Source organism: Rhizobium sp. RHZ01, from assembly GCF_014851595.1.
In the GTDB taxonomy this organism is placed as follows: domain Bacteria; phylum Pseudomonadota; class Alphaproteobacteria; order Rhizobiales; family Rhizobiaceae; genus Rhizobium; species Rhizobium altiplani.
Genome location: NZ_JACUZZ010000006.1, coordinates 113,414 through 167,284 on the forward strand (window position 1 = coordinate 113,414; position 53,871 = coordinate 167,284).

Annotated in this window: 67 protein-coding genes, 1 tRNA gene and 4 pseudogenes (2 of these 72 only partly in view); 27 read left to right on the forward strand and 45 right to left on the reverse strand. The window is 59.5% G+C overall.

Features of this window, described 5'->3' with window-relative positions:
• The 36 genes from IB248_RS09155 to IB248_RS09330 all read right to left on the reverse strand — a co-directional run.
• Positions 1-93, reverse strand: partial view of a hypothetical protein gene (locus tag IB248_RS09155; RefSeq protein ID WP_169683962.1) — the 5' end (the start) only. It extends 153 nt beyond the left edge of the window; 93 of the gene's 246 nt are visible here — the first part of the coding sequence; it begins with the start codon at positions 91-93; its stop codon lies beyond the left edge, outside the window.
• Positions 86-1,144, reverse strand: coding sequence for a hypothetical protein (locus IB248_RS31650; RefSeq protein WP_246733837.1), 1,059 nt, complete (start codon positions 1,142-1,144; stop codon positions 86-88). Before IB248_RS31650 ends, IB248_RS09155 begins: the two co-directional genes overlap by 8 nt.
• Positions 1,145-1,277: 133 nt before the next feature.
• A complete protein-coding gene (locus IB248_RS09165) occupies positions 1,278-1,841 on the reverse strand; it encodes a hypothetical protein (protein WP_169683963.1) in 564 nt (187 codons plus the stop codon).
• 11 nt (positions 1,842-1,852) lie between these two features.
• Positions 1,853-2,776, reverse strand: coding sequence for a glycine-rich domain-containing protein (locus IB248_RS09170; protein ID WP_169683964.1), 924 nt, complete (start codon positions 2,774-2,776; stop codon positions 1,853-1,855).
• A 2-nt stretch (positions 2,777-2,778) separates the two neighbouring features.
• Entirely contained in the window at positions 2,779-3,687 is a 909-nt protein-coding gene (locus IB248_RS09175) for a hypothetical protein (RefSeq protein WP_169683966.1), read from the reverse strand.
• Between the two features lie 18 nt (positions 3,688-3,705).
• Positions 3,706-4,491 (reverse strand): putative phage tail protein, encoded by a 786-nt coding sequence (locus IB248_RS09180; RefSeq protein WP_169683967.1) that lies wholly within the window; start codon positions 4,489-4,491, stop codon positions 3,706-3,708.
• Complete coding sequence (locus tag IB248_RS09185; RefSeq protein ID WP_169683968.1) at positions 4,481-5,569, reverse strand: baseplate J/gp47 family protein; 1,089 nt, start codon at positions 5,567-5,569, stop codon at positions 4,481-4,483. Before IB248_RS09185 ends, IB248_RS09180 begins: the two co-directional genes overlap by 11 nt.
• Positions 5,541-6,071: a phage GP46 family protein gene (locus IB248_RS09190; RefSeq protein WP_169683969.1), complete on the reverse strand. Its 531-nt coding sequence runs from the start codon at positions 6,069-6,071 to the stop codon at positions 5,541-5,543. The genes IB248_RS09185 and IB248_RS09190 overlap by 29 nt, the downstream gene beginning before the upstream one ends.
• 14 nt (positions 6,072-6,085) lie before the next feature.
• A complete protein-coding gene (locus IB248_RS09195; protein WP_169683970.1) occupies positions 6,086-6,541 on the reverse strand; it encodes a phage baseplate assembly protein in 456 nt (151 codons plus the stop codon).
• Positions 6,538-7,584: a hypothetical protein gene (locus IB248_RS09200; protein ID WP_169683971.1), complete on the reverse strand. Its 1,047-nt coding sequence runs from the start codon at positions 7,582-7,584 to the stop codon at positions 6,538-6,540. Before IB248_RS09200 ends, IB248_RS09195 begins: the two co-directional genes overlap by 4 nt.
• Positions 7,584-8,207 carry a hypothetical protein gene (locus IB248_RS09205; RefSeq protein WP_169683972.1) on the reverse strand — a complete coding sequence of 208 codons (624 nt, stop codon included), beginning with the start codon at positions 8,205-8,207 and terminating at the stop codon, positions 7,584-7,586. Before IB248_RS09205 ends, IB248_RS09200 begins: the two co-directional genes overlap by 1 nt.
• A gap of 15 nt (positions 8,208-8,222) precedes the next feature.
• The gene (locus IB248_RS09210) at positions 8,223-8,681 is read right to left on the reverse strand and encodes a DNA circularization N-terminal domain-containing protein (protein WP_169683973.1); all 459 of its coding nucleotides are present in this window, start codon (positions 8,679-8,681) and stop codon (positions 8,223-8,225) included.
• A 9-nt stretch (positions 8,682-8,690) separates the two neighbouring features.
• Entirely contained in the window at positions 8,691-10,604 is a 1,914-nt protein-coding gene (locus IB248_RS09215) for a phage tail tape measure protein (protein ID WP_169683974.1), read from the reverse strand.
• 133 nt (positions 10,605-10,737) lie between these two features.
• Positions 10,738-11,028 (reverse strand): hypothetical protein, encoded by a 291-nt coding sequence (locus IB248_RS09220; RefSeq protein WP_169683975.1) that lies wholly within the window; start codon positions 11,026-11,028, stop codon positions 10,738-10,740.
• Complete coding sequence (locus IB248_RS09225; RefSeq protein WP_192240740.1) at positions 11,028-11,399, reverse strand: phage tail tube protein; 372 nt, start codon at positions 11,397-11,399, stop codon at positions 11,028-11,030. Before IB248_RS09225 ends, IB248_RS09220 begins: the two co-directional genes overlap by 1 nt.
• A gap of 53 nt (positions 11,400-11,452) precedes the next feature.
• A complete protein-coding gene (locus IB248_RS09230) occupies positions 11,453-12,958 on the reverse strand; it encodes a phage tail sheath subtilisin-like domain-containing protein (protein WP_169683978.1) in 1,506 nt (501 codons plus the stop codon).
• Positions 12,959-13,159, reverse strand: coding sequence for a hypothetical protein (locus IB248_RS09235; protein ID WP_169683979.1), 201 nt, complete (start codon positions 13,157-13,159; stop codon positions 12,959-12,961).
• 16 nt (positions 13,160-13,175) lie between these two features.
• Entirely contained in the window at positions 13,176-13,880 is a 705-nt protein-coding gene (locus IB248_RS09240) for a hypothetical protein (protein ID WP_169683980.1), read from the reverse strand.
• A 1-nt stretch (position 13,881) separates the two neighbouring features.
• Positions 13,882-14,286, reverse strand: coding sequence for a hypothetical protein (locus tag IB248_RS09245; protein WP_169683981.1), 405 nt, complete (start codon positions 14,284-14,286; stop codon positions 13,882-13,884).
• A gap of 4 nt (positions 14,287-14,290) precedes the next feature.
• The gene (locus tag IB248_RS09250; protein WP_169683982.1) at positions 14,291-14,626 is read right to left on the reverse strand and encodes a DUF2190 family protein; all 336 of its coding nucleotides are present in this window, start codon (positions 14,624-14,626) and stop codon (positions 14,291-14,293) included.
• A gap of 62 nt (positions 14,627-14,688) precedes the next feature.
• Positions 14,689-16,326, reverse strand: a complete 1,638-nt coding sequence (locus tag IB248_RS09255; RefSeq protein ID WP_169683983.1) for a hypothetical protein — start codon at positions 16,324-16,326, stop codon at positions 14,689-14,691.
• Between the two features lie 78 nt (positions 16,327-16,404).
• The gene (locus IB248_RS09260; RefSeq protein ID WP_169683984.1) at positions 16,405-17,034 is read right to left on the reverse strand and encodes an HK97 family phage prohead protease; all 630 of its coding nucleotides are present in this window, start codon (positions 17,032-17,034) and stop codon (positions 16,405-16,407) included.
• Positions 17,027-18,520 carry a phage portal protein gene (locus IB248_RS09265; protein ID WP_169683985.1) on the reverse strand — a complete coding sequence of 498 codons (1,494 nt, stop codon included), beginning with the start codon at positions 18,518-18,520 and terminating at the stop codon, positions 17,027-17,029. Before IB248_RS09265 ends, IB248_RS09260 begins: the two co-directional genes overlap by 8 nt.
• On the reverse strand, positions 18,520-18,720 hold the full coding sequence (locus IB248_RS09270; RefSeq protein ID WP_062374750.1) for a hypothetical protein: 201 nt from the start codon (positions 18,718-18,720) through the stop codon (positions 18,520-18,522). The genes IB248_RS09265 and IB248_RS09270 overlap by 1 nt, the downstream gene beginning before the upstream one ends.
• A gap of 3 nt (positions 18,721-18,723) precedes the next feature.
• Entirely contained in the window at positions 18,724-20,733 is a 2,010-nt protein-coding gene (locus tag IB248_RS09275) for a terminase gpA endonuclease subunit (protein ID WP_169683986.1), read from the reverse strand.
• Positions 20,730-21,383, reverse strand: coding sequence for a winged helix-turn-helix domain-containing protein (locus IB248_RS09280; protein WP_169683987.1), 654 nt, complete (start codon positions 21,381-21,383; stop codon positions 20,730-20,732). Before IB248_RS09280 ends, IB248_RS09275 begins: the two co-directional genes overlap by 4 nt.
• A 176-nt stretch (positions 21,384-21,559) precedes the next feature.
• Positions 21,560-22,096 carry a hypothetical protein gene (locus IB248_RS09285; protein ID WP_169683988.1) on the reverse strand — a complete coding sequence of 179 codons (537 nt, stop codon included), beginning with the start codon at positions 22,094-22,096 and terminating at the stop codon, positions 21,560-21,562.
• Positions 22,093-22,269, reverse strand: coding sequence for a hypothetical protein (locus tag IB248_RS09290; RefSeq protein WP_169683989.1), 177 nt, complete (start codon positions 22,267-22,269; stop codon positions 22,093-22,095). Before IB248_RS09290 ends, IB248_RS09285 begins: the two co-directional genes overlap by 4 nt.
• A 246-nt stretch (positions 22,270-22,515) precedes the next feature.
• Positions 22,516-23,202 (reverse strand): transcription termination/antitermination NusG family protein, encoded by a 687-nt coding sequence (locus tag IB248_RS09295; protein WP_169683990.1) that lies wholly within the window; start codon positions 23,200-23,202, stop codon positions 22,516-22,518.
• Complete coding sequence (locus IB248_RS09300; RefSeq protein WP_169683991.1) at positions 23,192-24,439, reverse strand: helix-turn-helix domain-containing protein; 1,248 nt, start codon at positions 24,437-24,439, stop codon at positions 23,192-23,194. The genes IB248_RS09295 and IB248_RS09300 overlap by 11 nt, the downstream gene beginning before the upstream one ends.
• Positions 24,436-24,735 (reverse strand): hypothetical protein, encoded by a 300-nt coding sequence (locus tag IB248_RS09305; protein ID WP_169683992.1) that lies wholly within the window; start codon positions 24,733-24,735, stop codon positions 24,436-24,438. The genes IB248_RS09300 and IB248_RS09305 overlap by 4 nt, the downstream gene beginning before the upstream one ends.
• Positions 24,732-25,010, reverse strand: coding sequence for a hypothetical protein (locus IB248_RS09310; RefSeq protein ID WP_169683993.1), 279 nt, complete (start codon positions 25,008-25,010; stop codon positions 24,732-24,734). Before IB248_RS09310 ends, IB248_RS09305 begins: the two co-directional genes overlap by 4 nt.
• Positions 25,007-26,203, reverse strand: coding sequence for an MT-A70 family methyltransferase (locus tag IB248_RS09315; RefSeq protein ID WP_246733838.1), 1,197 nt, complete (start codon positions 26,201-26,203; stop codon positions 25,007-25,009). Before IB248_RS09315 ends, IB248_RS09310 begins: the two co-directional genes overlap by 4 nt.
• The gene (locus tag IB248_RS09320) at positions 26,200-26,469 is read right to left on the reverse strand and encodes a DUF2312 domain-containing protein (RefSeq protein WP_348644153.1); all 270 of its coding nucleotides are present in this window, start codon (positions 26,467-26,469) and stop codon (positions 26,200-26,202) included. The genes IB248_RS09315 and IB248_RS09320 overlap by 4 nt, the downstream gene beginning before the upstream one ends.
• Positions 26,470-26,812: 343 nt before the next feature.
• Positions 26,813-27,304, reverse strand: coding sequence for a phage regulatory CII family protein (locus tag IB248_RS09325; RefSeq protein ID WP_169683994.1), 492 nt, complete (start codon positions 27,302-27,304; stop codon positions 26,813-26,815).
• 210 nt (positions 27,305-27,514) lie between these two features.
• On the reverse strand, positions 27,515-27,763 hold the full coding sequence (locus IB248_RS09330; protein WP_169683995.1) for a hypothetical protein: 249 nt from the start codon (positions 27,761-27,763) through the stop codon (positions 27,515-27,517).
• An 88-nt stretch (positions 27,764-27,851) separates the two neighbouring features.
• Between IB248_RS09330 and IB248_RS09335 the strand changes: the two genes are divergently transcribed.
• The 12 genes from IB248_RS09335 (at position 27,852) to IB248_RS09390 (ending at position 34,626) form a co-directional block, all read left to right on the forward strand.
• Positions 27,852-28,532, forward strand: a complete 681-nt coding sequence (locus IB248_RS09335) for a LexA family transcriptional regulator (RefSeq protein ID WP_169683996.1) — start codon at positions 27,852-27,854, stop codon at positions 28,530-28,532.
• Positions 28,533-28,762: 230 nt separating this feature from the next.
• Entirely contained in the window at positions 28,763-28,957 is a 195-nt protein-coding gene (locus IB248_RS09340; RefSeq protein ID WP_169683997.1) for a hypothetical protein, read from the forward strand.
• A 73-nt stretch (positions 28,958-29,030) separates the two neighbouring features.
• Positions 29,031-29,204, forward strand: coding sequence for a hypothetical protein (locus tag IB248_RS09345; RefSeq protein ID WP_169683998.1), 174 nt, complete (start codon positions 29,031-29,033; stop codon positions 29,202-29,204).
• Between the two features lie 163 nt (positions 29,205-29,367).
• Entirely contained in the window at positions 29,368-29,718 is a 351-nt protein-coding gene (locus IB248_RS09350) for a hypothetical protein (RefSeq protein WP_246733841.1), read from the forward strand.
• The gene (locus IB248_RS09355; protein ID WP_169683999.1) at positions 29,708-29,899 is read left to right on the forward strand and encodes a hypothetical protein; all 192 of its coding nucleotides are present in this window, start codon (positions 29,708-29,710) and stop codon (positions 29,897-29,899) included. The genes IB248_RS09350 and IB248_RS09355 overlap by 11 nt, the downstream gene beginning before the upstream one ends.
• Positions 29,896-31,812, forward strand: a complete 1,917-nt coding sequence (locus IB248_RS09360; RefSeq protein WP_246733843.1) for a DNA cytosine methyltransferase — start codon at positions 29,896-29,898, stop codon at positions 31,810-31,812. Before IB248_RS09355 ends, IB248_RS09360 begins: the two co-directional genes overlap by 4 nt.
• A complete protein-coding gene (locus IB248_RS09365; RefSeq protein WP_169684000.1) occupies positions 31,812-32,339 on the forward strand; it encodes a hypothetical protein in 528 nt (175 codons plus the stop codon). Before IB248_RS09360 ends, IB248_RS09365 begins: the two co-directional genes overlap by 1 nt.
• A complete protein-coding gene (locus IB248_RS09370; protein WP_169684001.1) occupies positions 32,336-32,605 on the forward strand; it encodes a hypothetical protein in 270 nt (89 codons plus the stop codon). Before IB248_RS09365 ends, IB248_RS09370 begins: the two co-directional genes overlap by 4 nt.
• The gene (locus tag IB248_RS09375) at positions 32,602-32,940 is read left to right on the forward strand and encodes an HNH endonuclease signature motif containing protein (protein WP_169684009.1); all 339 of its coding nucleotides are present in this window, start codon (positions 32,602-32,604) and stop codon (positions 32,938-32,940) included. The genes IB248_RS09370 and IB248_RS09375 overlap by 4 nt, the downstream gene beginning before the upstream one ends.
• Positions 32,940-33,155 carry a hypothetical protein gene (locus IB248_RS09380; protein ID WP_169684002.1) on the forward strand — a complete coding sequence of 72 codons (216 nt, stop codon included), beginning with the start codon at positions 32,940-32,942 and terminating at the stop codon, positions 33,153-33,155. The genes IB248_RS09375 and IB248_RS09380 overlap by 1 nt, the downstream gene beginning before the upstream one ends.
• A 925-nt stretch (positions 33,156-34,080) precedes the next feature.
• On the forward strand, positions 34,081-34,251 hold the full coding sequence (locus IB248_RS09385; RefSeq protein ID WP_169681837.1) for a hypothetical protein: 171 nt from the start codon (positions 34,081-34,083) through the stop codon (positions 34,249-34,251).
• Positions 34,252-34,488: 237 nt separating this feature from the next.
• The gene (locus IB248_RS09390) at positions 34,489-34,626 is read left to right on the forward strand and encodes a hypothetical protein (RefSeq protein ID WP_192240742.1); all 138 of its coding nucleotides are present in this window, start codon (positions 34,489-34,491) and stop codon (positions 34,624-34,626) included.
• Between the two features lie 89 nt (positions 34,627-34,715).
• Here IB248_RS09390 and IB248_RS09395 read toward each other — a convergent pair.
• A pseudogene (locus IB248_RS09395) lies at positions 34,716-35,026 on the reverse strand (hypothetical protein).
• A 282-nt stretch (positions 35,027-35,308) separates the two neighbouring features.
• Here IB248_RS09395 and IB248_RS32375 point away from each other — a divergent pair.
• Together IB248_RS32375 and IB248_RS31655 are read left to right on the forward strand one after the other, a co-directional pair.
• A pseudogene (locus IB248_RS32375) lies at positions 35,309-35,618 on the forward strand (hypothetical protein).
• A gap of 104 nt (positions 35,619-35,722) precedes the next feature.
• Positions 35,723-35,856 (forward strand): annotated as a pseudogene (locus tag IB248_RS31655) (SAM-dependent methyltransferase); the annotation flags it as partial.
• Positions 35,857-36,024: 168 nt separating this feature from the next.
• Here the strand turns inward: IB248_RS31655 and IB248_RS09400 are convergent.
• Together IB248_RS09400 and IB248_RS09405 are read right to left on the reverse strand one after the other, a co-directional pair.
• Positions 36,025-36,858 carry an SDR family NAD(P)-dependent oxidoreductase gene (locus IB248_RS09400; protein WP_018856950.1) on the reverse strand — a complete coding sequence of 278 codons (834 nt, stop codon included), beginning with the start codon at positions 36,856-36,858 and terminating at the stop codon, positions 36,025-36,027.
• A 100-nt stretch (positions 36,859-36,958) separates the two neighbouring features.
• Complete coding sequence (locus IB248_RS09405) at positions 36,959-37,600, reverse strand: ChrR family anti-sigma-E factor (protein WP_083929853.1); 642 nt, start codon at positions 37,598-37,600, stop codon at positions 36,959-36,961.
• A 230-nt stretch (positions 37,601-37,830) separates the two neighbouring features.
• Between IB248_RS09405 and IB248_RS09410 the strand changes: the two genes are divergently transcribed.
• The 5 genes from IB248_RS09410 to IB248_RS09430 all read left to right on the forward strand — a co-directional run bounded on the left by IB248_RS09410 (position 37,831) and on the right by IB248_RS09430 (position 41,638).
• The gene (locus tag IB248_RS09410) at positions 37,831-38,871 is read left to right on the forward strand and encodes a cysteine synthase A (RefSeq protein WP_169681835.1); all 1,041 of its coding nucleotides are present in this window, start codon (positions 37,831-37,833) and stop codon (positions 38,869-38,871) included.
• Positions 38,872-38,877: 6 nt separating this feature from the next.
• The gene (locus IB248_RS09415) at positions 38,878-39,615 is read left to right on the forward strand and encodes an alanyl-tRNA editing protein (protein ID WP_018856953.1); all 738 of its coding nucleotides are present in this window, start codon (positions 38,878-38,880) and stop codon (positions 39,613-39,615) included.
• Positions 39,616-39,633: 18 nt separating this feature from the next.
• Positions 39,634-40,503 (forward strand): 3-mercaptopyruvate sulfurtransferase, encoded by an 870-nt coding sequence (gene sseA, locus IB248_RS09420; protein ID WP_018856954.1) that lies wholly within the window; start codon positions 39,634-39,636, stop codon positions 40,501-40,503.
• 4 nt (positions 40,504-40,507) lie between these two features.
• Complete coding sequence (locus IB248_RS09425; protein ID WP_025659110.1) at positions 40,508-41,071, forward strand: GNAT family N-acetyltransferase; 564 nt, start codon at positions 40,508-40,510, stop codon at positions 41,069-41,071.
• A 99-nt stretch (positions 41,072-41,170) separates the two neighbouring features.
• Entirely contained in the window at positions 41,171-41,638 is a 468-nt protein-coding gene (locus IB248_RS09430) for a DUF1203 domain-containing protein (protein ID WP_018856956.1), read from the forward strand.
• A gap of 52 nt (positions 41,639-41,690) precedes the next feature.
• Here IB248_RS09430 and ald read toward each other — a convergent pair whose 3' ends face one another.
• On the reverse strand, positions 41,691-42,809 hold the full coding sequence (ald, locus tag IB248_RS09435) for an alanine dehydrogenase (RefSeq protein ID WP_192240743.1): 1,119 nt from the start codon (positions 42,807-42,809) through the stop codon (positions 41,691-41,693).
• 156 nt (positions 42,810-42,965) lie between these two features.
• Here ald and IB248_RS09440 point away from each other — a divergent pair, with 156 nt between their 5' ends.
• The 4 genes and pseudogenes from IB248_RS09440 (at position 42,966) to IB248_RS09455 (ending at position 46,895) form a co-directional block, all read left to right on the forward strand.
• Positions 42,966-43,427: an Lrp/AsnC family transcriptional regulator gene (locus tag IB248_RS09440; protein ID WP_018856958.1), complete on the forward strand. Its 462-nt coding sequence runs from the start codon at positions 42,966-42,968 to the stop codon at positions 43,425-43,427.
• Between the two features lie 90 nt (positions 43,428-43,517).
• Complete coding sequence (locus IB248_RS09445; protein WP_018856959.1) at positions 43,518-44,414, forward strand: DMT family transporter; 897 nt, start codon at positions 43,518-43,520, stop codon at positions 44,412-44,414.
• A 69-nt stretch (positions 44,415-44,483) separates the two neighbouring features.
• Positions 44,484-44,813, forward strand: a pseudogene (locus tag IB248_RS09450) (PilZ domain-containing protein); the annotation flags it as partial.
• A 93-nt stretch (positions 44,814-44,906) separates the two neighbouring features.
• Positions 44,907-46,895, forward strand: a complete 1,989-nt coding sequence (locus IB248_RS09455; RefSeq protein WP_192240744.1) for a bifunctional 2',3'-cyclic-nucleotide 2'-phosphodiesterase/3'-nucleotidase — start codon at positions 44,907-44,909, stop codon at positions 46,893-46,895.
• Between the two features lie 34 nt (positions 46,896-46,929).
• Here the strand turns inward: IB248_RS09455 and IB248_RS09460 are convergent, their stop codons facing one another.
• A complete protein-coding gene (locus tag IB248_RS09460; RefSeq protein WP_018856962.1) occupies positions 46,930-47,898 on the reverse strand; it encodes a LysR family transcriptional regulator in 969 nt (322 codons plus the stop codon).
• A gap of 141 nt (positions 47,899-48,039) precedes the next feature.
• Here IB248_RS09460 and IB248_RS09465 point away from each other — a divergent pair, with 141 nt between their 5' ends.
• Entirely contained in the window at positions 48,040-48,654 is a 615-nt protein-coding gene (locus IB248_RS09465; protein ID WP_192240745.1) for an FMN-dependent NADH-azoreductase, read from the forward strand.
• 47 nt (positions 48,655-48,701) lie between these two features.
• On the opposite strand, the gene IB248_RS09470 is transcribed toward IB248_RS09465, so the two are convergent.
• Positions 48,702-49,280 (reverse strand): TetR/AcrR family transcriptional regulator, encoded by a 579-nt coding sequence (locus tag IB248_RS09470; RefSeq protein WP_029792481.1) that lies wholly within the window; start codon positions 49,278-49,280, stop codon positions 48,702-48,704.
• Between the two features lie 104 nt (positions 49,281-49,384).
• Here IB248_RS09470 and IB248_RS09475 point away from each other — a divergent pair, with 104 nt between their 5' ends.
• Positions 49,385-50,167: an SDR family oxidoreductase gene (locus tag IB248_RS09475; protein ID WP_029792482.1), complete on the forward strand. Its 783-nt coding sequence runs from the start codon at positions 49,385-49,387 to the stop codon at positions 50,165-50,167.
• Here IB248_RS09475 and IB248_RS09480 read toward each other — a convergent pair.
• From IB248_RS09480 to ilvA, 3 genes are all read right to left on the reverse strand, one after another.
• Positions 50,164-51,435 carry a GGDEF domain-containing protein gene (locus tag IB248_RS09480; protein WP_026371758.1) on the reverse strand — a complete coding sequence of 424 codons (1,272 nt, stop codon included), beginning with the start codon at positions 51,433-51,435 and terminating at the stop codon, positions 50,164-50,166. The two genes, IB248_RS09475 and IB248_RS09480, sit on opposite strands and share 4 nt — an antisense overlap.
• Before the next feature lie 197 nt (positions 51,436-51,632).
• A complete protein-coding gene (locus IB248_RS09485; RefSeq protein ID WP_018856967.1) occupies positions 51,633-51,959 on the reverse strand; it encodes an HlyU family transcriptional regulator in 327 nt (108 codons plus the stop codon).
• A gap of 35 nt (positions 51,960-51,994) precedes the next feature.
• Positions 51,995-53,245 (reverse strand): threonine ammonia-lyase, encoded by a 1,251-nt coding sequence (gene ilvA / locus IB248_RS09490; RefSeq protein WP_026371759.1) that lies wholly within the window; start codon positions 53,243-53,245, stop codon positions 51,995-51,997.
• A gap of 178 nt (positions 53,246-53,423) precedes the next feature.
• On the opposite strand from ilvA, the gene IB248_RS09495 reads away from it, so the two are divergent.
• On the forward strand, positions 53,424-53,783 hold the full coding sequence (locus tag IB248_RS09495) for an antibiotic resistance protein VanZ (RefSeq protein ID WP_029792483.1): 360 nt from the start codon (positions 53,424-53,426) through the stop codon (positions 53,781-53,783).
• A gap of 53 nt (positions 53,784-53,836) precedes the next feature.
• Positions 53,837-53,871, forward strand: a tRNA-Leu gene (locus tag IB248_RS09500) (it continues 50 nt past the right edge of the window).

Here is a 53,871-nt window from a genome sequence, read left to right on the forward strand (position 1 = left end):
GATGATGACATAGGTCGACATGCCGAGCAGCCACAGCATGAGAATTGAGGACGCCTCACGCTTGAGGGTGCTGCGCCTGATGTAGCTAATCATGGAGCGCTGCCTCGAACTTCTTTGCATATGCGGCGATCTCCTGCGCCCGATCCAGGCCATTGATGATGCGGCGAGCGTTCACGTAGTCCGTGCCAGCGTCATTCAAATAGTCGGCCAGCTTCTTGGTAGTGAACGATCCGTCGCGCATCCCGCGAACCATGATGATGGCTGCTGTCGGGAGGGTTGCGGCACGATCAGGATCACTAACCACGCCGAACTTGGCGTAGTTCGCGCGGCCGGTTATCTGGCAAAGCCCTCGACCCCGGAACGTCCAACCATCGGTGCTTGCGTTATTGCCGAGATGCATGCGACCCCAGTCACTGCCGTAGATGCGATTGGCGATCTCGAGCTGATTCGCCGGATGCTGTGACGTTCGTCCAAAGCGGTCGGCGTCCGCGGCCGATATGCGGCCCGAGAACTTGCTCTTCAGCACCGCGGCAGAATAGTTGAGGCTTTCGACGCCAGGCACAAACGAACCGCCGGTCTCGATCATTGGGGTGGCGAGGATATAGGCAACGTGGCGCTGATCGGGCACCTGCAACTCGGCGCAGGCATCCAGCAGCGCTTCCATCCCCTGAACTTGAAATGACGTAAGCGAGCCGCCAAAGATCGACGTTCGCACAGCACCGAAGAAATGCTTGCGGTCCATAGGACGCTCCAGATTGTATTGGGTGTTAGAGAGGCTTGGCCTTGAGCAGATAGCGACCCGCAATGGCTTCGTGCTCCACCCGAACCAACGGCCCTTGTGCCGATAGCCAAAGATGCGGCGACCGCTCTTCAGTTCGATCACGGTCCAGTAGGACACAGGCGGGTAAGGCTCGCCGCTCTTGAAGATCAGCTTTGAGCCGTCCGAAAGATAACCGAGCACGAACCCATTGAACCGGCCACCGGGATTGCGGCAGATCCAGCAGACCCGTTGCCACCAAAGCTTGAAGCCCTTGGCGCTCGGATCGTAGCCGTCGATCGACTGCTCTATCCCGCCATCGAGGCTGGCGTCGTGGGTGTAGAGATAGGCGAGCAAGCCGCCGACCTCCTTCTTACCGGTTGCCATGGAGATGCCTGATATCACCGGGACAGAGCCCACGCGGTCAGCGTCACCAGCCAAGAGATAGGCATAAGGAAGGGATAGGCCGCGACCGAGAACGGCGCGAGCCGGAAGATTTTCCAGAACATGGCTTGAACTCTCAGTTGGTTATCGGCCAGCCGCTATCAAGGTCGACGGCGGCGAGCGCTTCTTCAGTCGCAGCCGCCATGACCGCGTCTTTCAAAGTGCGTCCGTTTTGGCGAATCCGTGCATAATAGTCACCGACGCCAGCCGCCAATGCGAGCCCATCTGATGGTGTGGGAAGCGGTATGCGAGTATTCTCGATGCTTATCCAGCCTTGCACATAGCTGTCGGGCCACGGCACTGCGCCGCCAGCGGCCGCCAGGGCTGTCGTTGCCATGGCGCCCATGTCGGCTCGGCTGCTGTCGTCGAGAGCAACGTGCAAGCTATTGGAAACCGGTGCGCCCTGGTTCAAAAAGGCGGAGACCCTGGCGTTCGTCAGCGATTCTTTCGACGCCTTTAGATCGTCAAGCGTGGGAGGCTCCGAAGTCGGAACAACAAATGCGCCGTTCTCGAAAGCCCATCCGATCTGCGCTTCGTCGTCCTGATGCCAGGTATCGCGGTCGGGCCAATCGTCCGGCATCTCCTCATCGAACACCGCCCGGTTCGTCACGACCCCATTTTCAACTTTGCAATAGAACATGGCGCGACCTCTTACGCGTAGCAATATTCGGTAATGATGACGATACCCGCGAATCCGGCTCCGCCAGCATTTGCTCCGGCGCTGTTGTAACTGGACGCTCCACTACCCCCTGAACCAGGCGTCCGACCTGCGGAACCAGGTGTGCCCGGTGGGCCGCTTGGGGTCTGCGTTCCGAATACCGGAGAGGCACCGCCAAAACCGCCAGCGTTGAAGAATGCGGAGACAGACCCGTTTCGACCATTTGAAGCGTTACCGCCTTGCAAAGTAATATCACCAACTGCGCCTGTTGTGCTCGCTCCGGGGCCGGAACCGCCAGCACCGCCATCCGCTGCGCCGAAACCACCCCCACCGCCGTTTGCGACACACAAGGTGCCCACACTTGAGGCTCCACCATTGTTGCCATTGTTATTTCCTGCCGCGCCATTGGCACCCGCCGCACCCACGGTAACGGCTTGTGAGGCGCCAATGGTCGCTTTTGTCACAGTCTTACGAGAGTAAGCACCGCCACCTCCACCGCCCGAGGCATTCCACGCACCGGTTTGAGTGTTATTAGCTGCACCGCCAGCGCCCCCGCCAGCACCGATACACTCGATTACTGCGTAAAGAAGCTTAGAATCCGGGGTGTACGTGCCGGACGCGTTAAAGACCTGGGTCTTGACGACGCCAACCCTCGCAAGCCCAAGCGCGGAAAGCGCAGCTTGAGTTTCGTTGTCGAGCTCTTGAAGTGCCGCTTGCACATTCGCCGCTGCTATAGTGCCGGCCGGCGCGAAGGTGACGTCCGCCGCCCCGAACTTCGAAATGAAATCGGCTTTGATAATGAGACCGATAATTTGCGCCACCGACAGCTTGACAGTGGTGTTGTCCTTCATCGCCGCCAGTTCGTGCGTACGCGACGGGGAAATGGTCGGATTCAGGTCCGAGATTATTTTTCCCATGGTCACGCCCTCGCTGCCCAGGCGATGCGCATGTCACTATCCCCCTGCGCCCAAAGCTCAACCTGGTACCGGTTGCGAGCACGAACGCCAACGTTACGCTCATCGGCCGCGACTGTCGTATCCTTGACCCAGAAGTCGTTGAAGGCCGAGAGATACGCATCCGGCCTACGAGCAAAGTTGATTGCGACGGGCGTGAAATTGACAATCGCCGAGGGCATAGTCGCATCTTCCCAGCTGCCGAAACCCGCTCCAAACGTACCAGGAGCCAATGCCTCGCCACTTGCCGTCAAAACGTTCTTGTTGATGAGATTGGTGATCGTCGGCACGTTACCGGCGGAGGTCACGACGCGCGCCACTAACATGTCGTCGTATGTCGAATCGAAGGTGACCGCAGTCTCCGCCGCAGCTGAGGGATTGTAGGCCACATCCGCCAGATCTTTGAGGACAAAGCCACCCGATAACCGCCAGCGCAGATGGTAGGTTTTACTGGCAACCGTCGCGAAGTCGGTCTGTGCCGTCGTGGTGACATAGATGCCGCGATGGAGAAAATCATAACCTGCAGGTACCCGAACGGCGCCGGCCGCCGGCGAGATGACCGGAATGATGCCATCAGATGTCAACACTTCCGGAAAGATCGGCAGGCGAGCCCGCGCCTGCGGCATCAGCACGAAATTGCTCGTGTCACCACCACCGGTCGCCGCCGAAATCAGATGCTGGATTGCCTGCAGCAGTTGCGTCAAGTCGGCCCTAGACGGCGTTAAGCCGCCGGCTGCGATGACAGCGGCGATCTCGCGCATAGGATGCTCGATGGCAGCGGCCGGCACCGCCGAACCAGCTTGGCCAGCCGAGCTGTTGCGGTCGATATAGGATGCATTCGTGTCGGGGTTTCCGAAAGGCTGGATATATTGCATGCGGGATATCCCTTGCGATTAAAGGGTGATGAGAATTTCGTTGCCGTATTCGTCGGTCAGCGGCGTGCCGTTCTCGTCAACGAGCGGCGCCGTTTCGACCCATTCGCCGAGCACTGGCAGGCTCCAGGCGGGAGCGTATTTGCGAAGCAGGCAGAGGAGTTCTGCTGTCTCCCCCAAGGAGAACAAGAGATCGTCGCCACACCGCCCGGCGCCAGCCTCGAAATAGGAGATGCCCTGTCCTGGAACGCGGACAATCCAAAAGGTTTCGTCGGTGTAACCGCCGACATGCTGGCCGCTCGCGCACTCGGAAAAACCGCAGCGGAAGAGCGCCGGCTCCTCGATCTCAATTGTGAAGCCGTAGTCCGCCGCCAGCGTTACGAACTCCGCCGGGTTTAAGGTGGGTATGCCGGATACCTTTCGGGCCAGCGCTTGCAGCCGTTGTGCTGTCGTCTGGGTGCCAACGAAACAAGACTCCGGCAGCCCATAGTCCCTTTCCCATTCGGGAAGCGTCTCGCTGACGCCGGACATCGTCGCCTGTCGCGCAAGCTGCCATGCGCGGCCATAGAGCCAGACGAAGCCGTCAACCATGACGCGCGTCAGCCCGGCAAGTGTGGACGAAAGCGACATCGCTTGCCCGTCCGGCGTGCCCCAGGCTGCACCAGTCGGCCACATCGACAACGATGCACCGAGCAGGTCGTCGTTTTCAGGGCTCGCCAATGCGTCATAGGGATCGGGAAGCGCCATCACTCCCGCCGGTGAAGCCCCGACTGTGGTGACGACGCTTTGATAACTGTTACGCGCCATAGGTGATTGCCCCGAGGACTGGATACTTCCCGTTGGTCAAAGTGACGTCGTCGAGCGGCCACGCCAGCACGTGTCGATCCTCTCCGGTTGCCGTCGAGATGGCTTCCTCAATCCACGACAAGGACAGGGTGAAGGTGTCGCCAGCAATGCCGGGCCTGCCTCTGTCGTAAAGCATGTCCGTCAGCCCGGCAGCGATTGCCGCGCGCACATCAGCCGTGTCACTCCTAAGACCGTTGATGGTGATATCGATCGGAAAAGCGACGGGAGCTGCTGCAACACTGTCATCGATCCTGATCAGTCGCTTCGCATCGATCGCCGACTGCACGACCAGGACGTCACCCGCCGTTGGTATGAGATTGGGCCGACCCTTGAACAGGAAGAGGACGACAAGAAACCCCGGCGCATAAGGATCACGGAAAGCCCAAGCCTTGAGCACACCGGGAACCGACAGAACGACATCTTCATAGTCTGTCAGCTTGCCGCCACCTGGCGGGTTCTGCTTGCGGTAGAGACCGCGCGCCTTCATTTCTTCGATGCTCTCGACATCGGCGCCACCGCCGATCCCTGCGTCACCAACCGTCCAGATGGTGGAAAGCTCCGGATAAAGAACTGGGTCTGCCAGAGCGAGCAAACCGCCTGCGTCGCGGTTGGCTGTCGCTCCGACCGTCTCGGAAACGACCGGAAAACTCACATTGCCGAGCGTGTCCGCCGTCGCAGGATTGGACGAAAGATAGGTGTTGCTACCCGAGATAAAGCGAATACCTGCCGGGTAGGTCGCCTCCGGCAAACCCGTACCTGTCACTGAAAGCCCGGTCGCCTTGGAAGCCGCCTTTCGATAAATGCCTACATCGGAACAAAGCTGGATGATGAACTGCTCCGACGTCGCGGAGGAAAGAAACATCTGTTTGGCGAGCCAAGCCATGCGCAGTTCAAACTCGTGCGCCATGCCGGCAAGCACCTTGCCGAGCACAGTCACGAAGTTGTTCAGAAGCGCAGAGTCTGTTCCTGGCATGTACTTGCGGAACGCACCTCGCACACGAGCAGAAGCATCAGGGAGCGAGCGGATTTGCCACGCCATCAATCTGTCTCCAAAGTAGTTCGAATTGCGAGTTGTAGACATGCGAGCCGTTCTGCCCGTAGAGGGAGACGGACAGGTCGAGGCGGTTGCTGCCGGCGATGGCCGTCACCTCCACCCGTGTGGCGGCGCCTTGGTCGAGCAGCGGCTGCAAGGCTTCTCTTGCGTAGTCCTCGGCCTTGACCTCGATTCCGGGGTAAAGCGCCGAGCGGCGCAGCAGCCAGAGGCGGGAGCCGAGCGGCGTTTCGCCTTCCATCATGTCAAAGCTGTCGCCAAACCAGCCGCGGTTCTCGTCACCGTCTCGCAGCTCACTTTGCTCAACCCGCCGATCGGTCATCAGGCAGATCAGCACTTGTGTCGCGAGACCCTGTTCAGAACGCAAGTCGCCAGGCGCCTCAGGATGCGAGAGCGGATTGAGGATGACGTCGCCGACGGCACCGTCCCAGCCGAGATCAGGTGCGCGGTATGACTCCTCGGCGTCGTCGACCGGAATGATCTTCAGCATGGTTTAAGTCCACCTTAGACAGGAACGTCTGTCGTGCCGCCACCAGGAACGACGCCGCCATGGATATGCGTGTCCCCGATGTTCTTGCCGTTATGGGTGATCGTGCCGCCGGTGATGGCCACGCCATCCGGAGAGATGACCATCTTCACGCCGCCGGACTGGATAACGATCCCCGATCCGATGAGCTTGATGATATTTCCGCTCGAGTCGTAGATGGCCGTCGCTCCGCTAGGCAGATCGGATGGCCTCAATCCAGGATGCTCTCCCCCGAAAACAAAAGCCTGATCCGCGTCACCGTTCGGAGCAACCAAGAGCGCTTTTGCTCCCTTGACCGGCATGGAGGAAAATCCGTGCGGCTCAATCCGATGGATGTTCGTATAGCCGTCGGACTTGAGGGCTCGGCCAGTGACGAACTGCTGCCCGCCCTTCTCCACATTGTTGCCGTCGAGTTCGATGCGTTTGCCGATCATTCGTCTTCGTACTCCACCGAGATAGCACCGGGCGCAGAATAGGCACCGGCCGTCTTGCCACGCGGGTTCTCTCCCCCAAGCGCACGAGGATCAGCCAGTGAAAGAACGGCAACTGTGCCTTGCCCTTCACTGTCCTGCGTGAGCGAGACTGCTTTGATTACCATCATGCCCTCGATGCCGATCCAGCTGTCACGGACATAGACGAGCCAGTTTCGGTTCCAGATCATCCCGCCCTCGTCGCGCCATCCGGTGACGGTGATAGTGGCGGTCGAGGCAAAGCCTGCACCGCGCTTGACGCCCCAGTCGGCACGCTTTTTCAGGCGATCGACAGTCGTTTCGCCCTCATGGGGCAGGATCAGTGGCCGCGGGCGGGACACGCTCACGTCGCGGGCCGTTGTCTCCGCCCGGAGCTGTTGCTTGCTAGTTCCTTCGCTGGCCTGGCCACGCACTTTGACAGCGCTGTAGCGACCGCGCTCGGTCAATTCTGATGATGCCTGCTCGATATTGACGCCCCAAAAAAGTCCTCCGCGATGGGTTCCCTCGGGCTTCGTCGCGAGCTTCAGCTTTCCCTTTGGCGTATCGTAGATCAGGATGCCGCGACCGCGTGCGCGTCGCTCGATCGTCGAAAACAATGTCTCGCCGACATGCAGCTTGTGGCGCGGCTCTGTCGGCAAGGTGCCATCGCTCTCCACGCCTATCCCGAGTCCGTCAAATTCTTTGGCGATCGCTGCGAGGTCCTTTTCCAACACCTCGCCAGTTGGGTGCTCGACCGAACACTCTGTCGCATCCACAGTCCGCGAACAGATCGTCACTGTCAGCGATCGCTCGTCGGCACTATGCGACGGACGAACGTCACGGACGTAACCGGTTAGCAGAAGATCCTTGCCAGCCTTGATAATGGTCGACAGCCCCGGCACCACTGGCACGCCGTCGCCCTGCGGCACGAGGGTTACTTCCGCCGTCCGCACTGCCTCCTCGGCTGACATATTGATGGTGACGGACTTGAAAAGCGGGAAGCCGTCGATCGTGATCTTCTCAAGCATCAGGAGGCCAAAGCATCAAACAGAACGGGCATGACGAACGGCGTTGCGGAGCCGGCGATATCGACAAGCCCCTCGGCCCGGTTCGCGTCGCCGTAGAGCTGGTAAGCCAGCACCGTCGACGGCATCGAAATGCCTGTCTCGACCTTGATTACAGGCGCGGCATCAGCGGCGAGATCGGAAATCACCCGAACGGAAATCGCGGTAACCGATGTCGACCAGGTGTAAAGGTCAGCACCGTCACCGCCGAGCTTGTCGATCGCGACAGTCGCAGCTTCGCCTGCAGCAGAAACGCGAGAACGAGCCCGGCGCGCCACCGGCCGAGATGGCCAATCAGGACGGCAACCGGCGACAGCCAAGCCCAAGCCAACCATGACGGCAATAGCATCGGCTGTTAGTCCGCCAGCAACAACAGGCTGGGCCAGTCGATCGAAGTCCGCAGGCTCGTCGACACTCTCGGCGATCACCCGCATCAGCGACAACGCCTCAGTGGCGAAGGCATCGGCGTCGAGATCCGGAGCCATCGCAATGCGTGCCGAGACATCTGCCAGATCGTCGATATCCGTGACGATGGCGACAGAAAGGTCCGCCAGCCACGAAAGGATCGTGTCTCTATCTGCCGCCATCATCAACCTCTAAGATCAGAAGAGTTTTGCGAACTGGGCTGCGGCCGCAGCAAAACCGCTGGCGACTGCCGCACTGACATCTCCGATCGACAGCGCCCGGCCACCATCTGTCAGAGAAGGAATGAAGGTCACATCGAAGCCGATGTAGCCGTTTCGCAGCTGCTCTCGCGAGCGGCGGAAGTCTTGTGCTGTCGCCATCATCCCGCCGTCGATCGGCAGGATCAGGTAACCGGGACCATCGGATAGCATGGCAGCCGAGAACAACTTCGCCTCGGCATCCGCCACGTCACTCACGAAATAGATCGTCAGTCCGTAAGCGGTGGTCGCAAGCCCAAGCTCCTCGACAAGAGTTTGCCGGCCACCTGCATATTGGTGAATGGCGAGCCGCTTGCCTCCGGACAGGTCCTCGTAGTCGACCCAGAATTCGACGCCACGATAGCTGGCGCGGCGCAGGGTTTTTGTCCAGTCGCGCATGACGCCTCCTTAGTACCCACCACCGCCGCTGCCACCAGCCGGTGCACCCGCCTGCGGCGGCATGGAGCGGCCCGTGTTCGCGTTGACGCCGGGCCTGTTATAAGCGCCCGCCCGCGCGAGCCCCGACACCGCTGCAGCAAGCTCTTTCGCCGCTGCCAGAATGGACGAGCTGACGCTGTTGCCGGCCTCGGTCAATGAGGCTGCAGATTGCTTGATCGAATCGCTGGCCTCACGGCCACCGTCCGCCACCTTCTGCCTTGCTTCGTCGCCACCTTCCTTAAGACCAGTAGCATCGACCTTCAGGGCATCCTGGAATTCTTCCTTCGAGGGCATGCGGAAAAACTTTTCCATCCACGACGACAGTCCAGGAGCGATCGGCGACGCCATTCCCGCGACCTGGGGGCCCACGCCGGAAGACTGCTCTGCCGTCATGCGGCTGCGGGCATACTGTCCATAAATATCCACAATCGAAGGCGATACCGAGGGTCGCGCGCCAGGCATAGGCACGCCTGTAGATGGCAGCTTGCGAGGATCGAGATTGCGGTCACCGCCGGGAAACTCCGGCATATGCGGCCCCTGTGGCATGTTCGGGCCCTGGCGCATCCGGTGCAGAAAGTCCGGATCGCGATAGCCACCCGCCAACGCCAGCTTGTCCGCATCGGCGCTATGCGAAAACGAACCGAATGGAAGGTTCATCGCCATCCACGTTTCCGTCGCCCAGTAGCCTTTACCCTGATCCTTCAGCGAGGAGCGCACCGCGTCGCCGTAATCGACATCCTTCGAGATCGCATCCATGACCGGAACAGCGGGCCGTGCGACGCCCTTGCCAATGCTGTTCATCAGCTTGTCCCAGCTGCTCGACAGCTTGTCGATGCTGGACTGCGTGTCGCCAGTGACGCGCGCCAGGTCGCGGAAAACCGTGCCGTCGACTTCCGAACTGTTCACTGTCTTGAGGAACTTTTCATAGCTGTCGGCGCTCGTCATCAGCGACTGCATGCCAAGGCGAAACTGTTCATCGGTGAAGAGCAACGGCAGCTTGCTGAGATCGCCGTCGATTGCCTCCTTCGAGATCCGGACGAAGGCAGCAACGGTATCCTCGCCGTTTTTGCGGGCTGCATCGAGTTCCTTGCGGAGGTCGACACCCATTTTCGAGAATTTCGTCGCGGTGTCCTGCGAATAGATCTTTCCGAAGACGTTCTGCGCATAGGTCGCCGCAGATGAAGCAGACCCGGTGTCCTCGCGGATCGTCTGCAGGATCGAGACTAGCTTCTTCAGGCCGTCCTCGCCAGTGTAACCAAGCGACGAAAAGGAATTGGCGAGATCCGGGATATAGGTCGCCATATCCTTCAGTTCGAACTGACCGGCCTTGCCGCCCGCTACCATGATGTCGAAGGCGTGCTGCATCTGGCTGGTTTCCAGCTTCAGCGCAGAAGCCGCCTTGATGGCGGTATTGGCGATATCCTCCGTCGCCGCACCCGAGGCTTGCGAGGTCTTCAAGACGGACGGCAGGAAATCCATCGCCTCTTTCAGGTCGAGGCCCGAAGCCACCAGCGTATCGAGCGCCGTGATCGCGTCGTCGACCGGCAGAGCGACCTGCTTGGAAATATCCTGGAGTCGGGTGAAGGCAGCATTGGTTTCTTCGACGCTGGCATTGGCGGTGATGCCGATGCGCGTCATCTGTCGCTCGACAGCTGCGAAATCGGTCACCGCCCGCTTGGCGCCATAAGCCAAAGCAGCGGGCGCGGCATAGCGGAGCATGGCCCCATAGGCAGCTTGCGAACCTCGGGCCAGCGCGCTTTGCTGGCGATTGAGCGCGTCGGCACGACGATTGATCTCGCCCATCTTGCCGGCGACAGACTTGAACACCTGCCCCGTCTTGTCGACGGCGGAGATCCGCAGCTGCGCTTCAACCGTACGCGTCACGACTTGATCCTTTCAGTAAAATCCTTGAGACGCCAAGCCCAGTAGTACAGTTGGCTCGGGGTCATCATCTCAACCCGCTCGGCCGGCCAGCCGAACTTGAAGACCAACCCGTCGGCAACCTTGTCGAGGTCGCCTAGATTGGAAAAAAATCGAGAACTGCTTTCTCCAAAGCCAGAGAGTCCACCGGGTTGAGATTCGCGATGCAATCGTAGCCAGGCTCGACGATGATCTGTTGCAGATAAGAATCAACGACCGCAGGATAGGTGACGACGACAGGACCATGCGGGCTAGGCTGCCACTCGCGCGGCTTTCCACGGCCCTCCATATAGATCTCATGATAGCGGGGCTCTCGAAGCGTGATCTTCGAGAACTGCTTGTCATGAGCGCTATATGACTTGGAAAGCGGAACCTCGACGTTCGCCATCAGCCGTTATCCCGGTTGTAGTTTTCAGCCGAGATCGAGCAGCCGGTGACCTCGCCATTCATGCGATTGATCTGCGGATCGCCAACCACGAAGGTGTTCGTGTAGTAGTGCGTCACGCCGGTGAAGTCCTCGATGAAGGTGACGTTGAACCGATCCGACTTCATGAGAGCATCATAGTCGATGCCCTTGTCCGAGAAGTTCAGTTCGGCGCGTCGTGCCTGCACGGTCCCGACCCGGTCGACGGAGGCATCCTGATTGACGATAGCTTCGTTGGATTGACCGGACGGGTTGAGGTTGAGGGTGCCGCGCAGCGATAGCGTCTGTCCGGTAGAAAGGCGCACCGTCATGCGCCCGCCGAAATCATTACCCATGGGATATGCCCCTTAAAAAGAGAGTTGCCGAAAGGATGCGAAGGGAAACGGCGTCAGAGAGACGCCGTCGCTGCAGAGGTCGTGAACTGGCTGTAGACGTTGGCGAGACCCGCGAGGATATCGAGGGCGTTGACGCGATCCATCGGCAGCTGCGCATTGACCCGGTTCGGATTGTCCTGGTCGATGTTGACGACGATGTAAGGCAGGACCGACACCGAGTTCTTCAGAACACCTGGCATCGACTGGTACGTATGGAACAGCGTCGCCTTGATATCCTTCGGCGTGGTGATCGCGTCGAGGTTAGCCGGATTGTCCTGCGCCAGCGCCTTGTTCGAATGCTCGAAGGCAAGGTCGGCGCGAAACTTCTTCAACGCGTATGTCACCTGATAGACCGACTGAATGTCCCGGAACGTCGTGTCCGGCGCACCGTTCGTCGTCTGCTGGTGGGTGATGATCTTGTCGATCGCCACGTCGCCATTGCGATTGACCGACCAGGTGGAAACGCCGTTCTTCAGCATCGCGTCGCGCGTGGCGTAGTCCATCCAGTAAGTACGGTCGCGCGGGGCAAGGACATCCTGAACGACAAGTCCGGTCTGGTTGCGCGACACATCGCCGTTGGCGCCACCGCCAAGCCACGGCGCGATCCTCGCCACGAATGCTGCAACCCACTGATAGTCGGGCGTCCCGTTCCCCCCGCCGGCCAGAGCCGGGATCATGGTCAGGTGCCAGGTATCACGTGCCAGCGCGAAGGTCGCGAGGTTCGACGTGGTATCCGCCTTCGGATAGAACGCATGGCCATAGAGCTGCTGCGCATAGGACCAGCGTCCGGACACCGTATTCAGGAAAGCGTCAAGCAAACCAAGGTTGGTTGCATCGCCGAAAGCCGAAACGATGATCTCGAAGGGATCATCGTTCATCGCCGCGAGGACGTTGGCCACGGACGGCACCCCAGCGCCGGGCGTCGTGGTGGCAAAGGTGAACAGACCGGCAAAGGCGTTGGCGGTATCGAGCACCGGCACATAGATGTCGAGGCCCGTTGCATAGGTGCCTTTGTGTCGCGCCGTGATCGTGACGACATTGGTCGCGGCGGTCGCCGTGAACGGAAGCGACCGGCCAGTCAGGCGATTGTAGTAGGCATTGATAGCGGCAGAGAGCGATGCCGCGACAGCGTTTGCGTTAGCGCCGGCCGGGATCTCGACCGAGACAGACTCCCCGGCAATCTGCAGTACGCCATGACCACCAGCCGCGGGAACTGCGCCGACCGTGATGGTGCGAATTTCAGCCGTGCCCGTATCGGCGACGCGGCCAATCCAGATCTCCTGCGCCGGCGCATTTCGACGGGCGGCGATGAACTGGGATTCCAGCATCGAGCCAGCACCGGCGAGACGGCGTGCGTCCTCTTTTGTGTTGCAGAGCGCAATGCTGTCGGCCGCAAGCGAACCGCCCGCAAGGCCATGACCGAGGATGATGAATCGGTTCTCGGCCTCGAAGTTGCCACCGCTCTGCACGTCGAAGGTGAAGAGTGGTGCCGTCAGATTGGCAGGAATGTTGGATGCCATTTATTTCGAGCCTCCGGTTTTGCCGGCCGGGTCCTTCGGCGCGGGTTTGGTTTCGACTTTGACGAGGTCGCCAGACTTCACAAGCCGCGCTTCGTAAGAACTGGCGAAATTCACGGGATGCCCATCGGCTGGCCAATCGCCCTGCTGGCCGGGCATAGGGATACGCAAGCCCTCTTCGCGGGGCTTATAAAGAGTGGTCATCGGGCCCTCCGAATGATCAGGTGAAATCGACTTGTGCGGTGGGCGAGTTCGGCCCGGTATCGATGGTGACGAGATCCAGCGGTGGAAGCACGTCTGGAGAAAAGTGGCTTGCTAGCGCAGCAAGCTTGGCCTTCGCATAGGACTGCGCCGGCAATTGTGCGTAGACGCTTGCAAGAGGTTCCGGCAGGCCCGCAACCTCGAAATTGTCATCGCGGATCTCGCAGTGAAATCGCATCGTCGTGCGCTGAAGGCGCAATCCTACATCCGGAGCTGAGAACGACTGATACTCTATATTGATGATGCGCCGAACCAGACGCCGCCACATTACTCCCGCCTGGCTCTGTTCGAGCAGATATCGAACCTGCGCACAGAGCGCGGCCAGAACGAGACGTGACTCCGGGTCTGTTTCCGCGACAAACGCAAACTCGCTTTGAGCATCCCGCTCGACCACAGCCAGCTCGGCGACCACGTCAAGCACGGCGTCTGCGTTCACATCACCGGCCGAAGCCAGCGGGCCCCGAAGCGCAACGCCGGCCTCCGTCGTGTGAAGAACGAGGATCGGCGTGTATGGCTTGCTGCGATCGATGTCCTCGACGGCGACTTCGCGGCTATCCAGCACATTCAAGCCCGCCAGTGTCGGAAACCCCGTGCCTGCCTCAACCGCCGCAGTGGGTCTGAGGACTTCGATTGCGGCAAGTCTCAGGGCTTCAGCTGCCAGCATTTCACGCCTCGGGCAAAGCTTGCTCGGTTACGAGAACGGCCAGAACCGTCCCAAGCCCATCAGGGTCAAACCGAGAAATTGAAAAGATCGCTCCATCCTCCTCACGGCGAAGGAAAAAGCCTGGTCTGAGCGGCATGCCGTCGATGAGGCGAATGGACGCCTGAATCTGCAGCGCGCGATTGGCGAGCCTTCCCATGCCGGTCAGCGGCTGCGCTTTGGCATCGTTCTCGATCAGCGTGTTTTCGAAGAAGCATGCCGATGAGAGATAAGAGGCCTCGGAAGATGAGAGCCGCCTTGATGCGTTGGGATCTTTCGCGGAGATCGGAAAGATCGTCACATCCTTGCCGTGGACGCGCTCGACTGTGGAGCGGCTGACTTTTGCCAGCCGCTCAAAGATGTTGGACATCGGATTAAACCGTGGTCGCGCCGAGCTTGATCTTCGCGGTCGCGGAGGGGTTTGCCGCATCCGCAACAGCGATGCCGACAAGCGTATTGCCCGCCGACGTTTTGTTTACGTTCTTGGCTACAGCATCCCAGTAGACCTTGTCTCCGGTAGCGATGGCGAGCGCGGAAACCTTCGGCAATTCGAAGACGCCTTCGGTGGAGATGGCCACCAGTTCGCCTTGCGCCACCGTTGATGCTGCAACGCCGACCAACGAACCGATGACGACGATGTTGCCGGATATAACGCCACCGGCAGGCGCGGCGACGTCGATCGACTTCCCCGGCTGGATCAAATTCTTCATGTCTGAATCCTCTTGATTTCAGGAATGCCTCAATGAGGCGAGGAAGGAAGGGGGAGCCCGGCTTAGTTGCCGGGGTCCTTGTAGCCGCCCTGGAAGCCGACCGCACCGACGCCGAAGTCGTGCTCGACGGTCATGGCCTGCCCCTGCGTGCCAAAGGGCTCGTCGAAGCGAATGCGGGGAGCGCCATAGCCATCGAGAAGGCCCCACTGATAGACGGCAGCCTCGTCCGGATCGGCGAACAAGTACCATGCATTGCCGGCCAGCTCCGCCGAAACCACGGGATCGAGCGTGCCGACATGCGGGTTGACCTTGATGGAGTCATTCGCATTGATCGGGGAGAGATACTGCAGCGCCTCGGTTTCCTTGTCGGGCGAGACGAGCAGAATGGAAGGCTGGACGTTCATCGTCGCGCCGTCGAGGTTCTTCTGCTTGCGCATCGCCGCCTTGCCAACACCGATGCTGGCGACGGTGATGGCCGAGCCGGCTGCAGCCAGGTTGGCGTGGCCTGCGTGGAACACAACCTTATTGTCAGACAGCACCGTATTGGCCGAGAGCATCATGGCGTAGAATGTGACTTCCTCGAACCGAGCGACCGTTCTGCCGTATCCGCCGAGAAGCTCGCCGATCGCATTCAGGCGATCATTGACCATCATTTGACGGCTAACCCGGATGCCCTTCGCATATGGCAAGACGGCGATAGTTTCCTTGCCTTCGCCGAACGTGCCGAATTTGATCTCGCCGGACTCGGTCATCTTTTCGAGCATCGGGAATTCACCGACCGAGACCGCGTAGTGCGGACGGAAGTCGACGAAATCACGACGGCGAGAAATGCGGCGGTAGCTTGGCTGCGCCAGCGCATAGCGCCGCTCCAGAACGGTGTTGATGGCGCTGGAGAAAATTGCCGGGAAGTCGCTGGTTGCATGAAACGCACGTTCCAGCATCTCTTCGCGTTCGCGCACGGTGCGCAGCATTCCGCGATAACCCATCGCGGCAGCCGCGAACTCGACAACATCAAAGTTGTCCATGAACCCGCGAGCCTGCGAAGCCTGGTCCCCGGTCGGCTGGTCGATACCGCCAAGGCGGAATGCCATTGCCGTCGTCAGGCCGGCGCGGCGGGCATCTGCTTCATCCCGAACAACGTGAACGCCGCTGGTCGGTGTGCGGGCAGACTGCGCGGTCATGTGGTCGAAGGCCTGTGCGCGGAAGGCGTCAACAGCAGTGCCATTGCGGAGGGCAGCTTGGATGGCCTCATTGGTCATTCCGGCACGCGTTCCGATGTCGTAGATGTCAGCTGCGCGAGCACCATCCACGTTGGCGGTCGGATTGGCAGGAGTCGTTACAGTTCCTGCTGCTGCTTCTTCCTGCTCGGCCTTGCGGATATCGCCTTGCAGCGCATCGATCTCGTCGAGCAACTTCTTGTGATCGGCCTGGATCGTTCGGGCGGCATCGGGCGCCGTATCGTCCTTCAGCTCCGCGATCTTGTCCGTCGCGCGCTTCTGCAGATCGGCGAGATTGGCTCGCATGACAACGAGCGGGATCGCCAGGTGCGGACCAAATTCCCGAACCGCGTCGACCAACGAGGCGGCCAGATGGACGGGAGCGTGTGGCATTGCGGCAAAGGCTTCGGAGACGAGCCCGAAGCTCATCACAAATGCGGTAGCGAGCGTGCAGGCTACCGCCAGTACGGTTTTCATCTTCATGGATATCTTCCTTGAAAGGGCCTTGCCCAAAGGCGTCAGATGGGCGACCGCCGAGGCGGTTTATGGCGGTAGCCTGCGCTAGCCTGCCAATTGCTGTTGCCGCATCTGCATCTCCATGCGCATGCGGCGAATTCTGTTTGCTGTCGAAAGATCGGGATCGACGCGGCAGGCGAAGAGCGCACCTTCATCTTTACCACTCCGGATCTGCGCGCCGGGGTCAGCCGGGATGGGAACCGCGGAGATTTCCCACGGCTCCCAATCGATCACCCGATGCACTGGGGTGCGGCCTTCGCGCTCGGTCTTTTCGACCGCATGGATGCGGTAGCCGACTGAGATGTTGGTGACGCTGCCTTCCTTGATTTTCGCCACGCGGTCGATCGCGTCGGCTGCAGTGGAAAGCCGGATCTTGGCTACGCCAACGCCGCCCTCTATACGCGCCGAACCCTTGACCACAGAGCCAATGACATCGGCAAGGCTCCATGTGCCATGGGTGTCGAGGAACGGAGCGCCAGCATTGAGACGATCGAGGCGGATGGCCGACGGCGAAACGACAAGCTCTTCGTCGAACTCGCCATCGATCCAGTTGACACGGCGAACCGCAGCACCTGTCGTCCACACAACATCGATCGTATTGTCAGCCTCGTTGAACGATGCGGCCCTCACCTCGGCATTGCGGCTGAGCTGCGGCAGGCGGATGATGTTAGTCATTCTGCGCTCCTTCCGCCGTTGGTCCGGCGTTGGTTCTGGCGCCGTTCGCCGGCCGCCTTGGATCGATATCGAGAGGTACGTTGTTCGCATCGGCGAACTTGAAGAAGGCGTCGAAGTCGCTGACGACCTTTCGCCAGTCATGACCCCAGGCCGAGATGAAGGTCTGCGGCGACATGCGGCCCGCACGCACGGCAAGAATGTCGGCCTCCAGATCCTTCTTTGGATCGATCGGTTCAACTGCCGGCATGACATGGTCGACTCGGTAGCCTTCCTTGCGGGAAGGCAGCTTGCCAGACATGAGGGCGTATTCGGCGAACCGTCGATCAACCTTTCGACAAACCATCGGAACGAAGATCTGCCACTGGATTTGCTCGACTAGTCGCCGAAACTCGATCTTTCCCGCCCGCAGCGACGAGTAGTTCGCTTGAGTAAGGTCGCCGGTCAGCTGGTCATACGAAATGCCTGCGCCCGCAGCCATTGCCCAGAGACCGGCTTTGTAGGCTTCCCCGAAGACGGACTGTGACGAAGGGTTTGCGAACGTGATTTCGGACTCGCCAATATCCTGTATCTGGCCTGGCTCGATGCGAGTGACCTTCGTTCCATCCTCTTCCCTCTTCGGTACCAGCGGGTTGCTTGCACCTGCAGCGCGCCTGAGGAAGCCAGCAAAGCTCGCCTGCGTTCGCTGCTGAACGATGGCGGCCTCCATCAGATCCTGAATTTCTTTCGCGTTCAGAAGGATGGGTGCGAACCAAGAAATACCGCGCAGCTGGCCGAGGCGCAGAGGGCGATACAGGTGGCAAAGGTCATTCCATGCAACGAGCTTCGATGCCTCACTTCCGAACGAGACACCCCCGTCTCCGGGATGCGTTGAGTGGAGGTAGAGGCCTTCTCGCAAGTTCCATTCGCCAATCTGGACGCCTAGCCGGACATTGCTTTCCCGGCCAAGCAGGCTATCTCGCGACGTATCGATGAGGTCGCCTTCGAGCCCCTGAAGTCGCAATGGAATGCTGGAGCCTGCATCCGACAGACTGATGGGCAGCATCCGCAAGACGCTGTCACCACCTTCGGCCATGGACCTCAAAATGAGCGACTGCTGACCGCCATAATCAAGGACGCCCTCGATATCCGAACGCTCCTCCCACTCTTCTCGAAGCAGGCGATAGCGATTATCGGCACGGTCGTTCCCGGTATTAGGGACAGTCATGATCCCCGTACCGATGACATGAGACGTCAGAACATCGAGGATTCGCTGTCCCGCCCAGCCGTTGCGCACGAAATCGCGAGCGCGATCGCGCAATGTGGTGAGAGCGCCGGCCACCTCGGTCGTAGCTGACGTGCCGCGACCGCGCCACGCCTTGTTGCGCCGGCCGAACTGAGCAGCAGCGTAGTCGCGCTTTTCAGACGATCGCAGCAGCTGACGAGCCGCGGCACGATTGACGCCCGACACCGGGTCGAAAAACGATATGACCTTGTCAAGGACGTTCATCAGTAGCCGCCCCCGTACTCAACAAAGATCGCACCGCCGCGATCGTCAGCCCCCAAGACCTCTGCTTTGATGAGATCACGCGCCGTTAGCATGTCCTTCAGGCTCTGGTACTCGACTTCGTGTGTCTGGAACCGGACGCGCTTGGCGCCCGTCGCGATAGCGGCGTTGATGGTGTCCAGATCTGTTTGCGTCCACGCCATATTTTACCGATCCCAGAAGGAGTCATTGGGGTTGTACCAACCGCCCTCAGTATCGGGCGGAGGCGTGCGGCGATCGACTGTTTCAGATTTCTGCACTTGGTCTTGCTGGATCGCCACGTGCTTTGCAGCCAGCAGCGGTGCGGGTGCGAACATGTCTGCATCTAGGACGCCATCCGGTAGCCCTCTCATGCTCGCGAGTTCCCGCCATTCATCAGGCGTCATGCGCGAGATGCCCAGATAGTCGCCAAGGGCATCGCCATAGATCTCGCAGTCAAGAAAGTGGTTCTGCTCGCCTGCGCGGGGCATCCAGATCCGGCGGGTTCGCCCCTTGACCTTTTCCGTCCCCAGATATTCCGAGGTAATCTGCCGGAAATAGACCTCGTCCATCCAGCTGCCGAAGTGACAGTAACCAGGCGGATCTGCCGGCTGTCCGGCAGCAATTCCCTGTTTGTGAAGGTTGGCATAGAAACCGCCCTTCAGCGACCAAGTGCCAACACCCCACACCATCGCGCCATTGCGAATGCGCTGGCCGTTGAAGTCGATATCCACAGATGACGGCTGACCAATTGGTGGCCGCGACCAGCCATCAAGGCCCTTAAGTGCGAAGGTGGCGGCCTTGCCACGAACCCAGGTATAGACCACGTGACTGCGATAGCCGGAGTCGATACCAAAGAGATCGACGGCACGGCGCCGGCCGTAGGCGTCTGGCCATTGCTTCGTGCGCAGCTCCTCAAGCTTAAGGAACGCGCCAGCATGCGGATCGTCGGTCGCACCCTCGATGAACCCAGCATCAACGCGCCACGATTGCCTATCGGGACCGTAGGCCTTGAACAGATAGTAGATGCCGTTGAGCTGCACGTCGGCCGTGGCGACAAAGACGAGGCCCATTGCCGGGATGCGGCCCCTGACCACGTCCTCCTCACGCCGCTCCATCAAACGAACATGATCGGGTGCGTCGCCCTTCATGTCGAAGGAAAGGCCGAGCGTCAGATTGTTGAAGGTCTTCAGCTTCAGCGGATCTTGGTTCGCTTCGACAAAGCGAGCAGCGATCTTTTCCCACGGCACAAACGGCGACGTCAGGGCATCGAAATGGTAGGAAGGATAGGCCCCCGGTCGCGAAGCCTCCGGAACCCAGCCGCCCTTCTTCATGAGCGAGACCTTTTCGTAAGCCTCGACAATCGCGCCGCAGCAGGGCGTCGCGTAGTGGGGCTCATGCGGAAATTCGTCATTAAAGCGGAAGTGCTTCCGTTCGAAGACGAACTTGAATTTCTCGCCGCAGCCAGGGCACGGCATATACCAGTAACGCTGATCACCGCCCTCGAAATAGCTATCGATCTTCGATCCGCCCTTGATGGTTGGCGTCGACACGTAAACTCGCAGCCACTCGCCCGACATCAGGAAAGATTCCTGACGTGCTTCGACCATCCCGAACGGATCGCCCTGTCCATCTAGATCGTCGGGATATTCGTCGATCTCGTCGAGGAAGGCTTTCTTGATCGTCGAGGAACGTAGATCCGCAGCCGAGCTGGCTATGGCAAGCTTTAGGGAGCCGCCGCGAAACTTCTTTCGAACTGCAGTCGAGCCGTCCCCGGAACGGGATGCCTGCTCCTTGACCAGCTTGTTGAGTGCCGAAGAACCGGTAATGGCGACATCGAGCTTTTCGGCGTTGAATTCCTTCAGCGCGCCTGACGTCGGCTGGACAATCATGGCGCGGCATGGATCGGTCGCAATCAGATGACCTATTGCGGCGATCATCAGCGTGGTGAAGCCGGTCTGCGCCGACTTGCGTACAGCAATCTCGTTGACGCCGCTTTCGGTCGCACACATTTCCAACGGTTCGGCGATGTAGGGCGTTAGGCTATCGTCCCACAATTCACCAGCCCGCGGCCCATCTGGAACGACCAGGTTCTTCCGTGCCCACTCGGCTGCTGACAACTGAGGAGGAGGCACGATACCGCTCGCGAGGATGCCGGCGACGATTGCAACCGCCGACCGTTTCATCGTTACCTTCATTCCTCGCCCCCGAAGTCGAGATCCACCTGCACCCCCGACCGCTCGGCTTCCGCTGCCTCACCGGCAACGGCGGTCAGCCTGGCGGCGATCGCTTCGCGCTGCTCATGGATCTTCCGGCGCAGAAGCCGGCGCAACGCAGGCTCACCCTCACGCACCGTCTCAAGGATCTCGTTGACCCAGTTGAGGGGCGCATTCATCTCGCGAAGGATTGCCTCCGTCGCCTTCACCAAAGCGGTCTCGACGCCGTGCTCCCCCTTGATCGGTACTAGGGCGCCGGTTCGCTCGGCATAGTCGAGCGCCTTCAGCTTCGACTCATACTGCGCGCGTTCGGTCTGGGCATCGCGCAGCGCGGCACTGACGGGCGTCGTGGCAGACGATTGCGGCTCACTCGCTTCCCGCTTTGTCTGGGCGCCTTGTTCGCGAAACGCGTTTCCGGTCTGGCCGACGACACGATCAAAGGTCGCCAGTTCGACCATTCTAGATCGTCCGACATGCCGAGTTGCGATCAGGCCATCTTGCTCAAGCCGATTGATCCGCTCTGACGCCGACTGACGGCTGATGCCCTTCCGCTTCGCCAGCTCGGCGATCGTCAACCAGACGCCGTCGCTTCCCGGCGCTGCCACTGCCATTGGTTCGAAGAGATCGGTCATGGTTCGTCAGGTCTTGTCAGGCCGAGTCAGGGTTGTCAGGTCAGTTTTTTGACCTGCGTGACTAGCGAAATTTCGGGGTCGTCCCGGCCCGTAATGGGGTATGCCCGAGGGAGGACCCGTTAGGGGGGTGGGGGTCCGCGGGGGTTCCCCGAGGGGTCGACTGGCCCGCCCGACCGTTACCGGGGAAGGAGGCGATCGATCTCGTGCAGCACGCGAGGAGCAAGATGCTCCTGTATGATCTCGGCCAGAACGTCGAGGTAGACGTCAGGATTGTTCGTGATCGCGTGCGCAGGGTTAGGGCCGAACAGCTCGCGAATAGGCAACCGCTTATCGCCAACCCTCAAGGCCACGGCCCTATGCCCACTGTTCATCTCAGCAAGGAACGCGTGAGCGTATGATCCCCTCGCTCGAACCCGAACGCCTCTCGATGTCTGTGTTGCACCGAGCTTGTACAGAGGCACCCAACCCGACTTGACGATAACGTCCTGCGTGTTCCCGCCCGCATTGAAGCGGGCGGTCGTCGCCTTTCGAACAACACCAGGCGGAAGCCTCGTATGTTCGGCGCTGCGCTTGACGATGCGGGATCGAGCCATTTCGCGCATGCGGCGCATCGCGCTGGCCATCGCCTTCGTCTTAATGCCTTCCGGCAATGCCCGGATCGCACGCGACAGGTTGAGGATTTCGCTTGCGTCGAAACGAAGCTCCGCTGTCATTCGGCCAGGGCCTTAACGACTTCGCCGGCATCTTTCGCGAGCCTCTTGGCCTTTGAGACTGTATACGGCTCTGAACGGTCGATGAGCGCGCCGCCAAGGGTTACAACGTCCACGGCCACCGAGACAGGAAGAGTAGCGACATCTACTACCGCCTTGATAAGACGATCAAACATTCAGTGCCCTCAGAGACGAGATCATATCCCTAGAACAGAAAAGGCGACCGTAAGGCCGCCTAGTTGGGATGCAACAGAGAAGTCAAAGCAGTAGCACTGGCCTTGAGTCGGCGCCTCGATATTGAGGCAATCAAGGCTGGGGCCAGTAGCGGTGTTCCCTGAGGCTCTTGGCCTTCTCTGCCCGATATCGCTGCATCGGGGATCGGAGGGTCCGCTGGTCTGGCTCGTCCAGTTGCGTAATTGCTGTCACAGCTTTTTGAGGAACGCAAGAGGCATACTCTCGATCTGAAAAGGCTTGCCACCGACATCGATCAGCACGCGCGCCCTCGCCTGCCTGCACCACTTTACAGCCAATACCGTGCATGTGAACCCGACGAATGGTCCGAAGGTAATATCTGCCTTATCACCATCTGTCATTGTCTTGTCAGTCGCCACGCGCGGCAGATCTGCTTCTGACTTAAGTGCTTTCAAACGCTCAACATCTTCGTTTCTGACGATGTGATATCCGTTCGGTCCGCCGACAATATCGATCACGTGCTTGACGTTCTTCAGCCCTTCAAATGCCTCGCCTGATGGCACGAACCGGACGAGCATGTACGACGGGAAGAATGGTCTCGTGCCCTCTATTTTCGTTCCCTTGTGGATGCGAACGACCTTTTCCGAGGGCATGAACGCCTCGACATCCGCGTCCTGAAGAGACTTTTCCACAATGATCTCTCTGCCACTTTCCACACGAAGGCAGTACCATTTCGCCATTTTCGGCTTCCTTTCACACATTTCCTTGGATGCCGCCCGCAGCCTGTCCGCTGCGATTCGTGCGATTCGGTCCGCGCGTGTCGAACGCTCATAAGCTCTTGCACGCTCTAGAGATGACAGATCGGCCTCGATCATCGGCCGATATTTGATCTTCGTTCCGGTGATCCTACGCTGCATTGTCATTGCCCCTGCCCTCTCTCAGTGCCGCTTCAAATTCGCCAAGTGCCAGTTCGCATGCTTCGTCGAGGTCTTCGATTCCATCTGGCAGACTTGGAAACTGCATCCATTCCAGACCTTCTGGAGCCGGCAACCAAGGCCAGCAACGACGGTGGTGGAGGCGCTGCCATGCCTGCCATAACTCGCCACCGACCTTCACCTTGTCGAAGCCTTGTCCAATCGACACGATGCGCGCAGGGACGTTGAAACGCTTTCGCTGCTGCGTCGTCTCGATGAGCTTCGATGCCTCTGGCCAGCCCTGCTTCTCGCGCTTGTCACGCCAGATCAGATCGCGCTTCTCGGGCTTGTCATCGATAATCTTCTGCTCGATCGGATTGAGGGTCAGATAGCGCTCTGGCTTCAGCAGCTCCGACAGCAACAGCGCACGCCCTGCCCGTGAATACGCAGTGTAGGGCTCCGGTACGCTGGCTTGCGCTGCAGATCCGGCCCTTTCGCCCAATCGCTCCCAAGCACGTTCCGATAGGTACGTTGCCGCTGCCTTCGAGAACTTGCGACCAGATGCCTTCGCCGCGGCGAGGTATTCGGCAGTCCGGTCCTCGCAAGCCCTCCGTTGCTCAGCCGTCAGATCCAGCCAGGCGCGTCGCGTCGTGGCTTCCGTGTCGGTCGCATAGGTTGGCCACGTCGACCACCATTTGCGGAATCTCTTTTCCAGCGCCTTGGGATTTTCTTCCCCTTCATCATCGCGATCGCGCTCTCTCTCTTCTTCGTTAAGATTGGAAGTTAGAGAACTGTCGTTAATAGGTGCCGGTCCAGAACCGGCAGGGGGTGCCGCCTCAGGACCGGCAGGGGGTGCCGGTATACCGGCAGGGGTCGGCATGAAGGACGCAGCTGAAATAGGACCGAATTCCTGTTCGTCCTCGGCTTCCCATGCACCAAACGCATTGCTGGAGGGCACACGATCGAGGATGACGCGATACCAGTGAGCGCTGTCGCGACCGTCCGCGCTCTCGACCTTCCGCTTTTCAACGGCGCCTATATCTGCAAGCCGATTGAGCGAATCCTGCACGGTTGAACGACCGCAGCCGAGCTGCTCGGCCATCTTTACCTGGCTGCGGCGGCACCAGCCTTCCTTGTTCGTATGCGTCCCCAACAGGCAAAGCACCTTCAGGTCGCTGCCTTTCAATCTGCCGTCCGTGACGATCCACGCCGGGATGATGGAGAACCGTGGATTGCTCATGCTGCCCCCGAGGCGCCCGCCCGCGCCGCTTCTCTGAGGTCGTGCGCGGCGATATGTACCGGCATGACAATGGTCTGAGGAATTGAACCGTCCGACAGCCGCCGCGCGCTCGTCAGCGAAAGCATCGCATCGAGGTAGGCAATCCCCGCCTGCAGCCCTGCCCTCTGCAGGATCTCCCGGATGTTCATGTGTTCTCGATTGATTACCCAATATGGGCATCGAAACAGCCAATCGGCGCGCTCCGCATCGGTCGCGGCATCGGCAAGAATGTCGACGAGAGGAAGCATGTTGCTCATCGCCTCCCCCCATTTTCACCGACCAGCGTCACACCGACCTCTGCTGGGTCTATCCAGAGCGCCGCCCAGATCTTTCGCCGAGGCTCGGTCGCGAGGAGGTCACCTTTGAAGGCAAGCTCGAAGTCCTCCCGCGACACGCCGCTGCGCATCCGCAAATCCGCCTTAGCCCCGCGCTCTGCCGATCTACCGAAGGACGGGTAGGAAGCGCGCGCTATACTGGCGACACGAGAGCGCAGAAAGCTCTTCAGGGCGTCTGGCGAGAAATCAGGAGTCATGGCGCCTCGCTTTCCGGCGAACCCGCCTGATTTCCCCAGAAGGACCAGTTTCCCCGAAGGCGAACATCGCCGTCCTCAAGGCTTTCCTTGCGTTGAAACATTTCAAGTTTTGGAAGATCCGAAAACAGACGTTCAAGCTGCTCGGCAAACCACACAGGCTTCTTCGAGTGACCCTCGACGGAATGATCTGTGCATTTGATCGGCTGCGTCCCCTGCAAAGGCGCGGGGAATCCGCCCCTGGTGCCGATTAGCAGCAGTTCAAGATTGTCAAACCCCCAGTATCCGGTACCCGTTTGACGGCCGGGATAAATCTTCTTCCAGCCCCAAAAGCTTTTGTATTCGAAACCCCACTCCCGGAGAGCGCGAATGCCGTTCGCCAGGTCCGTAACCCACATGAATAGAACGGCCTGCTTAGGTGCCGGGCACCCGAGAGCGCAGATCTCGTCGATCGACATCGTCGGATAGTGGTTTTCGGCACTCTTGGCACCACCTGTCACTTCCGAGTATTTAGGGAAATGCCAAGGCGGATCGGCATATATGACCGGATACGATGCTCCCTCATGAAGTCCGGCAGACCGCCACCACGGCGTCGCGTCAGCCTTCGCCGCGATTTCTGCAGCGAGCGATGTCCTAACGGCGTGACTTTGCTCCTGCTCCGCTCGTCTGATCGATTTCACGACATGCTTCATTTCCGAAACGTTCGCCCGCTCAGGCAAGAACATCGTTCGGATCGTCTTGCGCGCCGGCTGGTTCACACCATCGCGCCCCTTAACAGCTGACTGGTGGGGAATTTCCCCACCATCTTCGAGCCGTTTCCTAGCAGCGGCGACCGTCTTGTGATCCACTCTCAGCCGGTCCGCTATGGCTCTGGAAGAAAGTTCCGGATTGTCTTTAAGCTGCGCTTCGATGACCTCGCGCTTCTGGATCGTCGATAGATGGCGCCGTGACAGATTTAGCGACCTAGCGTGCGCGCGCTTCTCATCTTCGGATAGGCCTTTGCGCACGAAACGCGGCCAATCAACAAGACCGAGGCTCTCGCATATTGCAACGCGGTGATGACCGTCGAGGATATTGCCAGCCTCGTCATATTCAACTGGGACAAGAACACCATGCGCAATGATGTCTGCTTCGAGCGTGTCGTAGTCCTCCTTCGAGAGCGGAGGCAGGAGTTGGTAGGGACCGGAGGCGATCAACCGTCATCCTCCGATATCATCCCGAGCGCATGCAGATAGGTATCAAGCATCGCCTCTTCTTCTCGACGCTCCGACTCGTCCTTGCGCCGCAGTGCGATCACCTTGCGGATGATCTTCGGCGAGAAACCCATGGCCTTTGACTCGCCGTAGACACCCTTGATGTCATCGGCGACCGTGCGTTTCTCTTCCTCAAGCCGCTCAATACGCTCAACGAAGGCGCGCAGATGGTCACCAGCAAGACCGTTGGGCCGCGATGCCTTCTTGATTGTCCCGAGAGTTGTCCGGACTTCTTCTCCGCCGGCACTAACTATAACTTCGGTATCATCGCCCGCCGCCGCCATCTTGCCGCCTGCAACGCCCATGGGATCAAATTCACTGGCCATTATTCAGCCCTCATCAGTCGATCGAGAAAGGCATTGCCCTTCTCAGTAATTGTCACGAAGTGCGGGTCATCATGGAGCCGGACGAGGTATCCTCCCTCGACGGCCGACCCGACACCGCGGTTGTCGCACTCAAATGAAAGCGGATACGCCCGGCTGTTTTGCTGGGCGTGGAGGCGGACGCGGTAGAGAAGACGGCATCCAGCGCTATCGAGGCCGGGCTCCATGATCATTCCCCAACCACTCTCAAACCAGCCTTCGTCGCGCCGTTCGCCTTGATGACGGCCAGCGCCTGGCGAAAGCTCGAAAGCCCGCGCTCGATGTTTGCCGCCTCTCGGTCCATCGAATGGGCTTCGGTCGGGGTAACAATGCCGTCCGCCATTGCGCTCGCGCCCGCCGCCATTAGCGCCGCCGCCTTCTGCATCACGTCCGAGTACGAGGTGAGAACGTTGACGTTCGCCTTGTGCTCAGCATCGGGATCAGACAATCGACGACCGCTCAGCTCGGCCATCGCCTGCGTGACAACTGGCACACCGCATTCGCTTTCGAGCGCAAATACCACCGAGAGCGGCATCAGGTCGGTATCGCGGGGGTTATTCATACGGCCGATATGGCTCGGCGAGACCGAGGAGATTTCTGCCGCCCGGTCGATCCCGCCAGCAAGCTTGATGAGATCGCGTTGAGCAGCTTTTACGCGGTGGAACCATGCATCTGACGACATGACAAAACCTTTCCCGCGCCGGGAATTCCGTGCGGTTTTTCCCGTAGTGGGAATTGATCGAAAATGTGAGTTTCAGTCCGTCAGCAGATCACGGAGGTCCGCATGCCTGGACGAAACATTGAAGATAAAGAGCACCGGACCACAGAGGTCCGCCGGTCCGGTGCGAGGTGGCGCGACGACCAGTTGGCCCGCGCAGGGAACAACGGGAAATCATGCGGCCTCCATCACAGGCTGCGGGCGGCCAACATCAGTCGGCCACTCTGCGCCCTCAGGCCAGTTGTCTGAAAACCATTGCATCGCGCGCTCGAAGGTCCCGGTCGTCACATCCTTCTCACCGATCGCGACGCCATCTAGCGTCGATCCACGATTGAGAACGATTGTCGAAACACGCTGGCGGCCAAGGCCTCGGGCTTGACCAAACGTATCGGAGACAAGAATGAGCTGTTCGCGTAGTGTCATGGCGACGGAGAATGCGGAAATCTTTCCGCCGCGTCAACAGAATTTTTTCCCCCTTACACAGAACGATGGTGCGGATAGAATTCCGCACATGAGCGAAACACTGCACGATCGCATCCGTAAGCGATTGGAAGAATTGAATTTAACCCCCGCGGCGGCGTCCCTGAAGGCGGATCTGTCGAAGGAGATGTTGCGCAAGCTGCTTGCTAACCCCGATGCGATGCCGTCGGGAAAAAGCCTCACTGCACTAGCGAACGCGCTTGAGGTTTCCGAGCAGTGGTTGTTAAGTGGAGGCGAAACCACCTCGGCGGTAAAGACGGATGTTCGGCCCGCTTCATCGACGCCACCCATGCGCCATGAAATGTCGAACGACGTCCCTGTCAGAGGGACAGCTGCTGGGTCACACCTGGGCGGCGCGTTCCAAATTACGAGCGATACCATTGATTTTGTTAGACGACCGCCTGCATTGATAAACGTCGTAAATCTATACTCGTTGTATGTTGAGGGCTCTTCCATGGAGCCACAATACTCGCCCGGTGACCTGATTTTCATCCACCCAGACAAGCCTCCTCGCCTAGGCGACGCAGTCGTCATTCAGTGCCAGGTCGATGCTGAAGGCCACGCCGAAGCAACAATCGGCATCTTGAGCAGGCGCTCTGCTGAGAAAGTCACAATCAGGAAACATAACCCGCCCGCCGAGATTGATCTGCCCCGTGAGACCGTGGTGACAATCCACAAAGTTCTCACTAACAATGAGCTGTTCGGCATCTAATCCGAACGGAAAAAGCGGAGATTGATTCGCAGCCCTGCCTCAAGCAGGGCTTTTCTTTTGACGCTACTACGGAAATATTTCCGCCATGGACTTGACCACGGAAATATTTCCGCTTTATGTTCCGCTCATCCGGCGGATCTCCTCCCAACCCGGATCGTCCACAAAGGGCGCGCCGCTGCTCTCTACTCCTCCCGGAGCAGCGGCGAAACCGGGGGGCGAAGGAGAGCACCGTGCAGACACAGACATATCCCGCAGTCTTAGCCCGCAGCATCGCCCACGAGATGGCAGATCTCGCTCTTGAGCGCGGCGAAGGCCTGACGCGCAAAGACTTCCAAGACCTTGGCTACACCAATGAGCAGATCGACGCCTACAGCCAGCAGGCGGCCCAGATCCATTCGCGTCGCTCGACACGGCGCGTCGCCTGAACCTTCCGGTTTTGGCTCCCGCTCCGATCAGGAACGGAGCGGATGCCCAAACGGAAGCGAAAGGGCTCCTCTCATGCATACAATTCGGACAGTTCGTCCGGTAGCTATGTCGCTGCCGGAACCGGGATCGCTTTACCTGCGCCTGACGCGGATGCCGGTCAAGGATCAGCGCATCGCCGAGTTCGCGTTGCTGCTGGCGATCGCGATCGTGTTGCCAGTCGTCGCAATCATGCAGGTGCCGGCATGACGCCAACCACCGCCATCCTTGCCGGGGTAATCGCCGCCTTTTGCGCCGGCATGCTGTTCGGGACCGCGGTTCTCATTTGCAGACTTCCGCAGGCCGTAAGGCGGTTCGTCGAGTGGCGTCGACTGCGCTCCCTGCGGGCGGATGACACGTGGGAGAACGCACCATGGAGGGATATGTGATGGCCGACATCCTGTCTTTCCCGCCGACGATGCGCGTCGTCTCGAATGATTTCAGCCCAAGCATCGCCGAGGAAATCGAGATCGAAATGGGGCGCATTCGCCGCCGCAAAGTTGCGCAGGCACTGGAGCACGTGGCGAGCGTCAACATCGATCTCGCCGTCGACAATCTTTGTGGCACGTCCGGCTTCGAAGGCCTGACCGACGAGACGATGATTGGTCTCGCTCACGCGGTGATCTGCGTCATCGACGCGCTCGGCTGCCGCAACGCGGATCTGCCGCTGCGCCGCCTCCTGAACGAAACGATTTTGCGGATGGAGAACGCCCATGCAGGCTAAGCTGAAGAAGCTAACCGGCAGGGAACTCCGCCGTCAAACGCTCGACCGACCGCTCGTCATCAAGACGATCACCGTAAACCGTCGCGTTGTGGCCGGCGACCACGGCGGCATTGCCTACGTCGATTTCAAGATGCCTTGGACGGCGATGTACGCTGCAGCCCTGCAGGAGCGCGGGCTTTGATAAGCGCTCCGATCATCGTTGACAGTTTTGCAGGTGGCGGCGGCGCTTCCACAGGCATTGAGATGGCTCTCGGCCGATCGCCAAATATTGCCATCAATCACAATGCGGCTGCACTGGCGCTGCACGCGGCCAACCATCCGGAGACGCTCCATCTCTCAGAGAACATCTTCAAGGTTGATCCGCTGGACCACGTTGCCGGCAAGCATGTCGGCCTCGCCTGGTTCTCGCCGGACTGCAAGCACTTCTCCAAAGCCAAAGGCGGCAAGCCTGTCGAGCGCAACATCCGCGACCTCGCATGGGTGATTGTCCTCTGGGCGGAGCGTGCGAAGCCAGACGTCATCATCATGGAGAACGTCGAGGAGTGGAAGGATTGGGGTCCGCTGATCGAGACCGAGCGCGGCCTTATGCCGTGCCCAGACAGCCGCGGCGAGACATTTCAGAAGTGGTGCAAGGCAATGCGCCGGGCTGGCTACAAGATCCAGCACAGAGAGCTACGCGCCTGCGACTACGGTGCACCAACTATCCGCAAGCGACTTTTCCTCATAGCCCGCCGCGACGGCAAGCCGATTGTATGGCCAGAAGCGACCCACGGCGCACCAGACGACCGCGAAGTGATTTCCGGCCGCAAGAAGCCATGGCGCACAGCCGCGGAGTGCATCGATTGGTCGCTGCCTTGCCCGTCGATCTTCGACACCACCGAAGAGATCTGGGAAAAGTATCAACTCAGGGCCATTCGTCCCCTCGCCAAGAACACAATGGCTCGAGTTGCTCGCGGCATGAAGCGCTACGTCCTCGATGCCGAGCGTCCATTCCTCGTCCAGACAGGGTACGGTGAGCGGGCTGGGCAGGCCCCGCGAGCTATGAGCGTTGACAGGCCCCTCGGCACGGTGGTTGCCAGCGGAATTAAGCACAACGTCGTCACGCCGCACCTTTCGGCATTCTATGGGCCTGGCGACGGAGGCAAGGATCGTTCCGCCAGCGTTGAAGAGCCGGTCAGGGTTGTAACGACCGAAAATCGCCATGCGATTATCGCTCCCATCCTCACCTATGCCCAGCAAGGCGGTGCAAATAGATCGGTCGAGGAGCCTCATCACACGATCTGCGCCAGCAAGAAGGACCAGAATTCCGTCATCATCCCGACGCTTGTCGGATGCGGCGGCCGAGCGGGGCAAAGCCGTCCACGTGGCGGGGACGAGCCATCGGCAACCATCACGGCGAAGGCAGATACCTGCGCAGCCGTCGCTTTCGTGGCGCAGAACAACAACGACAGCAGGCGCATCGGTGGCGTGAACCCCGGCCGCTCTGCCGAAAAGCCAATGTCGACCGTAACGGCATCTGGAGCGCAGCAGGGCGCCGTTACTGCATTCATTTCTCGCCAGTTCGGCACTTCGACCGGCCATGAGATAGGAAAGCCGCTCGGCACCACGACAGCCGACGGTGGCGGCAAGTCTCTCCTTGTCGCTCCCTACCTTCAAGCCTACTACGGCACTGGCGACGGCGGAGAAGAAGATCAGCCTTGCCGCACAATCACGACGAAGGACCGCCATGGCCACGTCGAGGCGACGATTGAAGCTCCCCCCTTCATATCCGATCAGGAAGTACGTGCTCGCCAGGTCGCAGACTTCATGCGCTCCTTCGGGTTTTGGGATGACAGGGAGTTCGTGACGCTCACGATCGGTGGCACTGAGTTCGTCATCGTCGACATTGGCATGCGGATGCTATCGCCGCGCGAACTTTACAATGCGCAGGGTTTCCCGCCCGACTATCAGATCGACACCGACGCCATTGGCAAGCCGTTCCCCAAGAACGTCCAGGTGTCCTGCGTTGGCAATTCAGTCTGCCCACCAGTCGCCGCGGCAATCGTTGGCGCCAACTGCCAAGATCTCGTCGAGTACCGGGAGGCCGCAGAATAATGGCCTCGACAGCAGACGCGCAACGTTTGGCGATCATCCGCACCAGGCACGCCGAGGCCAGCACCAACTGGCAGCTAGGCAGCACCGGCACGGAGCTCCTTGCTGTCATCGTGCCGAACACACAGCCTGTCGCGGTCGCACAGCTCACCGTCGAGTGCGGATACATCGATCGCGACTTCATGCTTCACGCCCACGACGATCTTCGGTTCGTTCTCGGCTTGCTTCAGGAAGCATTCGCCGAGATCCGGCGCTGGAAGCCGCAACAGCTTCAGCAGGCAGAGCGCGCGCACAAGAACGCGAACTATGCGGCCGAGTGCGCTATGCGATCAAACGATCAGATGTTCCGTCGCTTCCTGCTGGAAGCGAAGGGAGCGACCGAAGTCAGCGACGCGGTCCGCGTGGACTCGCACGTTCGCTACCTCCTGAAGATCGACAGCCGCAACGAATTGAATACCGACGCCGGCGCCCGCAACCGATGGTTCGATCTGCGCGCCGAGTTTGAGGCTTGGAAGAGGAATGCCGCATGACCGTGGATATCTACAACATGTCTGACGCCGATCGGCAGTCGCACGCAACCGCCGCAGCTCACCAGGCGTCAGAAGCCGTGACTGAGCTTCTGCGCTTCAGCCGCGAGGGAGCAGACATCAACGGAACCTTCGGCGAGATCGATGTCGTCGAGAAGCTTCTGGACGCCGCGAAGATTGCAACCGAATGCCTCACGGAGGAGGACGACGGCCAGCGCTACTCGTCGATCTATGCCGATCTCAAGCACGAACTGGAGTTCTGGGCCTGATGAGCCGGCGCGACAACATTCGTGAGAAGGTCATGGCTCGCGTGCGTACGGACGAAGATACCGGCTGCTGGATCTGGACGGGCCCTACGTCGGGAACAGAAGGCCGCGGAGCCGGATATCCACGAATGGCTTTAGCCGGACAGACAGTCGCGGTTCACATTGTCATGTGGACCAACGAGCACGGCTACATCCCCGGCAAGAAGGAACTGGACCACGTTTGCCGAAACCGGCTCTGCGTCCGTCCCCATCCCGATCATCTGGAAATGGTGACCCGAAAACGCAATGCCATTCGTCGCGAACAGGCAAAGCGAGCACTGATTTGCGAGGAAGCTTGATGGCCATTAGAGCCCCAGCGAAAGAGATCACGATTGAGCGGCTTGGCGAGATGCTCATCTTTGCCGCCAAGCTCGTAGATCGAAAAGGCCCGATCGCGCAGCCAATCCTCGATCGCTGCGAGCGGGAGTATCTGGCAGCTAAGCAGAGGCAGGAAACCAGATCCGGCAGCCAACTGGAGCGCATCCAAAAATTGTTGGGAGCAGCACCGCAATAATCAGACTACTTTTCGTCCTACTTTTTGGACTACATATCAGGCGCCAGCAGATCAGAAATTGTCGAAACAGGCCGCAATACAAGGAAACTCCACCGGCTTACAAAGAGGAGCCAAATCCGGCCCGGGGAGCCAGTTTCAGAGATAAACGCCTGCTTTTGTTGATATTCCAAAAGCAGGCGTTTTCTTTCCCCACTTTTGAAATCGCGTTTGGCCGATTGGTTCCTGTGGATAATCTTCTACGACGTCCACGCCAGGCTGTGGTGGAATCAGAAAATTTGCGTCCGCTGCTCACCGTTCGACCATAGATGTATTGAAACTGGGGATCTGCAGCATGGAATCAGCAATATACTTCGGAACTGGCGTCGTAGTAGCGAAGCGGACAGATGCATTCCCCTGGGAGGTCAGTGGGTGTTCTTGTCATCGATAACAGCCACTTTCCAGCCCCGTCCCACGGCTTAGGGACGATCCTCTACGAAAAAGACGCCATAGAAGAACTTTGGGAGAAAAGACCAGGATCTCGGTGGTCGCGTCCCGATCTCCAGATTCTGACCGGCGAGGGAGACAAGGCAGAGCTGAGCGGCACTTACGCTGTGCCGATCGCGCCGGGAGAAAAGTATGTTGTCGGCATCTTTGAAAATGGGTCTGGCCGCCTCTCAGACCCACATGTCCGCTGCACTGGCACCATAACAGCGGTGCCAGGCGCGCCGAAAACAACCGATCTCATACCCGACGGTGAGAACGGATCAGGCGGCACCTTCCATGTACACACATCGAGACAACCGTTCATACGGATATTGTATTCGTTGGAGCAACCATGGAGCCGCCAAGTTTTGACAGCTGGATCCCAGTCCTCCGAGACCCGGTCGGTAGGATAAAAATCACTCCCAGTTCTGGCAGAACGCATCACGTCACATTGGATTCATTGGTGCCCGGAAACCCCTTTCATTTCACGATCATGGTCGTCGATCCCGGCGGAAACTGGGACGTGCTGACGAGCAGCTTCGCGACGCTCGGGCGGAGGGTGACGGTGCAATTCCCCCAGATGCGCATTCTCAATGATGGCGACCCATCCAGCGTTGGTGAAGGGGAGTTTTGATTTCGTGTTTCCGCAGGCGATGACCACCGTGCAATGAACATATTGCAGGATTTCCACCTCCCAACGATGGATATTGACGATTGGCCGGAAACCGGTCGCCCGTATTCAATCGGATTCGCTTATGTCGAGAATACATTTGCATCGATCCCAACGGACCGCCCAAATATTTGGGTGGGATCGTGGGGCTTGGAGCATGATGCCCCCCTGGAGTCGGATGAGGGAGCCGGAAACTTTCTAATGAAACTTTCGCTGCCGACCGGGTCCAGGGAGACCGTATCGAGCAGAACTGTAAAGCTGCGATGCCCCACGACCACGACCGGCGATGACTTCGGTTACGAGGTCGATGTGACATTCTCTGTCGAATACGGTCGATGATAGTGGCAATTCTCAAAGAAAAGCCGCCGACATTCGCGCCGACGGCTTCTTTTCGTGGGTGCCACGGTTGGCGCCCGTGGCACTGCTGACTAGAAGTTAAAATACAGGCTCACACCTGACCTACGATTGTAGGGGTAATAGTCGCGATAGCCGTATCGGGGATAGCCGTAATACCGCGGACGGTAGCACGAGCCGTAATACCGACAGTCGCGATAAGCGTACCGCCGATTCTCCAGTGGCCATTCGCATATCCGTTACCGTGGCCGCGGTGCTTGACCTGCTCGACGTCGGCGGTGTGGATAGGTGCTGCTTTCGGCACGCCAATTGGCGCGGCGTTTAGCGGCAGGGCGAAAGATCCAGCCAGGACCATGGCTGCGAGTGCGGCCAAAATCTTCTTCATCATCGGATCATCCTTTCAGGCTGCGAGCCTGGGTTAACAGGCATCAACCTCCGATGAACGGCTGCGCGCTGCGGACTTCGCAATAAAGTCAGCCGGCGCGCTGCTTTTGTTGGAGCAGGTAATGACCACGCCAGCCATTGGTGTAGTTCCCGGAAAATGAGATCGAAGAGCTCAGCCCTAGATGCTCCTCCTAACACCTCGCGCATACAGGCTTCGGCTCAGCATCGGAACAATTTTACCTGCAGAAGAAATAGCCCGCGAAGGTTGGGCGACCGGTGAAAAATCCGCGCGATTTTTGCCGCTGGTCTGGCGACCTCCGCTTTTGCCCAATCCGTTCCCGACCCAATCGGCCCGACCAATGGCGGCTCGAAAAATCCGAGCTCCAGCACCTACCCCGGCGACTAAACGAGCAGTGAAACGGCACGCATCCGATCACTGTCGCTCCGGTTGACCCGATGACAACGCCGAGCATGACACCACAGCCGAGGCGCTGGATTGCCGAGGCATGCCGCAAGCGAATTCGGGTGTTGATACCCGTGGTAGCGAGAGCGGCGTATCCATCAGTGACGCCTGCCGCGAAAGCGACGACTGATCTGACACATCGTTGATTTCCAAAGGGCCGGTGTAACCGGCCCTTCCCCTTTTGTACTGCCGACCCGCTCGGCGGAGGAAGCCACGGTGGCAATACCGCTCCCAGAAGCTGAATTGTCACTGGTCAGAGACTTTTGTTTCTGATTAGACTGCGCCATTCTCCTGCCGAAAGGCGCGAGCGTTTTTGGTCGACATTGGAGCGCATTCGCCTATTTGGTTTTGATGAGCGCTTCAAACGGCCGTTGGGAGTTCGAGTTATTTCGATTGTGAGCAGACTTCCGCACTAGAACATAGACGTTCGCCAGGACGTCTATTCGCGGAGCTGACGAGAGCGGATGGCGGCCCTTTTAGGCAGATGACCTCCTGTCTGGCCGTCATCCGCCTCGTCCTTGCCTGGAAACTGAACATCACTCCGCAGGATGCGGCATCGCCGGACGGGCGTGCTTTTCAAGCGGTCGCTCCCGCCATCCCGTCGAGCGATTGACCAGCCAGAAATAGAGCCCGTAGGGAAGAAAATTGACGAGCTTCATCATGTAGGTGAAGCGCTTCGGGAAGGTAATCTCGAAGCGTTGAGACTTGAGTCCTGCCGAAATCTGTTCGGCGGCCTCCTCGACCGAGACCAGCGAGGGCATCGAGAATTTGTTCTTCTTAATCGCAGGGGTATCGACGAAGCCCGGATTGATGAGCTGAATGCGGATGCCCATCTTGTCGAGATCGAATTTCAAGCTCTCGGCCATGTTGATCAAGGCGGCTTTGGTCGCGCCGTAGGCCGCGCTTGTCGGCAGGCCGCCATAGCCTGATACCGATGAAACGACGGCGATCTGCCCCTGCCCTTTGGCCTTCATGTGCCGCACGGCCGGGATGAGGCAATTCACGACACCCTGCAGATTGACCGCGAAGCTCTGCTCGAAATCGCTGAGCTTCAGTTCTTCCGCGTGGACGGGGAAATAGACCCCCGCATTGAAAACCGCCAGCGCAAGTGCGCCATGTTCATATTCGATTGACGCAAGCACGTGCTCCATGTCTTCGGCGTTGGTGACATCGCCGTCGAGCACGATGATGCTGCCGGGTAGGTCCGAAGCCTCGGCCTGCAATTCCGCAAGCTTCTCGTGGTCGCGAGCGGTGACGGCGACCTTGTATCCGTCTCCGGCGAGCTTCAATGCCAACGCTCGCCCGATTCCGGAACTCGCGCCCGATATCCAGGCTATTCCATGTTCGGGACGGGCGACGAAATCTGGCATGGCACATCTCCTCCGGGCTGTTTTCCAAACGTCAAAACAGGTCCGGGAGTTCCTCGCCATCTCCCGGTTTCAAGGGAATATCACGCCATTGTGGCTGCTTTCAGCCGATCAGGTCTCGGATGAACTGGGGGAAGGAGCCGGTGAGCTTGATCGGCGCGTCAAAAACCGAAAACGCGATGCAGGGACGATCTTTTTCGGCAACAGGTCGGTGGTCGACGCTCTCGTCCGCTACGGAGATGTCGCCAGGCCCGAAATGGCCGCGACTGTCGTTGAACGCGCCGTCCAGGATCAAGGTGAGCTCCATGCCCTTGTGGGTGTGTGCAGGCAAAGCCCGGCCAGCCTTGATCCACATCAGGCTGACTTCGCAGCCATCGATATCGGTCGAGTACTCCTTGAAGCCGGGAAGCTTCGTCTTCCAGGGGACCGTATCCACATCATAGCCGACCAGGTTGCGAATCGCCTTCGGGAAGAACCCCTGTTTTGTCGGCAGGTCGGCTGGCTTTTCAGCTGGCAGCGCAGAGGCGAAGACCGCGGCGAGGCGCACCTGGCGATCGCCCATTGCGGCTTCGGGTGTCTCCTCGAGGGCCTCCCCAGCAAGGGATTCCAGATCTCTCACCAGCAAGCGATGATCGGGCTTCATTTCAAGATGCGATTCGACCAGCACGCGTGCCGGCTCAGGAAGGGATCCGGCGACGTAATGCGCCATCAACGCATCGACCGTGTCGATATGCTCATGAACCATGACGGTTTCGGTTGTTTTTTCTTCTAGAGACTGCTTTGTCGTCATCCCTACGCTGAAAGTCAATCTCCGGATCACAAGGCCGGCGAACGGCTCTGGCTCGAGTGCCTGGACGGCAGCGAAGTCTAATTTTGTCGCTGCGCTCAAAGGGATGGAATAGCATTTCTTGCCAACCTAGCCTTGTGAAGGGAAAAGACCGTTCCTAAACTAAGCGTTCAAAAGAGGCAGAGTCCATGACCGTCCATCCCTCCGTTCTAGAGGCAATCGGCAACACCCCGTTGATCAAGCTCAAGGGTGCGTCGGAAGCGACCGGCTGCACTATTCTCGGCAAGGCGGAATTCCTCAATCCCGGCCAGTCGGTCAAGGATCGCGCGGCGCTCTACATCATTCGCGACGCAGAGAAGAAGGGCGTGCTGCGGCCGGGCGGCGTCATTGTCGAGGGGACCGCCGGCAATACCGGCATCGGCCTGACGGTCGTTGCAAAGGCGCTCGGCTACCGGACCGTAATCGTCATCCCGGAGACGCAGAGCCAGGAAAAGAAGGATGCGCTGAAGTTGCTCGGCGCCGAACTCGTCGAGGTGCCCGCCGTTCCCTACAAAAACCCGAACAATTATGTGAAGGTCTCAGGAAGGCTGGCCGAACAGCTGGCGAAGACGGATCCCAACGGCGCGATCTGGGCGAACCAGTTCGACAACGTCGCCAACCGGCAGGCGCACATCGAAACGACGGCCAGCGAGATCTGGAACGATACCAACGGCAAAGTCGACGGCTTTATCTGCTCCGTCGGCTCTGGCGGGACGCTTGCGGGTGTGGCCGCCGGCCTCAAGGCATTCAACAAGGACATCAAGATCGGCCTGGCCGACCCCGACGGAGCCGCGCTCTACGAATTCTACAAGAACCGCGAATTGAAAGCGTCGGGTTCCTCGATCACCGAAGGGATCGGTCAGGGACGGATCACAGCGAACCTTGAAGGCTTCACGCCCGATTTCGCCTATAGCATTTCGGATGCGGAAGCCCTGCCCTACGTCTTCGATCTCGTCGAGCATGAAGGCTTGTGCCTGGGCGGATCGACGGCAATCAACATCGCCGGCGCAGTACGCCTTGCCAAGGAGCTCGGTCCCGGCCATACCATCGTGACAATCCTCGCCGACTACGGCAACCGCTACCAGTCCAAGCTTTTCAACCCCGATTTCCTGACGTCGAAGGGCCTGCCGGTTCCGGCGTGGCTCGCCAAGACGCAAGACATACAGATCCCATACGAACCAGCAGCGTGAGACCCCATGCCCGTCAATGCCCTCTATCGTGACGATTTCTATCTTTCGACATGCGAGGCGGTGGTAACCGCCGTTCACGACGACGGGGGCATTGAGCTGGATCAAACCTGCTTCTATGCGACATCGGGAGGCCAGCCGGGCGATACGGGATTCCTCGAGCGCGCCGATGGCAGCAAGATCACGCTTGGGCAGACGAAGCATGGAGCGACCAAGGACATCGTCGTGCATGTGCCGCTCGAGGGCCAGGAACAGCCGGCCGTCGGCGAGAAGCTGGTACTGCATGTCGACTGGCCGCGCCGCTACAAGCTTATGCGGATGCACACCGCCTGTCACCTGCTCTCCGTCGTCTGCTCCTATCCGATCACGGGTGCAGCTGTCGGCGAGGATGAGAGCCGTGTCGACTTCGATATGACCCAGACGATCGACAAGGACGACGTCACCGAAAAACTCATGGAACTGGTGCGGCAGAACTATCCGGTCTACCTGCAGTGGATCACCGACGAGGAGCTTGCTGCCAACCCTGGTATCGTCAAATCCAAGAACGTCCGTCCGCCGATCGGGCTCGGTCGGGTCAGCCTTGTCTGCATCGGCGAAAACTCTGCGATTGACAGCCAGCCCTGCGGCGGCACACATGTGTCCGAAACTCAGGAAGTCGGTCAGATTCACATTGCCAAGATCGAAAAGAAGGGCAAGGAAAACCGTCGCTTCCGTATTCGCTTCGGCGCTCCCGGCGACGAAGCCTGAAGCCCCAGGGAGAGCAGAATGAGCGAAGAAAAGAGCCGTTTCGTCGTTTCGGCCGATTGGCTGCAGGCGGAATTGGGCAAGCCGGATTTGCGCGTCCTGGATGCGTCCTTCTATCTGCCGGCGCAGAAGCGCGATGCCGACGCCGAATACGCGGCCGGCCATATCCCGGGCGCTATCCGCTTCGATCAGGACAAGATCGCGGATCATTCCGTACTGCTGCCGCACACGATCCCCTCGCCAGAGTTTTTCGCAACCGAAGTCGGCAAGCTCGGCATCGGGGAAAACGATCATATCGTCGTCTATGATGGCATCGGAATGTTCGCATCGCCGCGTGTGTGGTGGCTGTTTCGCGTGATGGGCGCACGGAATGTGTACGTTCTTGATGGCGGACTGGACGGATGGAAAGCGGAGGGCCGGCCGCTTGAGGCAACCGTTCCGCGCCACGAGCCAAAGGTTTTCAAGCCCACCTATGACGCCTCGCGGGTCGTCAATCTCGATGCCATGCGGGAGATCGTTGCACGCGGCGCGCTGCAGATAGCGGATGCCAGGAGCGCGGGCCGCTTTGCAGCGGTCGAGCCTGAGCCGCGCGCTGGCATGCGCTCCGGTCACATGCCGGGCGCGCGAAACCTGCCATCGGGTGTCTTCGCCACCCAGGGCCGCTTCAAATCCCTGCCGGAACTCAAGCAGACGATTGAGGAGGCGGGCGTAGACCTGTCGAAGCCCGTGGTCACGTCCTGCGGTTCGGGCATCACCGCGGCCATCATCACGCTGGCGCTGGAATCCCTCGGCCATACCGACAACAAGCTCTACGACGGTTCCTGGAGCGAATGGGGTGGCCGGGACGACACGCCTGTTGTCACCGGTCCGCCGGAACCGGTCAAAGCCTGACACGATGGTGAAGCCCCCCTCTTCCCTAAAAGCCCATATTACGCGCCTGGAAATGACGGCACCGCCGAAGGCAAGCCTTCCGGTGCCGATCAACATCCAGACGGCGATCATGCGGGCTCCCGACATTCCGCTGCCATTCTATCGCTATCTCTACCGTCAGGTCGGTGCCAGGTGGCAGTGGGTGGACCGGCTGCGGATGCTTGACGAGGATTTGGCCAGGTCGCTGCACGACAAACGCAACAATATCAGCGTGCTCTACGTCAACGGCGCGCCTGCTGGCTTCTACGAGTACTTCGTCGAGGATGAGGACACGATCGAGCTCAGCCACTTCGGGCTGTTCGAGCATGCGCTTGGTCTGGGGATCGGAAAGTGGTTCCTGCTGCAGGCGCTCTACGCGATCTGGACGCTCAATCCGAAGCGGGTGACGACGACGACCAACGATCTTGATCACCCGCGCGCTTTGCAGCTCTACCAGATGTTCGGCTTTTCACCGGTCTCCACCGGTTCGGGCATCGTCCGGCCGCTCAGCGACAAGGAACTTCTGGAGTTGAGCAAGAAGGACTGGTGAGTCGGCCAGGAGCTGGAGCCCTCGAGGGCTCTGGCAGGAATCGGGTGGTTTCTACCCCGATAAAGGCGCATCTCTTGGCAATCATCAAGGAGATCCGCCATGACCGACATCCGCTTTTCCGCCATGCCCACCGCCAACGCGGAGAATCTCTGGAACGGCGGTACAGACGCCTACGGTTTCTTGCCCGAGACGATGGTCTCCGACGGGCCTGGCCATCCCTGCCGTCATTGCCTGAAGAATATCGATGCCGGCGAGGAATTGCTGGTCTTCGCCTACCGGCCGTTTCCGGAGCTTCAGCCCTATGCTGAGACCGGTCCGGTCTTTCTTCACAAGGAGCCCTGCGAGCGCTATGCCGCAGAAGAGGTCCTGCCGCCGGTTCTGACCAGCCCGGATTTCATCGTGCGCGGTTACAATGCCGATAACCGAATCGTGTACGGCACAGGCGCGGTAACTCTGACACCCGATATCCGCTCCTATGCCACCCAGCTCCTCGAGCGGCCTGAGATTGCCTACGTGCATGTGCGGTCGGCACGCAATAACTGCTATCAATGCCGTATAGACAGATGATGGCTGGTCGCAGGAGAATGCGACCAGCCTGCCTCACGTAACGTGATGGGAATTACGCCACGTTTAGTACGCTTTCCGGAGCATAGGCTTCGTAGCCCAGCGCTTCGGCCACCGGCTTATTGGTGACGCGTCCCTTGTGGATATTGAGACCGTTCCTGAGGTGACGATCTTCTGCAATCGCACGCAGGCCGCGATCGGCCAGCGCCAGACCATAAACCAGCGTTGCATTGTTCAGGGCATGTGCCGAGGTGACCGGCACGGCGCCTGGCATGTTGGCGACGCAGTAGTGCACCACGTCATCGACAACGTAGGTCGGTTCGGAATGGGTCGTTGCATGCGACGTCTCGAAGCAGCCGCCCTGGTCGATGGCAACGTCGACGATGACAGAGCCTCGCTTCATCCCCGACAGCATTTCGCGGGTCACAAGCTTCGGCGCGGCGGCGCCCGGAATGAGCACGGCCCCAATGACGAGGTCTGCCGCGAAAACTTCTTCTTCCAGAGCCTGAATGCTGGAATAGCGCGTATGGACGCGACCGCCGAAGATATCGTCAAGCTGGCGGAGACGCGGCAGTGACTTGTCGAGGATGCTGACTTCGGCGCCGAGGCCCGCGGCCATCCTGGCGGCATGCAGGCCGACGACGCCGCCACCAATAATAGCGACCTTCGCCGGCAGCACGCCGGGAACGCCGCCGAGCAAGATACCCAGCCCGCCATTGGCCTTCTGCAGGGCGGTCGCGCCAGCCTGGATAGACAGGCGTCCGGCCACCTCGGACATCGGCGCAAGGAGGGGCAGACCGCCCCGATCGTCCGTTACCGTCTCATAGGCAACAGCGGTGACGCCGGACGCAAGGAGACCCTTGGTCTGTTCCGGGTCGGGCGCGAGGTGAAGATAGGTGTAGAGAATCTGGCCATCGCGAAGCTGCGCCCACTCGGAGGGTTGCGGCTCCTTGACCTTGACGATCATATCGCACTTCTCGAAGATTTCCTTGGCCGAGGCGGCAATCTTTGCGCCAGCGGCCGCATAGGCCGCGTCATCAGCACCGATGCCGGCGCCCGCCTTGGTCTCAACCCAGACCTCGTGGCCATGGGCGACATATTCACGAACGGATGCAGGTGTCAGTCCGACACGATATTCATGATTCTTGATTTCCTTCGGGCAACCGACACGCATTGAGCGTTCCTCTCTCATTATGTCCGCTTCGCGGAGTGTTTTTGACCGGGAAATCCAACCACCACACCCGCGAAATGTCCTTGCAAAGAAGGTTTGCGCAGCGGGTGATTTTCGAAGAATATTGCGAATTAGAGCAAATAATCGAAAGTTCTTCGAATGTCAGAACCCGACGCCATCGATCTTGCGATTCTGAAGACGCTTCAGTCCGACGCCCGCATTACCAATGCCGACCTTGCAGCCAAGGTTGGACTGTCGCCATCGGCTTGCTCTCGGCGGCTTGATATACTGGAGAAGCGCGGCGTCATCCGTGGCTACCACGCCCACGTCTCTCACAAGGCGCTCGACTACAAGATGATCGCGATCGTGCACATCTCCCTGTCGGGCCAATTTGCGAAGACGCTCTCCGAATTCGAAGCCGCGGTGAAACGCTGTCCGAACGTTTTGGTTTGTTATCTGATGTCGGGCGAATACGATTACATTCTCCGCGTCGCCGCGCGCGACCTCGAGGACTACGAGCGCATCCATCGCGACTGGCTCTCAGCGCTTCCGCATGTCGTAAAGATCAACTCCAGCTTCGCCCTGCGTGAAGTCATCGACAGGCCAAATGTCGGGCTTTGACAGAGAGCTGAAATCGGCAGAATGTCGCAGAATCGGAGCAGCGGCTTCGTCGTCCTCTGCCTGATCCCCCCACAATAAGACCCCGTACGCATGAAATCCAAAACCCAAGGCTATATTTTCGTCCTGCTGGCGATCACCATCTTCTCGCTGCAGGACGGCATCTCGAAGCACCTGGCCTCCGCCTATCCGCCCGTCTTCATCACCATGATCCGCTACTGGGCCTTTGCCGCATTCACCATTGCGCTTGCTTGCAAGATGAGGGGTGGCCTCAAGCAGACAGCCAAGACAAAGAGGCCGCTCCTGCAGGTCTTCAGGGGCGTTTTGCTGGCCTCTCAGGTTGTCGTTGTCATCAATTGCTTCGCCCTGATCGGCCTAGCCCACTCGCAGGCAATCTTTTCCGCAACCCCGATTCTGATTGCGCTGCTCTCGATGCCGATCCTTGGCGAACGGGTGGGCTGGCGCCGCTGGACGGCAATTGGTGCGGGTCTGGTCGGGGTGCTGTTGATCCTGAAGCCGGAAGGCGAGTTTTTCGACGTCAAGCTGCTGCTTGCTGTCTTCTCATGCTTCCTATTCGCATTTTACGTCATCGCTACGCGGCTTGTCAGTCGGGACGACTCGGCGATGACGAGCTTCTTCTATACGGGTGTCGTCGGCGGCATCGCCATGACGCTTGTCGGCCCTTTCTATTGGACCTGGATGTCGGGGTGGGACTGGGGCTGGATGACGCTTGTCTGTCTGACCAGCATCTCGAGCCATTATTTTCTCATCCGGGCCTACGATATGCTGGATGCTGCCGCCGTGCAGCCGCTGACATATCTGCAACTCGTCTATGCATCGATCATCGGCGTGGTGATCTACAGCGAGAAGCTGAGCCTCACCATGATCGTTGGCTCCGCCATCGTCGTGGCGGCAGGCATTTTCACCGTGTGGCGCGAACACGTCGTTGCGCGCAGAGGACGTTTGCAGCGGGGCTCTCCGCAATTCTAGATCGATCAATTAGAGCATTCTTAATGTTCCTCCAGTAGATTTCACTTACATGTTCTGGTGGAGCGTAACATGCAGCGTAATCTGAATATCATTGCCCGAAAGGCCGAGCGGCGGTCCTGCCGTGTATTCGGCAAGGTCCGCTATCTCACCAAAGAAGTTGATGCTCGCATCCTCGATATGTCGGTTACTGGCGTTGCCGTCGAGATCCGGTCGCCGATCCACGCCGCGGCCGGCAGCCGCGTGCAAATCATCGCCGAAGACCTCGGCACGCTTCACGGCATCATCCGCTGGAGCCATAATGGTCGCCTCGGAATTCAGTTCGACCCGAACTCCAATGCCCGTGCGCAGGTGGCCTCATACTTCCGGTTCTTCCACAAGGAAGTAAAGCCAGTCCTCTCGCGATAATTCCCTGTCATTTTCAGGGTTTACTCCTTCGCAAATCACCCTAGTCTCGCCATGGCTGGGCGACGCGTGATTTTCGAAGGAGTTTTCATGTCTTCCATTCTGGATCTGCCACCAGTGACCCGCCGCTCGTTGCTTGGCGGCCTGGCCGCCACGTCAGCGCTCATCCTTCTTCATCCTTTCAGCGCGCGCGCAGCCGCCAATCAGGCGCATCTTCGCCTGATGGAAACGACCGACATTCACGTCAACGTCTTTCCCTACGACTACTATTCCGACAAGCCGAACGACACGATGGGCCTGGCGCGCACCGCGACGATCATCGACAACATCCGGGCGGAAGCTGCCAACTCGCTGCTGATCGACAATGGCGACGTGCTGCAGGGCAACCCGATGGGCGACTACATGGCCTACCAACGCGGGATGAAGGACGGTGACCTACATCCCGTCATCAAGGCGATGAACACGCTCGGCTACACGGTCGGCACGCTCGGGAACCATGAATTCAACTACGGCCTCGATTTCATGTTCAAGGTGCTGAACGGGGCAAATTTCCCGTTCGTCTGCGCAAACCTGACCAAAGGCCACCTCGCGTCCGATCCGACCAAGGACGAGCTGTTTTTCAAGCCCTATCTCATCGTCGAGAAGACAATCAAGGACGGCGCCGGCAACGAGAGCCCTATCAAGATCGGCTTCATCGGTTTTGTGCCGCCGCAAATCATGCTGTGGGATATCAAGAACCTCGAAGGCAAGGCGCAGACGCGCGACATCGTCGAGGCGGCCAAGGCCTGGGTGCCGGTCATGAAGCAGGAAGGCGCGGATATCGTGATCGCGCTCTCTCATTCCGGCATCGACGGCGCGGCCCCCTCCGAGAAGATGGAGAACGCATCGCTGCATCTTGCCGCGGTCGATGGAATCGACGCGATCTTTACCGGGCACCAGCACCTCGTCTTCCCCGGTCCCAAGACCTGGGATAGCATTCAGAATGCCGATCCGGTGAAAGGCACGTTGCATGGCAAGCCTGCTGTGATGGCGGGCTTCTGGGGCTCCCATCTCGGCCTCATTGACCTCCTGCTGGAAAAGGACGGCAAAGGTTGGAGAATTGTCGACTTCACCTCGGAAGCGCGGCCGATCTACCACCGCGATGATAAGAAGAAAGTCATCGCCGACGTCGCCGACAAAAAGGACGTCATCGAAGCTGCGAAGGCTGAGCATGAGGCCACCCTTGCCTACGTGCGCACTCCGGTCGGCAAGACATCGGCCCCGCTCTATTCCTATTTCGCGCTCGTTGCCGACGACCCATCCGTCCAGATCGTTAGCCAGGCACAGACCTGGTACATCAAGCAGATGCTTGCCGACACCGAATACAAGGACCTGCCCGTGCTGTCGGCCGCAGCGCCGTTCAAGGCCGGCGGTCGCGGCGGCGCGGACTACTATACCGACGTGCCCGCCGGCGATATCGCGATCAAGAACGTCGCTGATCTCTACCTGTACCCCAACACGGTTCAGGCGGTCGCCATCACTGGCGAACAGGTGAAGAATTGGCTGGAAATGTCAGCCGCCATGTTCAACGAGGTGAAACCGGGATCGAAGGACACGGACCTGCTGAACAGTGCCTTCCCATCCTACAACTTCGATGTGATCGATGGCGTCACCTACCAGATAGACCTGTCGCAACCGCGCAGGTTCGATGATGACGGCAAGTTGATCAATGCCGATGCGAACCGCATCCAGAATCTGCAGTTCGACGGCAAGCCTATTGATCTCAAGCAGAAATTCGTCGTCGTCACCAACAACTACCGCGCCGGCGGCGGCGGCAAGTTTCCGGAAATCGCCGCCGACAAGGTCGTCTTCCAGGCGCCGGACACCAATCGTGACGTTATCGTCCGCTTCGTCCATGAAGAGCGCACAATCAATCCGTCGGCCGACGGCAACTGGACCTTCAAACCGTTGCCGGGAACGACGGCCGTCTTCCAGAGCGGTCCGAAGGCCAAGCAGTTCCTCGCTGACGTGAAAAGCGTGAAGATCGAGGACGCAGGTGAAGGCACCGATGGATTCGCCAAATTCCGTCTGGTTCTCTAGGCGTTCAGCTCCCGGCGAGGCCCTTGCGCCTCGCCTATTCCGCCGCTAGGGAGAGATCGCGCGCTGCATACTCCGCCACCTCGGCGGTGAAGTCGGCATGGCTTGGGCATTGCGAAAGCCTGGACCGAAAGGCGTCAACCATCCAGGTGGCAGCCGGTCCGGGCGGGGTTGAGATTCGTCGCATCGCATAAATTGGATACTCGCCTTGCTCGTAGGCCTGGAGATCCAGGTGTACAAGCGCTCCGCTTCTCAACTCGTCTCGAATAAGCGACGCCGGAAGACCACCCCAGCCGAGACCCCCGCGAATAAGAGAGTGCTTCGTCGCGATATCGCTAACGCGCCACGTCTTGTAGGAAAGCACATTGAAGTCGCGACCTTTGGTCAATCCCGAAGGGTCGGTGACAACAAGCTGCGTCTCGTCGCGGACATCGGCCAGCGTCAACGGCCGGCCCAACCGCGCCAAAGGATGAGCGCTCGACGCAACCGGCACCATGAAGGAATGGCCGATGCGCTCGGTCACAAGCGAATCATGCTGCTGCAGGATGGCGCCGCCGATCCCGATCGTCGCCTTGCCGTTTGAGACGAGATCCATCACCACGCCGAGTTCACCGACCGCCAGATTGAGCCCGACGGACGGGAACTCGTTGCGAAACTCGCGCAGGACCTCAACCATCGCCTTTGACGGCACCATGACACTGATCGCGACGGAGACCTCGGCCTCCAACCCTTCCTTCAGCCCCTTTACGCGGGCGCGCATCACCTCGAGATCCGAGACGAGTCGCCGTGCGTCTTCGAGGAGTGCCCTGCCCGCCTCCGTCAGCTTCGGTTGCCTCGCACCCGAACGCTCGAAAAGGGGCACCTCCAGCTGCGCCTCGAGGTTGGCGATCGTGTAGCTGATGACCGATTGAGCGCGATTTAGCGTGCGCGAAGCAGCCGAAAAGCTGCCCATTTCCGCAACGGTAAGGAACACTTGCAACTGGTCGAGTGTGGGGTTCGGAAGCATCTTCCATCCAATCTATCGATGATTTTGATCGACATTATCACAGTTTTTTCGATAGTCGGCCAGTCCTATTTTCTGCTTCGAAACAGCGGCTCGAAGCTCCCAAGAACGGCCGCGAACGCAAATTCGAGAGGAAATTCAATCATGCCTTCCATTCTGCTTTTGACTTCCAGCCCGCGTGTAGACTCTCTTTCGACCACGATCGCCGCTGACCTTGCCGAAAAGATCAAGGCTCAGCAGCCGGGCAGCGCCGTCGTTCGTCGCGACCTAGGTGTAAATCCGCTGCCGCACATCGATGATCTCTTCACCGCAGCCATCCGCAAGCCTGCCGATGATCGCACCGTTGAGGAAGCCGACGCCGTGCAGACGTCGGACGAACTCGTCGCCGAACTGCTCGCAGCCGATACGGTTGTCATCGGTACGGGTCTCATCAACTTCAACATCTACTCGTCGCTGAAGACTTGGATCGACAACGTCGCCCGCGCCGGCCTTACCTTCAAGTACACCGAAAGCGGCCCGGTTGGTCTTGCCACCGGCAAGAAGGTCTACGTCGTTCTTGCTTCCGGTGGCGTCTATTCGCAGGGCCCGGCAGCAGGCATGAACCACGCTGTACCGTACCTGAAGTCGGTCCTCGGCTTCCTCGGTATCACCGACGTCGAAACGATCTACGTCGAAGGCCTCGCCTTTGGTCCGGAAGCTGCCGAGAAGGCAATTGGCGCTGCCAAGGCCCGCGCTGAGGAAATCGCCCTCGCCGCCTAATCGGTGTCGAAATCGATGTTGAAACGGCCGGTTCTCACCGGCCGTTTTCATTTTGTGCCGAACTCGTTCACGAAGGCCTTCACGGTGTCGAGGATCTCGTCGCCAAAGGCTTCATCGTTCGATATCCGTGCAAGGCCCAGCGCTCCACTCATGAGACAGGACATGATGATCGCCTTGCTGCGAGCCTCTGCCTCATCGGTGGCGTCAATGCGCGCCTGCATGCTGTTTACGCTCGTCTTCAGCTGATCTGTCGCAAGCGATCGGCACCTCTCGCCACTGCGGGCCAGATCGGCCGTCAGGGCCGCAAAGGGACACCCGCCGGCTGTATCGTCCCGGTGTTTTCCGCTCAGGTAGATCGCCGCATACTCCTGCAACGGAATGTCCTCTGGAGTCCGCCCCTCCGACCGAACCTTCGCCGACCAGGCGCCGAAGGCCGATTGCATTGCCTCGGCCACCAGTTCGTCTCGGGACGCAAAATGCTTGTAGAAGCCACCGACGGTCAGCCCCGCCTCCTTCATCAGATCCGCGACGCCGACGCCATCCAGCCCCTTCTCACGCAGACGCTTCGATGCAATTACGACGATCCGCTCGTGTGTCTTGCGCTTGTCCTGCTGTGAGTGGCCCATAAAAATCTCTCCCCACACCGGTTGACAGATTTAGATTACGATCATAATCCTTCTGGATTCATATCGTAATCCAGATAGCGCAATTTTCCAAGAGGAGTCATGCAATGCGTCTGCAGAACAAGGTCGCCCTCATCACGGGCGGAAATAGCGGCATCGGTCTTGCAACTGCCAAGGTCTTCCTCGACGAAGGGGCGAAGGTGATCATCACCGGCCGGAATACCGAGACACTCGCCGCCGCCGTGAAGGCGTTCGGCAGCAACGTGCTTGCGCTGAGGCTTGATGTAACGGACGTCGCGGCCACGGAACGGGCCTTTGCGGAAGCCGCCGCCAAGTTCGGCAAATTTGACGTGCTCTTTGCAAACGCCGGGATTGGCGGTGCGACTCCCCTTGGTGGAACGTCGCTGGAGCAATTTAACACGATCATCAGCACGAACCTGACCTCCGTCTTCTTTACGGTCCAGTCGGCATTGCCGCATCTGAACGACGGCAGCTCGGTCATCCTAAACGGCTCGGTTCATGCGGTGCTTGGTGCGCCCGGCTATTCAGCCTATGCAGCGACGAAGGGTGCGGTACGTGCCATGACCCGCAATATGGCTTCCGAGCTTGCGCCGCGCGGCATCCGCGTCAACCAGGTCACGCCAGGCGGCACCAAGACACCGATCTGGCAACCGGTGGCGTCGACGGCGGATGCAATGTCGGCGCTTGAAGCCCGGCTGGGCGGAATGAGCCCGCTCGGCCGAATGAGCGAAGCGGAGGAAATTGCCAAGGCCGCGCTCTATTTCGCGTCAAGCGATTCGACCAACGTCACAGGGATTGAAATTGTGGTCGATGGCGGCGCGACGAGCGCCCCGTCCGGCGCCAGAATATTCCGCGCATCGATCGGCTAATCGAACTTCTCGAGTCCGGACTTGCCGACCACGCAATTGCGGCCGCTTTTCTTCGCCTGGTAGAGCCTCTGGTCGGCGGCCGAAAGAACCGTTGTGAAGCTCGCGCCGTCAGTATCGGCTGTCGCCACGCCGATACTGACGGTCACGGGCTCGCCATCCGGCGTCTTGACGCTATTCGCGATCGTCCAGCGCAAGCGTTCGGCCAGCCCCATTCCCTCGGCATGGTCGGTTGCCGGGCAGACCGCGACGAATTCCTCACCGCCAAAACGGAAGACACGGTCGGCCGATCGCAAAATGCTGCCGAGACGAAGCGTGATCGCCTTCAACACCTCATCTCCCTGCAGATGCCCGAAGCGGTCGTTGACCTCCTTGAAATGGTCCGCGTCCAGAATGATGACAGTGGCGGAGTGTCCCTGCCGCAGTGCTTCACGAACCATGACCGGCGCTTCCATCTCCATTCGCGCGCGATCGTAGACCCCCGTCAGCACGTCCCTGCCGGTACGATCAAGCAGATCGTTGTAACGCTCCCGGAAGGTCAGGTCACTGAAGACATCACTGATCGGCCGCACGCTCGCGGGAATGCCTTCACGCCGTATCCAAACTTCGTAGACGGCGAAGAGCAACGCATAGATGCAGACGGCAAACATCTTGCCCTTCCATCCGTCCCAGAAGGCAGAGGCAGGAATCTCGAGGAAGTAGTGGAGCGCACCGAAGAACCCGATCTGATCGAATGTGAGGATGACGAAGCCGCAGATCATAAAGCGCACGATGATCCAGTGCTTCAGGAAGCGACCGAGGCGCTCGTACAGCAGGATAATGCCGATGGAATCGAGATAGAGGAGCGTCGTCCCCCAAACCATGAGCCATCCCATTTCCTTGAGGAAATCGAAGTTCGCGCTGTCGCCCCGAGGGAGCTCGATCGGCGTATGCAGTTGCATCAGCCACGCTACTGCGACCGTCAGGATATTGCCGACAAACAGGCCGTAGATCGGTTGGCGAACGGTAGCAGCGTCCTCTTGCCGATACAGCATGAGAATCATCATCAGCTTGCCAGTGAAGAATACCGACGAACCGGGCGACGCAATGCCGAACGGCAGCGCGACATAAAAGACTGCCGCCAGGTAGGTTTCCATGAAGTGCATGACACCGAGGGCAGTGAGAAACATGCCCAGGCCGAGGCGCTGGCGGAAGTGCAGTAACGTCACCATGAGCGTGAAATAGCCAACGGCGGCAATGGCAAACAGCAGCAGGTTAAAGGCTTCCATCAGCTGCCCCTCTCACCAGCCAGCGCGCATCCAGAGGCGGTCCACCACACCAGCAATTAATGGCGGCGAACATGAGCGGTGGTCTGTGTTTGTCGTAAGGCACGTGGCTGTCCTGCAAGGCTGCGGACACCAAGATTCCTCGTAATCCTTTAAGATTGCGTGAGTATTAGTATCGTCCTACCGACGCCGCGGAAAGCGAATCAGACCTGGCGAACTTTTGCGCCGTCGTTGAACAATGACGGCCCGTTCTGGTCAATGATCTGCTGCGCCTTGCGCACCGTGCACTCGATCGCATCATCCGAAGATCCGAACATGTCGGCGCGAATGAAATTGCGTACGAGGACCTCGTCCCCGACAGTTTTCTCGATCCGGCCGGCAAGGCGGTACTGGCCGCCTTCCTTTTGCGGCTCGGCATAGATCGTGCAGTCCCCATAGAGCTGCGGCTCGGAAGAGACGCCAACCGGCGCGTCAGGCGATTTGCCGCCGCCTGAAAACATTGAGAAAATACTGGAGAAGATCGAAGCCATATTTCGCCTTATCATGGCAGCGCGTGCCGGAAAAGTTAAATGATGAGGTTTGCGAGGATCTCGTTTTCGGTGATGTCCTCGAAGCCGATGGCCGCATTCTCGAAGTTCGCGATGAGCTGCGCGAAATTCTCGGGCGCCTTGGTCTCAATACCGATCAATACCGAGCCGAAATTGCGAGCCGTCTTCTTGAGATACTCGAAACGGGCGATGTCGTCGTCGGGGCCAAGCAGGTTCAGAAAGTCGCGCAAGGCGCCGGGTCGCTGAGGCATCCGCAGGATGAAGTACTTCTTCAATCCGGCATAGCGCATTGCGCGCTCCTTGACATCGGGAAGGCGTTCGAAATCGAAGTTGCCCCCGGAGACAACGGCGATGACGGTCTTGCCTCTCAGCACTTCCGGATCCATCGCGGCAATTGCGGTCAGCGATAGTGCTCCCGCCGGTTCGAGGACGACTCCCTCTACGTTCAGCATCTCGCCGATGGTCACGCAAATGGCGTTTTCCGGCATCAGCATGACCTGCTCGGTGGGAAAGCCTTCCAGGGCGGCGAAGTTCAGATCCCCGATCCGCGCAACGGCCGCACCGTCGACGAAATTGTCAACCTTCGCGAGCGTCACCACCTGCCTTGCTTCGATGCTTCGCTTCAGGCTCGGCGCGCCGGCCGGCTCCGTGAAGATGAAGCCGGATTTTGGCACAAAATCATCGAGATAACGAGTGATGCCAGCCGCCAGTCCGCCGCCACCGACCGGCATGACGACCATATCAGGTGTGGTCCCTTCGGGCAGTTGCTGCAGGATTTCCGCGGCAACCGTCGCCTGGCCTTCGATGATATCCGGATGGTCGAACGGCGGCACCATGACGCCGTCGATCGCCTCGACGTGATCGCGGGCGGCCTTGTAGCATTGATCGAAGAAGTCGCCCGTCAGCTTGATGGTGATGAACTCCGCGCCAAAGATGCGCGTCTTGTCGATCTTCTGCTGCGGCGTTGTCACCGGCATGAAGACAACGCCAGGCACGCCGAAATAGCGGCAGACGAAGGCAAAGCCCTGGGCATGATTGCCGGCCGAGGCGCAGACGAAGGTCTTGCCGCCAGCACCCTCGGCGATCGCCTTGCGGAAGAAATTGAAGGCGCCGCGAATCTTGTAGGAACGCACGGGTGAAAGGTCTTCGCGCTTCAGCCAGATGTCGGCGCCATAGCGCGCCGACAGGTGCTCGTTCAGCTGCAGTGGCGTTGCTGGAAATAGGCTGCGCATGGCCGCCTCGGCGCTCTCGACATCCTGTCTGGTCACAATCGTTCGTCCATTGCTGTTACCGACCCCCGCTATGGCATAAGCGCGCAACGGGAAAAAGCCCATATCCGCCAATATTCTCCACTTGCGAAGTCATCTTTTGTATCGGCTGCCGCCGTTCGCGCAATAACGCGATTGTGCGCTATCAATTCGCTCGCAATGCGGCTACATCGCCCGGATGATCCCAAGCAAATTTGCAAGACCGATTGCCTGGCTGCTTTTCGCGGCCATTATTTTCGTCACCCTGTCGCCGATCGGGTTGCGCCCGCATACGGTCACGTCAGTCAATCTCGACCGCGCTCTGGCTTATTCGTTGGCCGGCTTCATGTTCGCGCTCGCCTATCCGCGGCATTGGATCGCGGTCGCGCTTCTCCTGGCCGCCGGCGCCTTGGCAGTCGAGTATCTGCAATACCTGTCGCCGACGCGCCATGCGCGCTTCCACGACGCCGCGGTCAAGATTGTCGGCGCATCCGCCGGCGTGTTTGCCGGTTGCCTTTTGAATCGGGTCCGTATTGCAGCGCGTCCCGCGCAAACATGAGGAGCCGCGTCGCTCTTGACTGAATCGCCTCAGTCGTTGAAGGAGATGCCTGCGCGAGCGTGGCGAAACTGGTAGACGCAAGGGACTT

Coding starts and splice junctions, on each gene's coding strand:
- IB248_RS09455 (WP_192240744.1), top strand. CDS start 44,907: ATGTCTTCCATTCTGGATCTGCCACCAGTGACCCGCCGCTCGTTGCTT.
- IB248_RS09180 (WP_169683967.1), bottom strand. CDS start 4,491: ATGGCGCGTAACAGTTATCAAAGCGTCGTCACCACAGTCGGGGCTTCA.
- IB248_RS09170 (WP_169683964.1), bottom strand. CDS start 2,776: ATGGGAAAAATAATCTCGGACCTGAATCCGACCATTTCCCCGTCGCGT.
- ald (WP_192240743.1), bottom strand. CDS start 42,809: ATGCGTGTCGGTTGCCCGAAGGAAATCAAGAATCATGAATATCGTGTC.
- IB248_RS09290 (WP_169683989.1), bottom strand. CDS start 22,269: ATGTTTGATCGTCTTATCAAGGCGGTAGTAGATGTCGCTACTCTTCCT.
- IB248_RS09380 (WP_169684002.1), top strand. CDS start 32,940: ATGGCCATTAGAGCCCCAGCGAAAGAGATCACGATTGAGCGGCTTGGC.
- IB248_RS09405 (WP_083929853.1), bottom strand. CDS start 37,600: ATGGTTCATGAGCATATCGACACGGTCGATGCGTTGATGGCGCATTAC.
- IB248_RS09210 (WP_169683973.1), bottom strand. CDS start 8,681: ATGCGCGACTGGACAAAAACCCTGCGCCGCGCCAGCTATCGTGGCGTC.
- IB248_RS09190 (WP_169683969.1), bottom strand. CDS start 6,071: ATGCTGAAGATCATTCCGGTCGACGACGCCGAGGAGTCATACCGCGCA.
- IB248_RS09325 (WP_169683994.1), bottom strand. CDS start 27,304: ATGTCGTCAGATGCATGGTTCCACCGCGTAAAAGCTGCTCAACGCGAT.
- IB248_RS09495 (WP_029792483.1), top strand. CDS start 53,424: ATGATCCCAAGCAAATTTGCAAGACCGATTGCCTGGCTGCTTTTCGCG.
- sseA (WP_018856954.1), top strand. CDS start 39,634: ATGAGCGAAGAAAAGAGCCGTTTCGTCGTTTCGGCCGATTGGCTGCAG.
- IB248_RS09475 (WP_029792482.1), top strand. CDS start 49,385: ATGCGTCTGCAGAACAAGGTCGCCCTCATCACGGGCGGAAATAGCGGC.
- IB248_RS09220 (WP_169683975.1), bottom strand. CDS start 11,028: ATGGCGAACGTCGAGGTTCCGCTTTCCAAGTCATATAGCGCTCATGAC.
- IB248_RS31650 (WP_246733837.1), bottom strand. CDS start 1,144: ATGGCAACCGGTAAGAAGGAGGTCGGCGGCTTGCTCGCCTATCTCTAC.
- IB248_RS09305 (WP_169683992.1), bottom strand. CDS start 24,735: ATGAGCAACATGCTTCCTCTCGTCGACATTCTTGCCGATGCCGCGACC.
- IB248_RS09445 (WP_018856959.1), top strand. CDS start 43,518: ATGAAATCCAAAACCCAAGGCTATATTTTCGTCCTGCTGGCGATCACC.
- IB248_RS09485 (WP_018856967.1), bottom strand. CDS start 51,959: ATGGCTTCGATCTTCTCCAGTATTTTCTCAATGTTTTCAGGCGGCGGC.
- IB248_RS09200 (WP_169683971.1), bottom strand. CDS start 7,584: ATGCTTGAGAAGATCACGATCGACGGCTTCCCGCTTTTCAAGTCCGTC.
- IB248_RS09440 (WP_018856958.1), top strand. CDS start 42,966: ATGTCAGAACCCGACGCCATCGATCTTGCGATTCTGAAGACGCTTCAG.
- IB248_RS09260 (WP_169683984.1), bottom strand. CDS start 17,034: ATGACTAACATCATCCGCCTGCCGCAGCTCAGCCGCAATGCCGAGGTG.
- IB248_RS09295 (WP_169683990.1), bottom strand. CDS start 23,202: ATGCAGCGTAGGATCACCGGAACGAAGATCAAATATCGGCCGATGATC.
- IB248_RS09410 (WP_169681835.1), top strand. CDS start 37,831: ATGACCGTCCATCCCTCCGTTCTAGAGGCAATCGGCAACACCCCGTTG.
- IB248_RS09280 (WP_169683987.1), bottom strand. CDS start 21,383: ATGACCGATCTCTTCGAACCAATGGCAGTGGCAGCGCCGGGAAGCGAC.
- IB248_RS09175 (WP_169683966.1), bottom strand. CDS start 3,687: ATGCAATATATCCAGCCTTTCGGAAACCCCGACACGAATGCATCCTAT.
- IB248_RS09225 (WP_192240740.1), bottom strand. CDS start 11,399: ATGGGTAATGATTTCGGCGGGCGCATGACGGTGCGCCTTTCTACCGGA.
- IB248_RS09370 (WP_169684001.1), top strand. CDS start 32,336: ATGACCGTGGATATCTACAACATGTCTGACGCCGATCGGCAGTCGCAC.
- IB248_RS09400 (WP_018856950.1), bottom strand. CDS start 36,858: ATGCCAGATTTCGTCGCCCGTCCCGAACATGGAATAGCCTGGATATCG.
- IB248_RS09285 (WP_169683988.1), bottom strand. CDS start 22,096: ATGACAGCGGAGCTTCGTTTCGACGCAAGCGAAATCCTCAACCTGTCG.
- IB248_RS09415 (WP_018856953.1), top strand. CDS start 38,878: ATGCCCGTCAATGCCCTCTATCGTGACGATTTCTATCTTTCGACATGC.
- IB248_RS09425 (WP_025659110.1), top strand. CDS start 40,508: ATGGTGAAGCCCCCCTCTTCCCTAAAAGCCCATATTACGCGCCTGGAA.
- IB248_RS09195 (WP_169683970.1), bottom strand. CDS start 6,541: ATGATCGGCAAACGCATCGAACTCGACGGCAACAATGTGGAGAAGGGC.
- IB248_RS09300 (WP_169683991.1), bottom strand. CDS start 24,439: ATGAGCAATCCACGGTTCTCCATCATCCCGGCGTGGATCGTCACGGAC.
- IB248_RS09255 (WP_169683983.1), bottom strand. CDS start 16,326: ATGAAGATGAAAACCGTACTGGCGGTAGCCTGCACGCTCGCTACCGCA.
- IB248_RS09350 (WP_246733841.1), top strand. CDS start 29,368: ATGGAGGGATATGTGATGGCCGACATCCTGTCTTTCCCGCCGACGATG.
- IB248_RS09270 (WP_062374750.1), bottom strand. CDS start 18,720: ATGGCGTGGACGCAAACAGATCTGGACACCATCAACGCCGCTATCGCG.
- IB248_RS09230 (WP_169683978.1), bottom strand. CDS start 12,958: ATGGCATCCAACATTCCTGCCAATCTGACGGCACCACTCTTCACCTTC.
- IB248_RS09430 (WP_018856956.1), top strand. CDS start 41,171: ATGACCGACATCCGCTTTTCCGCCATGCCCACCGCCAACGCGGAGAAT.
- IB248_RS09345 (WP_169683998.1), top strand. CDS start 29,031: ATGCATACAATTCGGACAGTTCGTCCGGTAGCTATGTCGCTGCCGGAA.
- IB248_RS09250 (WP_169683982.1), bottom strand. CDS start 14,626: ATGAAGAATTTGATCCAGCCGGGGAAGTCGATCGACGTCGCCGCGCCT.
- IB248_RS09365 (WP_169684000.1), top strand. CDS start 31,812: ATGGCCTCGACAGCAGACGCGCAACGTTTGGCGATCATCCGCACCAGG.
- IB248_RS09465 (WP_192240745.1), top strand. CDS start 48,040: ATGCCTTCCATTCTGCTTTTGACTTCCAGCCCGCGTGTAGACTCTCTT.
- IB248_RS09460 (WP_018856962.1), bottom strand. CDS start 47,898: ATGCTTCCGAACCCCACACTCGACCAGTTGCAAGTGTTCCTTACCGTT.
- IB248_RS09235 (WP_169683979.1), bottom strand. CDS start 13,159: ATGACCACTCTTTATAAGCCCCGCGAAGAGGGCTTGCGTATCCCTATG.
- IB248_RS09240 (WP_169683980.1), bottom strand. CDS start 13,880: ATGCTGGCAGCTGAAGCCCTGAGACTTGCCGCAATCGAAGTCCTCAGA.
- IB248_RS09265 (WP_169683985.1), bottom strand. CDS start 18,520: ATGAACGTCCTTGACAAGGTCATATCGTTTTTCGACCCGGTGTCGGGC.
- IB248_RS09330 (WP_169683995.1), bottom strand. CDS start 27,763: ATGACACTACGCGAACAGCTCATTCTTGTCTCCGATACGTTTGGTCAA.
- IB248_RS09245 (WP_169683981.1), bottom strand. CDS start 14,286: ATGTCCAACATCTTTGAGCGGCTGGCAAAAGTCAGCCGCTCCACAGTC.
- IB248_RS09335 (WP_169683996.1), top strand. CDS start 27,852: ATGAGCGAAACACTGCACGATCGCATCCGTAAGCGATTGGAAGAATTG.
- IB248_RS09185 (WP_169683968.1), bottom strand. CDS start 5,569: ATGGCGTGGCAAATCCGCTCGCTCCCTGATGCTTCTGCTCGTGTGCGA.
- IB248_RS09165 (WP_169683963.1), bottom strand. CDS start 1,841: ATGTTCTATTGCAAAGTTGAAAATGGGGTCGTGACGAACCGGGCGGTG.
- IB248_RS09310 (WP_169683993.1), bottom strand. CDS start 25,010: ATGACTCCTGATTTCTCGCCAGACGCCCTGAAGAGCTTTCTGCGCTCT.
- IB248_RS09390 (WP_192240742.1), top strand. CDS start 34,489: ATGAAACTTTCGCTGCCGACCGGGTCCAGGGAGACCGTATCGAGCAGA.
- IB248_RS09205 (WP_169683972.1), bottom strand. CDS start 8,207: ATGGCGGCAGATAGAGACACGATCCTTTCGTGGCTGGCGGACCTTTCT.
- IB248_RS09275 (WP_169683986.1), bottom strand. CDS start 20,733: ATGAAGGTAACGATGAAACGGTCGGCGGTTGCAATCGTCGCCGGCATC.
- IB248_RS09470 (WP_029792481.1), bottom strand. CDS start 49,280: ATGGGCCACTCACAGCAGGACAAGCGCAAGACACACGAGCGGATCGTC.
- IB248_RS09355 (WP_169683999.1), top strand. CDS start 29,708: ATGCAGGCTAAGCTGAAGAAGCTAACCGGCAGGGAACTCCGCCGTCAA.